Origin of the sequence: Streptomyces sp. NBC_01460 (assembly GCF_036227405.1) — a bacterium.
In the GTDB taxonomy this organism is placed as follows: Bacteria; Actinomycetota; Actinomycetes; order Streptomycetales; family Streptomycetaceae; genus Streptomyces.
Genome location: NZ_CP109473.1, coordinates 7,200,418 through 7,256,634, shown reverse-complemented (window position 1 = coordinate 7,256,634; position 56,217 = coordinate 7,200,418). Strand labels below are relative to the sequence as shown.

The window sequence follows — 56,217 nt, the reverse complement described above, 5'->3', positions numbered from 1 at the left end:
TCCTCCACCGGGGCGGCGTCGTCGTCGGGCTCGGCGGCCGCCTCGGGCGTGTCTTCCGCGGCGGGTTCCGGTCCGGCCGTGGTCGGGGCCGTAGGCTCGCGCTCGTCCGCCGGGGCGGTGTCCGTACGCGGGACGGCCGGGGCCGTGGCGACGGTGGCGAGACGGCGGCGGCGGTTGACGAGGTGTCGGGTCGTCGACATGTCGGGGGTCCTCTCGGGGCGGGGCGGTCGGGCGGTTTCAGCCGGCGGTGTTGCCGACGGGCGCCTGGCCGAGGGCGCTGAGCTTCCATCCCCCGGAAGTGCGGGTGAGCTGCCCGAGCATCCGGCTCTCCTTGACCGCGGGCTTGCCCTCGGGCGCGGTCACGGTGACCCGCAGCGCGACCATCACCCCCGCCTTGCCGGCCCTCTCGTCGAGCTCGGTCACGGCGCCCGACAGGATCCTGGCCGTGCTGACGGTCCTGGCCGCCTCGATCTGCTTCACGAACGCGTCCCGCCCGTCGACGAGTTGCCGGTGGAGGTCTCCGGTGGTCGAGTCCTCCCACCTGTCGAGCCCCTTCTCGACCTGGGCGTGGTCCAGCGTGTTCATGTTCTGCACGGCCTGCTCCCCCGCGGCCAGCGCCGCGTCGCGGGCCTCCGCGTAGGCCGCCGATCCGTCGTGCGCGGCGTCGTAGCGCGACCAGCCGCCCCATCCCGCCGCGCCGGCCGCCGCGACCGTCAGCACGATCGCCGCCACCACCAGCGGATTCCTCGTCGTCCGTACCCGTGCCATTGGTGCCTCTCCCCTACCTGGAGGTGATGTCGACGATGACCCAGCGGCTGCCGCGCAGTTCCGCCGTCACCGAGAGCTGCGCCGCCGCCGTGGTGGCCGCCTTCCCCTCGCGCTCGTACACCTGGTCGAGGAAGACGAGGAGGTGGGCGCTGCGGGGGCCGAGCCGGGTGACTCCGGCGCGTACGGCCTGCGAGGTGAGCGTGAGCTTCTGGTCGGCCGCCTGCTTCTCCACCTGGCCGAACAGCGCCGCGTACTGCCGCAGCGCCTCGCCCGCGAGGAGGCGCTTCGCCGCTTCCTTGGTGGCGGCGGTTCCCTGCGGGCTGTAGGAGAAGACCTTGCCCAGGGCGCTGCTCACGTCGCCCACGACCCGAGTGGTCTCCGCGGTGTCGGTGAGCGCCCGGTTCGAGGTGGCGGGGGTGTCCCGCAGCTGCCGCGCCTCGACCAGGAGGACGGCACCGGTGGCCAGCAGGGCGGCGGCCAGGACCGCCGCGAGACCGCGCCGCCAGGCCGCGCGACGGGAGGTGCCCGGCTCCCGGCCGGTGCCGGCCTCCTCGTCCCGTACCTCCTCGTCCGGCTCCGGGGTCGAGGAGGCGTCCTCGATCGTGGTCCCTCCGGTCCGTGTCATCCGCCGCTCCCGACCGGTATCGCGTCCAGTGCCTTGATCTTCCAGCCGTCCCCGGTGCGGGCCAGGCTCGCCTCGAAGCGTTTGCGCTGCGTGCCTGCCTTGCCGGTGCGCGGGGTGACCTCGACGTCCACGGTGGCGATCAGCGCCGCCGTACCGGCCCGCTCGTCGAGTGCCGTGAGCGCCGCGTCGGTGACCTTGCCGCGCGCGGTGGCCCCGTCGTCGGTGAGCTCGGCGGTGTCCTTCTTCCGTGTGCTCTCCAGCCGGTCGTGCAGCGGGCCGGTGGAGGAGGCCAGCCAGGCGGCGAGTCCGGTCCTCACGCTCGACGCGCTCCTGCCGTCCATGCTGTTCAGCCGCGCGAGGTTCGTCCTGCCGTCGGCGAGCGCGGCGTCACGCGCCTCGGCGTACGCCAGGGTGTCGTCGCCGCGCGCCTGCGCGTAGGACCAGCCGCCGAACGCGCAGACCAGCACGGCGGCGAGCATTCCGGCCCAGCCGCTCAGCCTCTTGGTACGGGTGTTCACGCTCCGCCTCCCAGTCCCAGCAGCCCGGCCATGCCGTCGGCCGTCCCCGCGCTGTCCGTGCCGGCGCCGAGGGCGCCGGGCAGCCGGGTCCCGTCTCCGCCCGTGAGCAGGGAGCCGGGTACCGCCGGCTCCGGTACGCCTCCGCCGCCGGGGGCGTTGGCGCTGCCGCGGACGTTGATGCCGCTGCCGGGCGAGGAGGCGCAGCGCGCCCCGGTGTTGACCGGTGGGGCGGCCGAGAGGTCCTTGCCGGGGCGGTAGGTGGTGGAGCCGTACCCGGCGGTGCAGGGCAGCGGCTCGAAGAAGGTGACGGACATCCCGAAGCGGGCCTCCCCGCTCTCGTCGATGATGCTCGCTCCGGCCGCGGCGACCGCGGGCACCTTCACCAGGAGCTCCTCCAGTCCGCGCTGCCGGGTCACGGCGATCTCGGAGGTGGTGAGGAGGTTGGCGACGACCACGCCGAAGCCGGGTTCGAGGTCGCGCAGGAGCCCGCTGATCTGGGCGGTCGCACCGGGAGCCGTCGCGATGAGCCGGCGCAGGTCGGTGTCGGATCCCTTGAGTTCGGCGGCCAGTTCCTCGGCTCCGGAAGCGAATCCCTTGAGCGCCTCGCCCTGTTCGGCCTGGGTACGGAGCACCGTCTCGCCGTCCGCCATCAGTCTGGTGGTGGTCGGCAGGGCCTCGTCGGCGGCGTCGACGAACTCGCTGCCGGTGTCGAGCAGGACCTGGAGGTCGTCGCCGCGCCCCTCGAACGCCGCGCCGAACTCCTCGACGACGGTGCGCAGGGCCTCGGTGTCGACGGAGGCCGTGAGGTCGTTGACGCTGGTGAGCACGTCGGTGACGGGCGCGGGGACGGTGGTGTCGGCCTCGTCGATGACCGAGCCGTTCTCCAGGAACGGGCCGTCGTCGCGGGTGGGACGGAGATCGACGTACTGCTCACCGACGGCGGAGAGACTGGCGACGACGGCGTGCAGGCCGTCGGGGATGGGCGGCGCGTCGTCCTCGATGCGCAGTTCGGCCTCGACGCCGTCGTCGGTCAGCTCGATCGGGCCGACCCGACCGACGGAGACACCCCGGTAGGTGACGTTGGAGTGCGTGAACAGGCCGCCCGTCTGAGGGAGTTGCACCTTGACGGTGTAGTAGCCGCGCAGGCCCACGTAGTGGCCGAGGTCGGCGTAGCGGACGCCCAGGTAGCCGAGGACGAGCACCGCGATGACCAGGAAGGCGATGTTCTTGAGCCGGGTGGCGACGGTGATCATCAGCGGGTGCCCTCCGTGCCGGACGTGGTGACCGAGGGAAGCGGCAAAGGCAGCGCCGAGCCGGACTTCCGGGTGCCGGTCGCCGCCGGGGCGTCCGGGGTGAGCGCGGGGATGATCTGGGTGCCGGGCATGGCGGTCACGTCCAGGTAGACGTTGAGGTAGTCGCCCTTCACCCCGCGCAGCACCTCGTCGGTGAACGGGTAGGTGAGCAGCACCTGCAGGGAGTCGGGGAGGTCGTTCCCGGAGTCGGCGAGCGCGGTGAGGGTGGGGGCGAGGGCCTTGAGGTCGGCGACCATGTCGGCCTTGCTCCTGTTGACCGTGTCGACGGCGACGGTGGAGAGGGTGTCGAGGGAGCGCAGCATGGTGAGCAGCGATCCGCGCTGCTTCTCCAGGACCTTCAGCCCCGGGCTGAGCCCGGTGAGCACGGTCCCGACGTCCTGCTTCCGGGTGGCGAGGGTGGCGGCCAGCCGGTTCACCCCGTCGAGCGCGTCGGTGATGTCCTCCTTGTGGGTGTCCAGATCGGTGACGAGCGTGTCGACGCGGCTCAGCATCGAGCGGATCTGGGGCTCCTGTCCGGCCAGTGCCTTGTTGAGCTCCGTGGTGATGGTCTTCAACTGGGCGACGCCACCGCCGTTGAGGAGCATGGACAGGGCGCCGAAGACCTCTTCGACCTCGGGGTTGCGGTTCGTGCGGACGAGCGGGATCCGGTCACCGTCGGACAGCGCGCCCTGGGCCGTGCCCTCGGCGGGCGGTGAGAGCTGGACGTACTTCTCGCCGAGGAGGCTGGACTGTTCGAGGTGGGCGTAGGCGTTGGCAGGCATCCTGATCTTCCCGTTGACCCGCATGGTGACCTTGGCGGTCCAGCTGCCCGGGGTGAGGGAGATCCTGGTGACCCGGCCCACGGCCACGTCGTTGACCTTGACGGACGACTGCGGCGCGAGGCTGAGGACGTCGCCGAACTCGGCGGTGATCTCGTACGGGTGGTCACCGAGGTCGGCTCCGCCGGGCAGCGGCATCTGGTCGATGCCCGGGAACGAGGGCAGGCCGGTGGTCGTGGCGACGAGCGTGAAGCAGACGCCGGCGGCGACCAGGGCGCCGAGGCCCGCGACCACACGGGTGCCGGTGGTGTGCGCGGCGGGGCTCATCGGTCCCCCTCCTTGTTCTCGCCGGTGCCGGTCTTCTTCTTCTGGTCCCCCGTGTCCGCCGGGGTTCCGTAGACGGTGCCGACGGCGGGCAGCGGCAGGACGGGCAGGGCCCTCTGCCGGGTGGCGTCCACCGGGGCGAGACCGTCGAGGCCGGCGGTCGCCGCCCCGGAGTCGACGAGCGGCCCGCCCATGGACAGCTCGTTGAGGTTCGTCCGCCCGTTGAGGGTGCGGTTGGCCGGGTCGTAGGCGTTGAGCACGTTGCCCGCCGCGAGCGGGAGCGTGTCGAGCGACTCGGCGAGCGAGGCGCGTTGGTCCACCAGGATCTGGGTGAGCGGCACCAGGAGGTCCACGTTCTTCTTGAGGGCACCGCGGTTCTTCTGGATGAAGGTCTTGACCTGGCCGAGCGCGGTGCCCAGCTCCTTCAGCGCCGCGCTGAGGTTCTCCTTGTCGTCGGCGAGGAAGCCGGTGACGGTGTTGAGCTGCTGCTCCGCGGCGCGTACGTCCCCGTCCTTCTCCTTCAGCATGGTGGTGAAGGTCTGCAGGTAGGAGAGCGTGTCGAAGAGGTTGCCGCTGCTCTTGTCGAGCGTCTTCGTCGCCTTGCCGAACTGTTCGATGGAGTCCCCGATGGCCTCTCCGTTGCCCTTGAGGTTCTTGGACCCGGTCTCCAGGAGTCCGGAGAGCGCCCCTTCGGCGTTGGCCCCGTCGGGGCCGAGTGCGGTGGAGAGTTCCGTGATCGACTCGTAGAGCTGGTCCACCTCGATGGGGGTGGCGTTGTTCGCCGCGGGGAGGACGGCGCCCCCCGCCAGCCGCGGTCCGCCGGTGTAGGCCGGGGCGAGCTGGACGTACCGGTCGGCGACGAGGCTGGGCGCGACGACGAGGGCGTGGGCGTCCGCGGGGACCTGCACGCCCTCGTCGAGGCGCAGGGTGATCCTGACCTCCTCGCCGTGGGGCTTCACCGATTCGACGGTGCCCACCTTCACCCCGAGGATCCGCAGGTCCGAACCGGGGTACACCCCGGTGGCCCGGTCGAAGTAGGCGGTGACGGTGGTCGTGCCCTCCTGGTCCATGGCCGCCACGCCCGAGCCGACGGCCACGGCCACGACGGCGAGGCCGGCTCCGATGCCGATGATGCGGGTGCGTCTCATGTCAGCGGCCCCCCTGCTTCGGCGGCATGCAGTCGTTCGTCGGGGGCGTGTCCTTCGGCAGGTAGTCCTTGGGGACGACGCCGCAGACGTAGTTGTCGAACCAGCGGCCGTTGCCGAGGGTGTTGCCGACGAGCCGGTTGTAGGTCCCGGCCATCGAGAGCACCTGGTCGAGGCTCTTGCGGTTCTTCACCAGGACGGCGGTGACCCGCCCCAGCGAGTCGAGGGTGGGCTTCAGCTGCTTGTCGTTGTCGGCGACGAGACCGGTGAGCTGGGTGCCGAGGTCCCGGGTGCCGGTGAGCAGCAGGTGGATGGAGTCGCGCCGGGCCTGGATCTCGCCCAGGAGCAGGTTGCCGTCCTCCAGCAGGGTCTCGAAGCTGCTCTTCTTCGTGGCGAGCGTCCTGGTGAGCTGCTTGCTGCCCTTGAGGAGGGTGGCGAGCTGCGCGTCACGCTCGGAGACCGTCCTCGACAGCGCGGAGAGCCCTTCCGCCGCGCTGCGCACGTCGGGCGGGGAGTCCTTGAAGGTGTCCGAGATGGTCTCGAAGCTCTGGGCGAGCTGGGCGGTGTCGATCTCCTCGATGGTCTCGCCGAGTCCGTTGAACGCCTGGGTGACGTCGTACGGGGAGGTGGTGCGGCTCGACGTGATGCGGGAGTCCGGGTCCTGCGGGGCGTCGCCGAGCGGGTCGATGGCGAGGTACTTGTCGCCCAGGAGGGTCTTGATGGCGATCCCGACGGTGGAGGAGTCGCCGATCCAGGCGTCCTGGACCTCGAAGTCGACCTTCACCTTGGCGCCGTCGAGCGAGACGCCGGTGACCTCTCCGACCTTCACCCCGGCGATCCGCACCTCGTCGCCGGCGTCGAGCCCGGCGGACTCGGTGAAGTCGGCGCTGTAGGCGGTGCCGCCGCCGATGAAGGGCAGGGCGTCGGCGCGGTAGGCGGCGAGGCCGAGGAGGGCCAGGACGACGAGTCCGATGACGCCGACGGCGACGGGATTCCGTTCCCGTACGGGCTTGATCCTCATCCCGTGCACCTCGGTCCGCCGATCGTGATGCCGGTGGGCGGGGCGCTGCCGTCCTCGGTCGTCACACCGGCCACCTTCGCCTCGCAGAGGTAGAGGTTGAGCCAGGAGCCGTACGAGGTGAGGCGGGTGATGGCCTCCATCTTGGCGGGCGCCTTCCGCAGGAAGCTCTCGATCGTCGGGGCGTTCCGGTCGAGCTGCCCGCTGAGCCTGCCGAGCTCGGCGATGTCCTTCTTCAGGGGAGCCCGGCCGTCCTCCAGGAGGTCGGCGGTGACGGTGGTGAGCGCCCCCATCGCCGTGACCGCGTCACCGAGCGGCTTGCGGTCGCCGGAGAAGCCCTTGACGAGCTTCTCGAGGGTGACGACGAGGTCGTCGAATCCCGCCTCGCGGTCGTTCACGGTCGTGAGAACCGTGTTGAGGTTCTTGATCACCTCGCCGATCACCTTGTCCTTGGCCGCGACGGTGCCGGTCAGCGATCCGACGTGGGAGAGAATGCTGTCGACCGTGCCGCCCTCGCCCTGGAGGACCTGCACGATGGAGCCGGCGAGTTGGTTGACGTCCGGCGGGGAGAGCCCTTCGAAGAGGGGCTGGAAGCCGTTGAAGAGCTGGGTGAGGTCGAGCGCGGGCGTGGTGCGCGAGAGCGGGATCGTCGCCCCGGACCTGAAGGTCGCCCCCACGGGCCCGGTGCCCTGGTCGAGGTCGATGTAGCGCTGCCCGACCATGTTGAGGTACTTGATCGACGCGGTCACCGAGGCGGGCAGGTCACGGCCCTGGTCCACGGCGAAGCCGACTTCGGCCTGCCGCCTGTCGGCGACCCTGATGGACTCGACCTGCCCGACCTTGACGCCCGCGATCCTGACGCTGTCGCCGACGACCAGTCCGGTGGCGTCGGTGAACCTCGCCTTGTACGAGACGGTGTCGCCGACCCCCGTGTTGGCGATGGACAGGGCCAGGACGGTGGTCGCCAGGGCGGTCACCACGATGAAGACGACGGACTTCACGATCGGGCCCGTGAGGGAGCGGCGCTTCACTTGAGCTTCACCTCCGCACCGCGGAAGGCCGGACCGATGAGCACGCTGCTCCAGTCGGGCAGGGCCTGCGGCTGGACTTCGAGTGAGGGGGCGACGAGCTCGTTGACGAGCCGGCTCTCCTCGGGGGAGTTCGGGACGCCGAGCGCGGTGTCGGCGGTGTCGGTGATGTCCGGGGTCCCGGCCGCTTCCACGTCACCGGCGTCCGGGGCCGGGGCCTTGCGCGCGTCGGCCGTCGGGACCGCCCTGCCGGTGTACGGCACCGAGTAGCAGTGCGGCCCGCCGGTCGCCCGGTAGACCGGGGTGTCCCTTCCGGGCACGTACTTTCCCTTGGACTCCACCACCTTGACGGTGACGTGGAGTCCCGGCTCGTCGGTGCCCTTGCCGAGCGCCTTGTCCATGGCCGGGACGAACCCGGCCATGGTGCGCAGGGTGCAGGGGAAGGCGTCGGAGTACTCCGCGAGGAGTTCCAGGGTGGGACGTCCGGAGGCGGAGAGGCGGATGAGGTTGTCCTTGTTCCTCCGCAGGAAGGCGGTGACGTCGTTCGCGGAGGCGGTGGTGGATCCGTACAGATCCGCGAGCTCCGCCTGCTGTTCGGCGATCGTGCCGCTGGTGGTGGTGAAGTCGGTCAGGGCGTCCAGGACGTCGGGCGCGGCGTCGGCGTAGAGGTGGCTCACCTTGACGAGTTCCTTGATGTCCGCGTTGAGCGTGGGGAGTTGGGGGTTGAACTCCTTGAGGTGCGCGTCGAGGGTGACCAGCGTGTCGCCGAGCTTGTCGCCGCGCCCTTCGAGCGCCTGGGAGACGGCGCCCAGCGTCGCGGCGAGCTTCTCCGGCTTGACGGCGGTCAGCATCGGCAGGACGTTGTCCAGGACCTCCTCCAGCTCGATCGCGTTGCTGGAGCGGTCCTGCGGGATCACCGCTCCTGCCCGCAGGGTCTCGGCGGAGGGGACGGCGGGCGGTACGAGGGCGACGAACCGTTCCCCGAAGAGCGTGGTGGGCAGCATCTGCGCGGTGACGTCGGCCGGGATCTGCTCGAGCCGGTCCGGCTCGATGGCGAGCGTGAGACGGGCCCCGTCGCCGTCGGAGGCGATGTGGCGCACCTCGCCGATGACGACGCCGCGCAGCTTCACCTCGGCGTTGTCGTGCATCTCGTTGCCGACGCTCCCGGTGCGTACGGTCACGGTGGCGTCGTCGGTGAAGTCCTTCTCGTACACCGAGACCGACACCCATACGAGCACGGCGGGCACGAGCACGAAGGCCACACCCGCGAGTCTGCGGCGCACCGTCTGCGCCGTGGAGGAGGACATCAGCCGGCCACCTTCACCGTTGTCGTCGCGCCCCAGATGGCGAGCGAGAGGAAGAAGTCGGTGACGCTGATGAGCACGATGGCGTTGCGCACCGACCGGCCGACGGCGACGCCCACTCCCGCGGGTCCGCCGGTGGCGTGGAAGCCGTAGTAGCAGTGGGCGAGGATCACCAGCACGCTGAAGATCAGCACCTTGAGCACCGACAGCAGGACGTCGTCCGGGGAGAGGAAGAGATTGAAGTAGTGGTCGTACGTGCCCGCCGACTGCCCGTTGAACAGGACGGTGATGTAGCGGGACGCGAGGTAGGAGGAGAGCAGCCCGATCGCGTACAGCGGGATGATGGCGACGATGCCGGCGATGATCCGTGTGGTGACGAGGTAGGGCATGGAGCGCACGCCCATCGCTTCGAGGGCGTCGACCTCCTCGTTGATCCGCATGGCGCCGAGCTGGGCGGTGAAGCCGGCGCCGACGGTCGCGGAGAGGGCGAGGCCGGCGACGAGCGGGGCGATCTCACGGGTGTTGAAGTAGGCGGAGATGAAACCGGTGAAGGCGGAGGTGCCGATCTGGTCGAGGGCGGCGTACCCCTGGAGGCCGACGACCGAGCCGGTGGCGAGGGTCATCGCGATCATCACGCCGATGGTTCCGCCGATGACGCCGAGGCCGCCGCTGCCGAAGGCGACCTCGGCGAGGAGCCGCTGGACCTCCTTGAGGTAGCGGCGCAGGGTCCTGGGGATCCAGATCAGGGCGCGTACGTAGAAGGTGAGCTGTTCGCCGGAGCGGTCCAGCCAGCCGAGCATCGACATCGCTCAGCCCCCCTTCGGGGGGACGATCTGGAGGTAGATCGCCGTGAGGACCATGTTCACGGCGAACAGGAGCATGAAGGTGATGACGACGGACTGGTTGACCGCGTCGCCGACGCCCTTCGGGCCGCCGCGCGGGTTCAGTCCCCGGTACGCCGCGACGATGCCGGCGATGAAGCCGAAGATCAGCGCCTTGAGTTCACCGACGTAGAGGTCGGGCAGCTGGGCGAGGGCGGAGAAGCTCGCGAGGTAGGCGCCGGGGGTCCCGCCCTGCATGATGACGTTGAAGAAGTAGCCGCCGAGCGTGCCGACGACGGACACCAGCCCGTTGAGCAGTACGGCGACGAACATGGTGGCCAGCACGCGCGGGACGACGAGGCGCTGGACGGGCGAGACGCCCATGACCTCCATGGCGTCCAGTTCCTCGCGGATCTTGCGGGACCCGAGGTCGGCGCAGATGGCGGACCCCGCGGCCCCGGCGATGAGCAGCGCCACGATGAGCGGGCTGGCCTGCTGGATGACGGCGAGGACGCTGGCTCCGCCGGTGAAGGACTGGGCGCCGAGCTGCTCGGTGAGGGAGCCGACCTGGAGCGCGATGACCGCGCCGAAGGGGATCGACACGAGGGCGGCGGGCAGGATGGTGACGCTGGCGACGAACCAGAACTGCTCGATGAACTCCCGCATCTGGAACGGCCTGCGGAAGACGGCCCGGGAGACCGCCAGGGCGAGCGCGAACAGCTGGCCGGTCTGGCGCAGGGGGGCGAGGAGCCGCGAGGGCTGCTTCCGCCCCGACGCCTGAGGAGCCTTCTCGGTGGCCGGCTCCGCCGGTGGCCGTACGGGCAGCGGTGCCGTCATCGGCGCCCACCGTCCAAGGTCGGCGTGTAGCTGTTCAGGATGGCCGTACGGGCGGCCTCCGGCAGCTGGCCCATCATGGAGACGACCCGCTCCCGGCGGCGCAGGGCCGCCTGCCGTACGGGCATCCCGGGCGAGGGTTCCAGCTGGGGTACGACGGTGCGGGGCCCCGCCGCGTACCCGTTGCCGTTCGTCTGCTCGGCTGCGAGGGTGGCCGCGTCCTTCTCCTCCGACATGCCGATGGGACCTTCACGGCGTCCGGCGAGGAACTGCGAGACCACGGGCATGTCGCTGGTGAGCAGCACTTCGCGCGGGCCGAAGGTGACGAGGTTGCGGCAGAAGAGCATCCCCATGTTGTCCGGGACGGTGGCCGCGATGTCGAGGTTGTGGGTGACGATGAGCATCGTCGCGTCGATCTGCGCGTTGAGGTCGATGAGGAGCTGCGAGAGGTAGGCGGTGCGCACCGGGTCGAGTCCGGAGTCGGGCTCGTCGCAGAGGATGATCTGCGGGTCCAGGACGAGGGCACGGGCCAGGCCGGCCCTCTTGCGCATACCGCCGGATATCTCACCCGGCAGCTTTCCCTCGGCGCCGAGCAGGCCGACGATGTCGATCCGCTCCATGACGATGCGCCGGATCTCGGACTCCTTCTTGCGGGTGTGTTCACGCAAGGGGAAGGCGATGTTGTCGAAGAGCGACATCGAGCCGAAGAGGGCGCCGTCCTGGAACATGAGCCCGAACAGTTTCCGGGTCTCCATGATCTCCCGCTCGGGGCTGTTGACCATGTCGACGCCGTTGATCAGGACACGGCCTTTTTCCGGCTTCAGCAGTCCGATGATGGATTTCAGGAACACGGTCTTCCCGGTCCCGGAAGGGCCGAGCATGACGCTCACCTCACCCGCCGGCAGCGTGAGACTGACGTCCTGCCAGATGTTCTGCTTGCCGAAGGATTTCGTCAGGCCTTCGACGACTACTTCGATTCCCATCGGCCCTCCCTCGAAGTGGTGGTGAACGACGTCATCTGTCTGCGCTCCGGCTCCGGTCCGTGCAACGACGGCTTGTCACACATGCACCAGGGGGCGCACGTTATGTCCGTCGAAACCGCCAGGACAAGCCGTTGAACAGCGGAAATCGCCGGATGTCGATCTCGGTGTGGATCACTTGTCACCGATTGACAAACCCGCTCGGCGGCTTTGTCGGAAACTGCGCAAGCCCTCCGGGTGCTCCGGGGCCCTGCGGCCCTGGACTCCCGGAGCCACGAGGCCCCAGGAGTGGAAGATCCCCCTCCGACGGAAGGTCCGGAGTCGTGGGAACTCCCGGCGGAATCCCGGCCCAAGAGGGCTCGACCAGGACTCCACATATGTCGAACAAGCAGGTACGGACGTGTTTCCGAGCCGCTCAAGCGGGACGCTACGGGCCAGTAACCTAAGTCCGCAATAGCAGTTCACGAACTTTCTCCGAGGTAATCGCGCAGCCTCGTTTTCTTATGCCCCGATGAGTAATCGGCGCGCGAAACCTATAGAAAAGTGAGGGCCTTCGAGTGACAGCCGCCGGCTCGGGAATGCCGCCCGGGACACGCCGAAGCCCGCCCCGACCAGGGTTCATGCGGTCGGGGCGGGCTCGGACGGGCGGTACGACGGCACGCACCAAGTGACAAAGGCGCACGACGCGTCGGACCCCCGGGGCTACTTCACGGCGGAGTGCCAGTTCTGGGAGAGCTCCTTGCCCGCGTTCGGTACGGACAGCCCCGGCGCGGTCAGGCCGATCGTCGAGGTCTTGGCGTCGTTCAGGACGAGGTTGTTCGACCCGGCCGCGGCGGGCAGGCCCACCTTGAGGTCGATCGCCCAGCTGAGGATGCCGGCGAGACCGCAGCCGCTCGCCTTCGGCACGGAGAACTGGCTGTCGCCCTGCGCAGCCCCCGTCAGGGCGAGGTTGATGAGCGAGCCCTCGTCCGGGTTGGCCGTCCCGTCACCGTTGAACCTGGAGGCGGCCAGGGCCGGGGCACTGAGGTTCCCGGGGCGCAGGAGCACCGGGTTGCTGCTGCTCCCTATGTAGCAGTTGGACCCGAGCAGGGGGTTCTCCAGGCGGATCTTGACGGGCAGTTTGACGATCGGCCCGGAGGAGATCCCGGCGACCAGGCTGAAGTCGGTCGGCGTACCGGCCGACTCGACCGTGGCGGTCACCTTGTTCAGGGTGGCGTTGGTGATCTGCCCGCAGACGGCGGAGACCACGGGGACGTTGCTGGGGCACATGATGCCGAGGAGACCGCCGGGGATGGTGGTCTTCCCGCTGACGATGGATCCGGCCGGCGGCGGGACAACCGTGTACGTCCCATCGGCCGGGTGCTGGACGACACCGAACTGCAGGTTCGTCGAGCCCGTCGTCGCCTGGGTGTTGCCGAGCTTGATCGACCCGTTGGGCGAGGAGGACGTCACACACAGGGGAACATCGGTGTCCCCGTCCGCCGCGAGCATCGCGGGGGCATCCACCGGACAGCGGTCGAAAGGAGCCCAGGCGCCGTTGAGCTGGGTCGCTGCGGCGGTGGCGGCACCGGCCGGCGACGCGGTCAGGGGCATGACCAGCGCGGCAGACGCGGCGACTGCTCCGCCGGCCTTGATCCAGGTCTTCGAGGCAGATCTCATCGTTCCCTCAATTCGTGAGGCGGGTCGGGGGATTGCTCTGTTCGGTGCGGTCTGTCGTGCGGATTCAGGTCTGCGGCTGGGCTCAGGGCCCGCCCGTCGGCAGCGGTCGGTCATGCGGATCCAGGTCAACGGCTGGCTTCGGGCACATCCGTCGGCTCGTAGGCGTCCGTGCACACGCCTTCGGCACCGGGCGTGTGCTGCGAGGGCGCACAAGGAGCACCCTGCACCTGCTTGACATAGCCCGGCACTCCGGAAAGGGACGCGGTGAAGAGGTTGTCCAGGTCCTCGTCGGCACCACACCCACTGAAGGGAGGCAGTGTCACCGCCCCGGTCAGCTCACCCCCGGTCGCCAGGGTGTACCCCACCTGGACCCCGTCCTTCAGCGTCATGTGCCCCTCCAGCCTCAGGGTGAAGGGTTTGCTGGTGCGGCAGTTGTCACCCACGTCCAAGGGCACGCCGTTGACCTCGACGTCACGGAGCCTGAGCATCAGCTCGAGAGTCACCACCGTCACGGCCTTGGTCGAACCCTCGGCGATGTTGATCGCCAGGTCTGACTTGATGTTCGGAACGCGGGTCCCGTCAGGGTTGGTCGCCGGGGGGATCTGCGTCATTTCCAGGGTCGCGGTCGTCGGCATGAATCCGAAGGTCAAGAAGGTGCCGGAGGCAGGAGGAAGCTGCGTTTTCCCCTCGTGGTCGAGATCCACCGCCGAGTCCTGGTACACGTGCAGGAATTCACCATCGGGCACGATCCTGCTCTCGCCCTGAGTGATCCGCGCACAAGCCGGCGGGAATTTTGTCGCCCCCTTGAGTTTCGTCACGTTCGCATAGCCGGTGACATAGGCGACCATGCCCATGTAGTCACTCGGATCGCCCGCGCACGGAGGCGCGTCGGCCGCAGCGGGCTCGGCCGGAGCTCCGACCTTCGGGAGGTCCTCGTCTCCGCCTGTCACCTGCTCCTCGGGCCAGGATCCGGTCGGGGTGGGCTCCGCCCCCGGCTCCCCACTCCCGCCGCTCACGGGCACCTCTGCCAGCGTCGCCTCCTGCCCGGCGTCCGGGGTGCAGTTCAGGGACAGGGCCGGCGGCTCGGCCGGTGCCCCGTCGGCCTTCTTGAGAGCGAGTTCCACGGAGAGGGCGCCCGCCTCGAATGCCAGGTCACCGGGCACTTCGGGCTTCACGTAGGGGACGCTCCCCGACGTGCTCAGCGCCAGGTCGCCCGCCTCGGGGATCGGCGCCGGCTCGGCGGTCTTCCCGATCCACTCGGTCCGGGCGTGCTGATCCCCCTGGGCGACGTCGACCGAGAGCTGCGCCTCGGCGCTCACGGTCGCCGCTCCGGAGTCGGCGAGTACGGCCGACGCGCCCTCGGGCAGCGTCAGGTCCAGCCCCAGGGCCTCGGGCTGGATCACCTGTCCTGCCTCAGCGGACTCGGGAACCTTCGCGGTGACGTGGACCTTCACCGCGTGCTCGCCCTCCGGAAGGCCGCAGGTGTAGGCCAGCTCCGTATCGACGTCCTGCACACCGGCCACGGCCTGCGCACCGGGGACCATGCTTCCCAGCAGCACCGCGGTGGCCACTGCGGCCCCCCGTGCCGTGCGCCTGCGTGCTCCCGTCGTACGAGTGCCTCTCACTGACGATGTCCCCTTTCGGACCGGTCGGACGTGTACCCCCGGCGGGTGGACTCGCGACGGGGCCCCTGTTCGCTCAGGACTGGTGTGCGGCCCGGTTCAGGAGGTGTGCACGATGCTCGGCTTGGCAGTGCCGCCACTCGGCGTGACCACCGAATGACGGGCCGCGTACACCCAGTTGTCGCCCACGGCGGTGAGCCCGGAACACCCCGCGGTGGTGGTGGCCACCGTGAGCTTGTAGGTGGCGTCGTTCTTGACTTCGAGCTCGCCCGTCGAGTTGGTGTAGGTGGTGGCGAGTCGGCCCGAGACGGCCATGGTGCAGGTGAGCATCTGCAGCCGGAGCTTCACACCGGAGATGTACCCCCTGGTGACACCGGCGTTGTAGCTGTTCGCCATCACCTTCCACGGGGTGGACGTGTCGGCGACAGGATTCATGGGGCCGAACGGGCTGGAGCAGTTGCTCCAGGTCATCGGGGCGATGGCGCCGATCTGCACGTCCACGGCGCCGGTGGCTGACGCCAGGTTGCCCCGCGCCACCGATGACGTGCACACGAGAGGAATACCGGCGCTGACGCCCCACTGGATCCGCACGGCCCCTGAGCCGGCGGAGAAGGTCTGCACCGGACTCGGGCCGACCGTCCAGGCCGGCGCCGCGACGCCCGCCGTGGCGACAGGTGCCGCGAAGGTGACCGCGGCGAGGGCGGCACCCGCCGCCGTGGCGAGCTTCCCGGGAGATCTGCGCACAGCTGGCTCCTCCGTTCCGGTCGCGTGCCGGTGGACACGGGGATCGCACGGCGGGCGGACCCCGCCGTGCGATCCCTGCTCACTCCTGAGTGGCTCGTGGCCTGATCAGGGGGTGTACACGATGCCCGGCTTGATGGTGGTACCGGTCTTGACCGCGTTGTACTTGGCGGTGTAGGTCGGGTGCTGGCCCACGGCCGCGATCCCGGCGCAGCCCGGGGTGACGGTGGCGACGGTCAGCTGGTAGGTGGCGTTGTTGCCGATCGTGAGCTGACCGCTGGTGTTGTTGTAGCCGGCGGTGACATCGCCCGTCACCGTGAAGGTGCACGTGAGGACGGTCAGCGTGGCCTTGACACCGGAGATGTAACCGGTGGTGGTGCCGGCGCTGTAGGTGTTCGCCTTCAGCTGCCACGCCGGGGAGGTGTTGGCGGTCGGTGTCACCGGGCCGAACGGACTGGTGCACCCGCTCCAGGTCAGCGGAGCGATGGTGCCGACCGTCACGTTGGTGGTGCCGGAGGCGGTCGCCAGCACGGCGCTGGCCGCCGATGTCGTACACGTCAGCGGGATGCCGTTGAGGCTGAGGGAGACGGTGCCGGAGTTGGTGGCCGAGACCGCCACCGGCGAGGGAGCGGGGGTGACGGTCCAGGTCGGTGCGGCCACACCGGCGGTGGCGGTGGTCGCGCCGAGAGTGACGGCGGCCGCGGCGGCACCGGCCGTGAGTGCGATCTTTCTGAGGGTGTTGCGCACAGTGAGTTCCTCCGATTCGGCAGTGCGGGCGCACTGTTGCGGGGACAGCACTCGAATTCCTGCAAAGGCGCAGGGAGTGCCGCGATGAATCGTGTTGCGTGGGGGGCCGTGCTGCGCTTTCAGCCACACACGTTCTGTGACAGGGCGTGACGTTACTTGCGGGAAACTTGGAGCACAATCCTGCGGGTCAAGATTGGTCCGGCAAGTTTTTTTCCTCGTCAGCAGATCACTAATTCGGCCCGCACACTTGTCACTTGGTGCGCAATATCTCAAGGGAATGGAGCGCGGTGCCGGAATCCCGGAGCGGACGCCGCTGCCCCACCGGGCAACGGGCGAAGATCACGTGGGATCCGGCCGAGGGCCCGACAGTCATCCCGACGTGGCCGTCGGCGGGGCTGTCGCACCCCCTCGCCGGCACCCTCGGTGCCACCCACGGCCGAAAACATTGTCCGGAAGTGAGCATTTACCGCCCCACCTGCACGGGAGCACCACAACTGGGCCACGGTGTGTGCCCCTTGCAGTTCGATCTTGTCCAAGCAGTGTGCACCCCGCCCGACTTGGTCTATCTTCGGCGCCGATGTTGGTATACACCTGTCGGTCCATGGGAGCGCTCTCCCCCACCTGCTCCTCCACACCGGACCCGGGACAGACGAGGGGACGGTCATGCCGAGACTTATCCAGCCGCTGGACACCGGAGACCCGCTGGGGCCCCTCCCCCAGGAGTTCGCCGCGATCATGCGACCCGAACTGCCGAGCCTGATCAAAGAGATAGGCATGGAAGTGACCCGCGCCTATCCGGAATACGCGCGTCTTCTGAACGGACCCAACGGCGCGTCCATTCGCATGGGCGTCGAACAGAGCCTTTCCTCCTTCGTCGATCTGGTCGCCGAGCCCACCTCCCCCACGGTCCTGCGCGACGACATGTGCCGGAGATTCGGCCGGTTCGAGGCCTACGAGGGCCGCACCATGGACGCGCTGCAGGGCGCGTACCGGCTGGGCGCGCGGGTCGCGCTGCGACGGGCGAAGAAAGTGGGCCGGAGTTACAACTTCTCGCCGGCACTGATGCTCAGCTTCGCCGACGCGCTCTTCGCGTACGTGGACGAGCTCGAGTCACTGTCCCGCGAGGGCTATCTGGAGGTGCAGGCCCAGTCCGACCAGCAGGGCGAGGCGGTGCGCCGACGGCTGCTGCATCTGATCCTCACCGGCAGACCGGTACCCCGCAGCGCCATCGCCGAGCTGTGCGAGCAGACCGGCTGGACACTGCCCGAGCAGGTCACGCTCGTCGCCGTACGCGCTCCGTCCGGCGTGGACCGGATCAGCGCGGACCACGACGTCCTGATCGACCCCGCCGATCCGCAGCCGCATCTGCTGATCCCCGGCCCGATGAACGACACGCGCAGGGAGATGCTCGACCGGACGATTCCCGGCGGTGGCGCGGCGATCGGGCTGACCGTGCCGACCGCGCTCGCCTCGGACTCGATCCGTTGGGCACGCCGCGTACTCGAACTGGTCGACGCGGGGGTCATCGACGACGCACCGGTCATCCTCTGCGAGGACCACCTCACCACGCTGTGGCTCCTCTCCGACCCCGTCCTCCTCGACCAGCTCGCCGAGCGCGAACTGTCCCCCGTCTCCGGCATCAGCGCCACACGGCGCGAGCGACTGATCGAGACCTTGCGGATCTGGCTCGACACGCGCGGCACCGCGGCGCAGATGGGCGAGTTGCTGGACGTCCACCCCCAGACGGTCCGTTACCGGATGCGCAGTCTGGAGGCCATCTTCGGAGATCAGCTCACCGACCCGGAGAGCCGTTTCTCGACCGAAGCCGTGCTGCGCGCCCTGCGGTTACGCGCCCGCGGCGGCCAGTCCCTCAACTGAGGGAGCATCACACACCGCGCACAGAATCAACTTACTGCCAGGTAACGCGAAATAGACGGTCAGTCCCAAACGGTTGCGACACGGAGACGTTCTCAACGAGAAACCAGGAACTGCGTCCCGTTACATAAGGAGGAGCGGTGGCCCACCGGCCGTCGCGGAGCACCACCTCCTGGCCGACCATCCGAGAGGGAACCCCCACATGACCGCCTCGCACCTGCTCGTCCCCGTACCGATCCCCGACCGGGTCGCCGCGCTGATCGGGTCCTGCACCCCGCCGCACATCCTGCAGGCGGAGCTGGACGCCGACTGCGCCGCCCGCGAGGTCCGCAGGTTCCGGGGGCCGAGGCTCGGCATCGAGGACCAGGCCGACCGCGAGCAGGCGCTGTCCGAGCTCGCCCGGGCCAACAAGGTGCTGTCGGCCCATCACCCGCACCTGGCGGTGCACCCGGACGGATCCTGGTGACGGCTGCTTGCTAAGCGGCGGCGGCCGCCTTACCTTACCCAGAAGTAAGTTTACTCTGGAGTAAGGATTTGGCGTGGCCGAGAACAGCAGCGGCAACCTCACCGACGAACTGTCCGGGCTCGACTTCGCGGCCGTCTCCCCCGAGGAGTTCGCACGGATCGTCAAGGGCCTGTCCGCCAGGCAGCTCGGCGAGGTCATGCACGGTGACCTGCGCACCCGGGTGCTGAGCGAGGTCTTCGGCCGGATGCGCCAGCAGTTCCGTCCGGAGGCGGCCGGTCAGCTGAAGGCCCTGATCCGCTGGAAGATCACCGGCGAGAGCGAAGAGGTCTACGAGACCTCCATAGCCGACGGTGCCTGCACGGTGAGCGCGGGCCGCTCGGACGCGGAGCCCCGCACGACGCTGGTCATGGGCGACGCGGAGTTCCTCAAGCTGGTCTCCGGCAACGGCAATCCCGTGACGATGTTCATGATGCGCAAGCTGAAGATCGCCGGCGACGTCGGCCTGGCCTCGGGGCTCACCCGCTACTTCGACATCCCGAAGGCCTGAGCCCATGAGCTACTTCTCCCTCGCCCTGACCGAGGAACAGCGGGACCTGCGCGACTGGGTGCACGGCTTCGCCGCCCAGGTGGTCCGCCCGGCGGCCGCCGAATGGGACGCGCGGGAAGAGACCCCGTGGCCGGTCATCCAGGAAGCCGCCAGGATCGGTCTGTACGGCTTCGAGTCCCTCGCCGACATGTACGGGGACCCGAGCGGACTCTCCCTCCAGATCGCCAACGAGGAGCTGTTCTGGGGCGACGCGGGCATCGGCATGGCGCTGTTCGGCACCTCGCTCGCGGTCGCCGGGATCTTCGCCTCCGGCACCCCGGACCAGCTCGCCGAGTGGGTCCCCCAGTGCTACGGCGACGAGGACGACCCCAAGGTGGCGGCGTTCTGCGTCTCCGAGCCCCAGGCGGGCTCCGACGTCTCCGCGATGGCCACCCGGGCCCGCTACGACGAGGCCAAGGACGAGTGGGTGCTCTCCGGCCAGAAGGCGTGGATCACCAACGGCGGGATCGCCGAGGTCCATGTCGTGGTCGCCTCGGTCGACTCCTCGCTCGGCGCCCGCGGGCAGGCGGCGTTCATCGTCCCGCCCGGTACGAAGGGTCTGGCGGCGAGCCGCACCATCAAGAAGCTGGGCCTCCGCGCGTCGCACACCGCCGACGTCTTCCTCGACGACGTACGCGTCCCCGGGCACTGTCTGCTCGGCGGGAAGGAGAAGCTCGACGCCCGGCTGGCCCGCGCCCGCGAGGGCGGGACCGCCAAGGGCCAGGCGGCCATGGCGACCTTCGAGGTCAGCCGTCCCACGGTGGGGGCGCAGGCGCTGGGCATCGCGCGGGCGGCGTACGAGTACGCGCTGGAGTACGCGGGAGAGCGCGAGGCGTTCGGCCGCCCCATCATCGAGAACCAGTCGATCGCGTTCGCGCTGGCCGACATCCGCACCGAGATCGAGGCCGTACGCCTGCTGATCTGGCAGGCCGCGTGGATGGCCCGCAACGACCGGACCTTCGACGCCGGACAGGGGTCCATGTCCAAGCTCCGCGCGGGTGAACTCGCGGTCTCCGCGACGGAGAAGGCCGTCCAGATCCTCGGCGGTGCCGGCTACAGCAGGGAACACCCGGTGGAGCGGATGTACCGCGACGCGAAGATCTACACCATCTTCGAGGGGACGAGCGAGATCCAGCGCCTGGTCATCGCCCGGGCCATATCGGGGCGTCACATCCGCTGACTGCCCGGAGGTGCCGGTGCGGCGGTCCGCCGCACCGGCGGCGCTCACACCGCGGCCGGGGTGAACCGTACGGGCAGCGAAGCCGGGCCACGGGTGAAGACGCCCGTCTCGACCGGCTGGAAGCCGTCGGCGAGACGCAGTTCCGGCATCGCGTCGAGCAGCTGGTTGACGCCCGTCTCGACCTCGGCCCTGGCCAGCAGCGCGCCCACGCAGAAGTGCCGGCCCAGCGCGAACGCCAGGTGGTCGGCGGCGGCGGAGAACGCCGTGGTGCTGGTCAGGTCGTCACGGAAGAGGTCGAAGCGGTCGGGTTCGGCGTAGCGGGCCTCGTCCCGGTTGGCCGAGCCGATCAGACAGGTCACGGTGGCTCCGGCCGGGACGGTGCCACCGGACAGCTCAACCTCGCCCGCCGTCTGCCGCATGATCATGTGGACCGGAGGGGTGTACCGCAGCGTCTCGGCGAAGGCCCGGTCGACGAGCGACCGGTCCCGCTGCACGGCGGCCAGCTGCTCGGGGTGGGCCAGCAGGTTCGCGAAGACCGAGGCGATGGCCTTGTCGGTGGTCTCCCCGCCGGCGGCGAGGAGGAGGCTGCAGAACGCCTTGATGTCCTCGTCGCTCATCCGCACCCCGTCGACCTCGGCGGCGCAGAGCGCGGAGAGCAGGTCGTCCCCGGGCTCCTCCCTGCGCCGCTGGATGACGGGGATCATGTACTCGGCGAACTCCTGGCGGGTCCGCTCCCCCGCCGCGGTGACCTCGGGGTCGCCCGCCAGGTTGCCGAGGAAGGCGATGACGTTGGTGTACCAGCCGTGGAACCGCTGGTGGTCGTCCCGGTCCAGGCCGAGCATGTCGGCGATGACCAGGACGGGGAAACGGGTTGCGAACGCCTCGACGAGGTCCGCCTCTCCGGTGTGCCGGAAGGTGTCGATGAGCTCGCGGGCGTTGCGCTCGATGACGGGCAGGAACTTCTCCTGGAGGTCCGCGCCCCGGAAGGCCGGAGCGACCAGGGCCCTGCGTACGGCGTGCTCCCTGCCGCTGAGCTGGAGGATCGTCCGGCCGTGGACGGGCTCTAGCTGCCAGTCGTAGTTCTCGGTGGTGAATTCCTGGGACCGGTCCTTGAAGACGCGCTCGACGTCCTCGTACCGGGACACGAGGTAACTCCCCGTCGCCTCGTGGTGGATCAGGGGGGCGCTCTCGCGCATCGTCCGGTAGGCCCCGTAGGGATCGGCGGCGAACGCGGGCGAGAGAATGTCGGGTGGTGACGAAGCCTGGGACACGTGTGACTCCTGTGGGGCAGAGATCAGGGCGCTGCACGGCAGTGAACGGGCAGCACCGGCAAGGCTATTGACCGACGGCCCGCAACCGAACCCCCTGGGAGTACTTCTTGATCGCCGCGCCCGCCGCACCCCGCCCGTCCGTCCTCTTCGTCACCGACCTCGCCTACGAGGCGCGCGGCCGGCGGTACTGCGACGAGGACATCTTCCTGACGTCACGGCTGCGCGAGTCCTTCGACGTCGCGCTCTGTCACCCCCGGGACGCGGCGGCGCTGCTGGACGGGTTCGACGCGGTCGTGGTGCGCAACAGCGGTCCGGTCCTGCACTACCAGGAGGCGTACGACGCGTTCCGGACCCGGGCCCGGGAGTCGGGGACCCGGGTCTACAACTCGCTCGACGGCCGCGGGGACATGGCGGGCAAGCAGTACCTGGTCGATCTGAGCCGGGCCGGGTTCCCGGTGATCCCGACCGTGGACCGCGCGGCCGACCTCGGGCTGCTCTCCCGGTCGGACGGGTACGTGGTCAAGCCGAAGCTCGGCGCGGACTCGGTGGGACTCCGGTTCACCGAGGAACCGGAGCTGCCCGAGGACGCCGACGGCACCCTGCTCGTCCAGCCCCGGATCGACTTCCGCTACGAGGTGTCCTTCTACTTCGTCGACCACGACTTCCAGTACGCCCTGCACGCACCGCATCCGGACAGGCGGTGGGTGCTCGAACCGTATGCGGCGAGCTCCGAGGACCTGGACTTCGCGCGCCGCTTCGTGGAGTGGAACTCCCTCGCCCACGGCATCCAGCGCGTGGACGCCTGCCGGACACCGGAGGGTGACCTGCTGCTCGTCGAGCTGGAGGACCTCAATCCGTATCTGTCGCTCGACCGCGTGACGGACGAGGTCCGCGAGGCCTTCGTCACCCGGATGAGCGCCTCGCTGAGGGAGCTGCTGGCCTGACCCGTCCGGCCTGCCCCCGCATGCGGGGGCAGGGGGCCGGTGTGAGGGTGCGAGGGTGACCACTGCCAGCGAGAAGGCCCCCGCCCCGCAGAGTGCCACCGCGCCCCCCGTCCTCGATCCCCGGCGCCGCAACATCGTCTTCGCCACGATCGTCCTCGGGATCCTGCTGGCCGCTCTCGACCAGACGATCGTGGGGACGGCCCTCCCCACGATCGTCTCGGACCTCGGCGGCGCGGAGCACATGTCGTGGGTGGTGACGGCCTACCTGCTGGCGGAGACCGTGGCGACGGTGCTCGTCGGCAAGTTCGGCGACCTCTTCGGCCGGAAGCTGATCTTCCAGATCTCGGCCGTCATCTTCATCACCGGGTCGTTCCTCTGCGGCCTCGCGTCGAACATGCTGCTGCTGATCATCTGGCGGGGTCTGCAGGGCGTCGGCGCGGGCGGGCTCATGGTCACCTCGATGGCGCTGATCGCCGATGTCATCCCCCTGCGCGACCGGGGCAAGTACCAAGGAGCGATCGGTGCGGTCTTCGGTGTCGCCACGGTCGTCGGCCCGCTGCTGGGCGGACTCTTCACCGACCATCTGACCTGGCGGTGGGCGTTCTACGTCAATGTGCCGATCGCGGTCGTGGTGGTCATCGCCGCCGCCCGCAACATCCCCTCCGTGCGCGCGGCGGGCCGCCCGGTCATCGACTACCTGGGCATCGCCCTGGTCGCCCTCGGCGCCAGCGCGCTCATCCTCGGCACCAGCTGGGGCGGCAACGAGTACGCCTGGGGCTCGCCGGTCATCATCGGGCTGTTCATCGGCGGGCTCGTCGCCCTGGCGCTCTTCTGCCTCGTGGAGACACGCGCCAAGGAGCCGATGCTGCCGATGAGGCTCTTCCGCAACCCGGTGTTCGCGGTCTGCTCCGTCCTCAGCTTCATCGTGGGCTTCGCCATGCTCGGGGCGATGATCTATCTGCCGACGTATCTCCAGTACGTCGACGGTGACTCGGCCACGCTCTCCGGCGTGCGGACCCTGCCCCTCGTCCTGGGCCTGCTGGCCGCCTCGATCTTCAGCGGCAACGTGGTGAGCAAGACCGGCCACTACCGCTTCTTCCCCGTCATCGGCTCCCTTGTGATGGCGGCGGGCCTCTACCTCCTGTCCCGCATGGGCCCGGGCAGCGGCGTCTGGCTGGAGTCGCTGTACATGCTGGTGCTCGGCGTCGGGATCGGCCTGTCGATGCAGGTGCTGACGATCGCCGTGCAGAACACGGTCGACTACGCGGACCTGGGCACCGCCACGTCCGGGGTGACGTTCTTCCGTACCCTCGGCAGCTCCTTCGGCACCGCGGTGTTCGGGACGATCTACGCCAACGCGCTGCGGCCGAATCTGACGCAGGGCGTCGAGGAGGCGGCCCGCGCGGGCGGCGATCCGGCGTCACTGGCACGCGCCGCCGAGAGTCCGCAGGCCGTGCACGCCCTGCCCCCCGAGCAGACGGCCCCCCTCGCGCAGGCCTACGCGGACACCCTGCACACGGTCTTCCTGTGGACGGTGCCGGTGGCTCTGCTGGGCTTCGTCGTCTCCCTCTTCCTGAAGCAGGTGAAGCTGCGCGACAGCGCGCGGGCGAGCTCGACCGACATGGGCGAGGGCTTCGCCCAGCCGAAGACCGGTGACGCGGCGAACGTGCTCGAATCCGCCGTGGCCAGGATCATCCACCAGGCCGGTCCCGACACGGCACGCCGGATCGTGGCGGAGTCCGACACCCGGCTCGACACTGCGGGGGCCTGGGCCGTGATGCAGGTCGACCTCTTCACCCGGATGGTCGGCCACGCGGGGCTCCGGCTGATCGCCGCCCGGCACCGCGTCCCGCCGGAGGTGCTGGTGCCCGTCTTCGACCGGATGATCGAGGAGGGCTACCTCGCCGGGGACGGCCGGCTCTTCACCCATACGGCGGCGGGCAGCCGCGAGGCCGCGACGATCTCGGCGGCCTGGGGCCGCTGGCTCAACGAGCGGCTGGCCGAGGACGGCGCCCGGCCCGACGACCGGCAGCTGCGGGCCGCGGTCGACGTGATCGCCAAGCGGCTGCTCGCGGAGGACCTGGAGCAGCAGCTGGCGCCCTCGACGGAACGGACGGCCGCACGGGTCTGAGCGGGGGCTCCCACGCACGGCGGCCCCACCGGTCCGAGGCGCGTACAAGCGTTTTCAGTCGACGAAGACCGCGGCCTCGTACACCCACGCGCCGTGCTCACGGACGAACCGGCTCTTCTCGTGGAGTGCGTCGGGCCGGCCGTCGTCGGTGTAGTGGGCGCGGAAGGTGACCGTGCCGGTGGTGTGGAAGGCGCTGCCCTCGGTCGTCTCGAGGATCTCCAGGCCCGTCCAGCGCATGGCCGGGTCGAAGTCGACGGCCGGCGGGCGGGCATCGGGGTGCCAGGTGCGCAGCAGATAGGCGGCGTCCTGGACGACGAAGGCTGCGTACCGCGAGCGCATCAGCGCCTCGCACGTCGGGGCGGCAGCGGTGCCCGCGTGCATCCGGCCGCAGCAGTCCCCGTAGGCGGCCGGCAGACCGCACGGGCACGGTGACTCGGCGGTGATCCGCGGGGGCACCGCCTGCGGAGCGGCCGGCCGGCGGGGGTGTGAGGTGCGTCGTGACATGCGTCCATTGTGACCTGTGGGCGGATCCGCCCGGACGGGCGTCCCGCCGTACCCGCGGCCCGCAGCCGGTCAGCGCTTGCGCGCCACGCCCGCGTACCCGGGGATCGGCTCGTGGCCCGGTACGTCGATGACCTCGCCGAGCTCGGGGCGCCAGTCGGCGGAGAGCGAGACGCCGGGCTCGACGATCTCGAGGCCGTGGAAGAACGCGGTGAGCTCGGCGCGGGAGCGGGGCCGCAGGGTCATCCCCCGCGCCTTGTACATGGCCCGGGCCGCTGCCGCGCCCTCGGGGTCGAAGTCACCCGTGGTGTGCGAGAGGACGAGATAGCTGCCGGAGGGCAGCCGCTCCACCAGCCGGTCGACGAGCTCGCCGGCGCCGTCCTCGTCGTCCACGAAGTGCAGGAGGGCGAGGAGGGAGAGCGCGATCGGCCGGTCGAAGTCGAGGATCTTGCCGGCCGCCTCCAGGATCGCGTCCGGCTTCCGGGCGTCGGCCTGGATGTACTCGGTCGCGCCCTCGGGGGTGGAGCGCAGCAGCGCCGCCGCGTGGGCGAGCACGATCGGGTCGTTGTCGCAGTAGACGACGCGCGCGTCCGGGGCGGTCCGCTGAGCGATCTGGTGGAGGTTCGGCTCGGTGGGTATGCCCGAGCCGATGTCGAGGAACTGGCGCACGCCGTTCTCGGCGAGCCAGCGGGTCGCGCGGTGCATGAACGCGCGGTTGACCCGCGCCATGTCGCGGCCCCGGGCGTCCAGGGCGAGGAGTTGCTCGGCCATCTGTTCGTCGACCGGGTAGTTGTCCTTGCCACCGAGGAACCAGTCGTACATCCGTGCCGGATGCGGCTTGCTCGTGTCGATCTCGACGGCCTGGGGTTCCTGCCCGGTCATGACGCACTCCGTTGGTCGGTGAGATCGGCGAACAGCGTGTGGTGCGAGCGTATGTGGCGGTGTGTCAGGTGAGGAGGAAGTCGGCCTGTCCGGCCTTGGCACCCTGGATGAATGCGGCGATCTCGCCGTTGGAGTAGATGAGCGCCGGGCCGTCGGGGTCGGCGGACTGCCGGACCGCCACCCGGCCGTCGGCCAGCTTCATGGCCTCGATGCAGTTGCCCCCGTTACCACCGCTCCACGGCTTGTACCAGCCTTCGGTGCCGAGGTCGGCGGCCGGCATGCCGTTGTATATGTGGTTCATCACAGCTCCTTGCGGAAGTCCCTGAGGATTTCCTTCGTGCGTTGTGCAGTTGCGGCCTGAGCCGCCATTCGGTCCATGACCTCGAGGTAGGAGGCCACCTCGGGGCGCGCGTCGAAGTAGACGGCGCCGGTCAGGTACTCGGTGTAGACCATGTCGGGGAGCTCGGGGACCGCGAAGCGGAAGAGGACGAACGGACCGTAGGTGCCCGGGTGGTGGCCGGTCGCGAACTCCGCGATCTGCAACGTCACATTGGGCAGGTCGGTCGCTTCGAGGAGGCGGTCGACCTGGGCCCGCATGGCGTCGGGGCTGCCGACGGGGCGGCGCAGGACGGTCTCGTCCATCACCACCCACAGCTTCGGCGCCTCCGCCTTGGTGAGCAGGGACTGCCGTTCCATCCGGAGCGCGACATGCCGCTCGATGTCCGCGGGCCGGGTCTGCCCGACCGCGCCGGTGCGCAGGACGGAGCGCGCGTAGTCCTCGGTCTGCAGCAGGCCGGGGACGAAGTGCGGCTCGTAGGTGCGCAGGAGGCTCGCGGCGCCCTCCAGGCTGACGTACATGCTGAACCAGTCGGGCAGCACGTCGTGGAAACGCTGCCACCAGCCGGGCTTGTTGGCCTCCTCGGCGAGCTCGACGAAGGCGTCGGTCTCGTCGTCGGCGATGCCGTAGGCCTTGAGGAGGAGCTGGACGTACGGGATCTTCAGCCCGACCTCGGCGGTCTCCATCCTGCGTATGGTCCCCGGGGCGACACGGAGCACCTTCGCCGCCTGGTCCCGGCTCAGGCCGACGCGCTCCCGCAGATCCTGCAGACGCTTGCCGAGAACGACCTGACCCACGGTCGGGGCGGACCGCGGTTCGCTCACTTCAGACCTCCCGATGCGCTGTTGCGAGCAGTGTGCCATGCGCATGGCTCGAGGGACACAGTCACTCTGAATTTTTCAGAGTGCCTCTTGCCAAGTGTTCATGTCAGGGGGAGAGTTGGACACCGAACCAGTTCGCGTGATCGTGGCCACCCCGCCCAGGGGCGGCGCGAAGCGTGACACAGCCCCCACTGTGAGGAATCGGTCGTGGCACCTGGCAGTGCGCTCATCCCCCGGCTCATGGACCTCAGCCCCGGGACGGAAGCGCTCCGTTACTGCTTCGCGCTGCCGGCGCACCCCGAGTCGGTCGCCGGTGCCCGGCGCCTCACGCGCGCCCGGCTGGCGGACTGGGGGCTGACCGGGGACACCCACGACGCGGCGGTGCTGATCGTCTCCGAGCTGGTCACCAACGCGGTGGTGCACACGGCGAGCACACGGGTCGTCTCCGAACTGCGCTGCGACGGGGGCCGCCTGCGCATCTCCGTACAGGACCAGGGACATCAGCCCGGCGGCCCCCGGCTGTCGCTCACCGCCGAGGGGGAGCACGGGCGCGGACTGCTGCTCGTCGACTCCATGAGCACCGCCTGGGGGTCCCACGACGCGGGGAACCACTCGGGGCGCATCGTCTGGGCGGAGCTGCCGTACGGCCCGGAGCGGACATGCTGAGAAACGCCCTGTCCCACCTGCTCGGCGCGCGCCGGGCCCGCCCCGAGGAGGAGGACGGACCGCAGGGCCGGGTCCGGCTCCCGCTGCCGCCCGCGCTGTCGGCGAGCCTCGGCTGCGACGCGGTGGGGGTTCCCGCGCAGTACGGCTTCCGCCTGATGTCGCATCTGCCGCGCGCCGGCTGTGTGTTCGCCGACGCGGACCAGTGGTGGTGGATCGTCCCGTCCGGCTCCGACCTCGACCTGGACTGGCCGGAGCAGGCGTCGTACGCCGCCGGGGCCTACGTCCCCGCGGGCCGGCCCCGTCTGATCCACGCGCCGGAGAGCCGCACCCCGTACACGCCGCCCATCCCTCTCTTCCTCATGGTCTGCCAGGTCACCGGTGTCACGCCCTCCTGGGCCCCGTCCGGCAGGCCGAGGGCGGTACCCGCTCCCTGACGGGGCACCGCCTTCCGTTCACGGCCGGTCGAGATAGGCGAGCCCGGGGTGGACCCGGGTGTATCCCTCGACCAGCCGGCGGGCCACCGAGACCGAGTCGACCAGCGGATGCAGGGCGAAGGCCCGCACGGCCGCCGCCCGTGAGCCGCTCTCCGCCGCTTCGAGCACCTCCCGCTCCACGGCCTTGACCGCGGTGACCAGCCCGACCGCGTGGTACGGGAGCGGGTCGACGGCGACGGGGTGCGCGCCGTTGGCGTCGACCAGGCACGGCACCTCGATCACGGCGTCCTCGTCGAGCACCGCGAGGGTGCCCCGGTTGCGCACGTCGAGGATCAGCGAGGTGCGTTCGTCGCGGGCGACGGCCCGCATCAGGGCGAGGGCCACCTGCTCGTAGCCCCCGGACTCCAGGTCGCTCTCCTCGCGCTCCCCCGCTCCGGCCACGTCCCGGTTCTCCGCCATGTACGTCGCCTCGCGTTCGGCACGCGTACGGTCCCACGTGGCCAGGGGCGGGGCCGCCGGGTCCTTCATCCGGGCGTAGAAGCCCTCCTGCTGGTCACGGAGGAAGGCGCCCCGGGTCTGCTCGGCGTCCTGGTAGGCACGGACCGCTTCCCGGTTGAAGTAGTAGTAGTGCAGGTACTCGTTGGGGACCGAGCCGAGCGAGCGGAGCCAGTCGGGGCCGAAGAGCCTGCCCTCCTCGAACGAGCCGAGCAGCTCCGGGTCCGCGAGCAGCCGCGGGAGCTCGTCGCGGCCGCCGACCCAGAGGCCGCGGACCCAGCCGAGGTGGTTGAGCCCGACGTAGTCGATCCGGGCCCGGTCCGGGTCGGCGCCGAGGACCCGGGCGATGCGGCGGCCGAGGCCCACCGGGGAGTCGCAGATGCCGATGACCCGGTCGCCGAGGTGGCGCGCCATGGCCTCGGTGACCAGGCCCGCCGGGTTGGTGAAGTTGATGACCCACGCGTCGGGGGCGAGCCGGGCGATGCGCCGGGCGAGGGCCGTCGCGACGGGGACGGTGCGCAGCCCGAAGGCGATGCCGCCGGCCCCCACCGTCTCCTGGCCCAGGACGCCTTCGTCGAGAGCGACGCGCTCGTCCGCCGCCCGGCCCTCGAGACCGCCGACCCGGATCGCGGAGAAGACGAAATCCGCCCCCCGCAGGGCCTCGTCGAGATCACCGGTGGCGACGACGGCGGGCGCGTCGGGGACGCCGTCCGCCTGTTCCGCCAGGACCCGGGCGACAGCGGTGAGCCGGTCCGTGTCCGTGTCGTACAGGGTCACCCGGGAGACGCGGCCTTCGGCGTGGTCGCCGAGCAGCGCCCCGTACACGAGGGGGACCCGGAATCCGCCGCCCCCAAGAATTGTCAGCTTCACGCTGCTCGATGGTACGGGGCGGGAAGCCGGGTGCCCCGGACCCCGAGGGCCCGGGGCACCCGGAACGGCGTACGGAGCCGGTGTCAGTGGCCGCTCCACCACCGGACGACGGCCTTCCAGACCCTGGACGGCCCGCTCCGCTGCGCCGGGATGACGGCTCCCTCCCCCGGCGCCGGCACAGTGGTGCCGGCTCCGGCCGGGGCGTGGTTCGCCGGGGCCTGGGCGGGCCTCCGGTGAACGGCGGGCGACGACACCTCCCAGTCGGCACGGGAGCGGGCGTGGGACACCGCCGGCAGCGGCTCGGCGTCGATCTCCTGCTCCGCGGTGGGAGCGAAGCCCGCCGGCAGGTCCACCAGGTGCCGCGACATGAAGTTCCCCTCCCAGCTCAGGGCGCTCTCCTCGACCCCGAGCTCCAGGTCGGGCAGGCGCATCAGCAGGGCGTCGACGCCCACGTCGGCGATGGCACGGCCGATGTCCTGGCCGGGGCACTCGTGGGGGCCGCTGCTGAACGCCATGTGCGCGCGGTTGCCCTCCATGTTGACGGTGAGGTCGGGCCGTACCGCGGGGTCCGTGTTGGCCGGCGCGATGCCGACGATCAGGGCGTCCCCGGCCTTGATCTGCTGCCCGCCGAGCTCGGTGTCGCCCACGGCCCAGCGGCCCAGGACCGACGTGAACGGCGGCTCGTCCCACAGCGTCTGCTCGACCGCCTCGGGGACGGTCATGTGCCCGCCGCTGAGCCTGGCCCGGAACCGGGGGTCCGTGAGGACCATGCGCAGCACGTTGGCGATCAGGTTGGTGGTCGTCTCGTAGGCGACGACGAGGACCACCCGCAGGTGCTCGCTGACCTCCTTGTCGGTGAGGCCGGCGGGGTGTTCGACGAGCCAGGTGGCGAAGTCCTCGGCGGGCGCCACCCTGCGGCGCTGGACCAGCCGGTCGAGCGCGCCGATCACGTAGGCGTTGCTCGCCACGGCGGTCTCCGAGCCGCGCGTCATGTCGCGGGCGGCCTGGACCAGGCGGTCGTCGTACTCCTCCGGCATGCCGATGATCGCGCACATCACCATCATCGGGAGCCGCTCGGCGAACTGGCTGACCAGCTCGACGCGGCCGGTACGGCAGAAGTCGTTGACGAGCCGGTTGCTGTACCGGTTGATGTGGCGACGCACGCCGCGGGTGTCGATGCGCCCCATGCTGTCGGTGACCGCGCCGCGCAGCCTTTCGTGCTCGGCGCCCTCGGCGAACGAGCACACCGGCTGCCAGGTGAAGAGCGGGGCGAGCGGGTGGTCCGGCGCCACGCTGCCGTCCTGCAGGGCGCGCCAGCGTCGCGAGTCGCGGGAGAACTGCGAGGGGGTACGGGTCATGTGGAGGTTCTCGGCGTGCCCGAGCACCAGCCAGGCGGGCACGTCCTCGTGCAGCAGGACGGGGGCCACCGTGCCGTGTTCGGCACGCAGCTTCTCGTAGAGACCCGTGGGGTCCGCCTCGGCCTCGGCACCGTACAGCCGGCGCAGTCCGCCGGGGCCGATACCCATGCCGTGCGCGGGGCACTGCGGGGGCGGCACCGGTCCGGTGGCCGATCCGGGTTCGTGCTGGAAGGGGGTTGTCACAGTGGCTCCATGAAATCAAGACGTTCCGGGACCGGGCGCGTGGGGGACAAGGCCCGTTCACCGGCAGGGGGTGTGCCGTCGTCAGGTGAGCGGCACGGCAAGGCGGTGCAGGTAACGCATCAGGGTCATCAGCACATCGCGGCTGGACGCGCGCAGCCGGGCGTCGCAGTCGATCATCGGCACCTCGTCCGGCAGGTCCAGTGCGCTGCGCAGGGCCTCGACGGGGTGGTGCGGTGCGTCGGGGAAGGTGTTGACCGCGACGACGAACGGCACGCCGCGCTCCTCCAGCCTTCCGATGACGTCGAAGCTGACCTGGAGCCGACGGGTGTCGATGAGGACGACGGCCCCGAGCGCTCCTTCGAACAGTCCGTTCCACAGGAACCAGAAGCGTTCCTGGCCCGGGGTGCCGAACAGATAGAGGATCAGTTCCTCGCTGAGGCTGATCCGGCCGAAGTCCATGGCGACGGTGGTGGCGGTCTTGGTCTCCACACCCACCGTGTCGTCCACGCCGACACCGGCCTGGGTCATGGTCTCTTCGGTCGTCAGGGGCCGGATCTCGCTCACCGAGCCGACCATGGTCGTCTTGCCGACCCCGAACCCGCCGACGACGACGACCTTCACCGCGGCCGTGGCCGTGCTGGGAAGGACGTCCTCGGTGCGGGGGCCCGTGATCGTGTCAGAGCTTCTGAAGTCCATGCATCACCGCTTCGAGGAGGGACCGGTCCGGGAGCGCGGCGCGGACGATGGGCGCGCGCGATTCGATCAGTTCGGTCGCCAGGAGTTCTGTCAGGAGCGAGGTGACCACGCTGAAGGGCAGGCTCAGATAGGCCGAGATCTCGGCGACGGACAACGGTGCCTTGCAGAGCCGCAGGATCGCGGCCTGCTCGGGCTGGACCGTGGGCGACGGCTCGGCCTGCGCCACCACCATCGTGACGAGGTCGAGTGCCGCTCGTTCCCCGTCGGGCGCGCCGGTGATCACGTAGAGCCGTTCCGGGTCGCTCAACGCCGGTTCGGCCTTTCGGCGTTCTCGTCGGGGAGGACTCATCCGGCCTGCCCGTCATGGCGCGGAGGGCTCGTCAGGTGCGCGCCGATCCGCACGACCATGTCGCGCATGCGGGCGCCCACCAGCCCGGCGTCGACCGTCTCGCCGGCCAGGACCGCGAGGTAGGCGCCGGTGCCCGCCGCCATCAGGTAGAAGAACCCGCCGGTGACCTCGATGACGACGAGCTTCATCAGGCCGTCGCTGTACGGGATCTCGGTGGCGACGGCCGCGGCGAGGCTCTGCAGCCCCGCACAGGCGGCGGCCAGACGGTCGGCGACGTCGGGGTCACCGCCGTGCCGGGCGATGCGGAGGCCGTCGGCGGAGAGCACCACGATCTGGTGGATGCTCGGTACGTCGTCGGCCAGTTCCTTGAGCATCCAGTCCATGTTTCCCCGCTGCTGGATCACTTCTCGTCTCCCTTGTCCCACGCGTCGTCAGACTCCGAGTCGTTCCTGGGCTCCTTGGGCACACCGTTGACGGCCTGGGTGAAGGCCTCCAGCCAGAGACCGGGCGGTGGCGTGTCGCCTCCGCCGTGCCCGCCGTGCCCGCCGTGCCCGCCGTGCCCGTTGTGCCCGTTGCGTGCGGCGGGCTCCGCGGCCGGCGCCGACTGCTGCGGGAGGTTGTGCGAACCGAGGGGTGCGCGCCCCCTGCTGCGGCGCTGCGGGAGTCCGCCCTCGGTCCACTCGGTGACGACGATCTCGTCGTCGCCGCCACCCATCGCCGACGCCGCGGGCCCGGGCCGCGCGGCGGACGCCGCCGGAGCCGGGGCCTTGGCGGGGGCGGGGGCAGGGGCGGAGGACGCGAGCGACGGGACGGGCCCGGTCGCGTCGTGCCGCGCCTTGTGCTTGCCGCGGGGCGGCACGACGTGCTGCATCTGCGACATGTCGAGCGAGCTCTGCGGACGCGAGGTGGCGCCGATGCCGTGCGCGATGCCCGGTGCGGGGCCGGTGGTGATCATGTCGCGCGGCACGATGAGCACCGCGCGGACACCTCCGTAGGCGGACTGCCTCAGGGAGACCTGGAGTTGGTACATGCGGGCGAGCCGGCCGACCACGGCCATACCGAGGCGCGGGGACTCCCCGAGGTCGTTCATGTTGATGCCGGCCTGGGCCTGGGCGAGCATGTTCTCGGCCCGCACCCGGGCCTCCTCGCTGAGGCTGACGCCGCCGTCCTCGATCTCGATGGCGATGCCCGTCTGCACCTCGACCGCGGTGACGTGCACCCGGGTCTGGGGCGGCGAGTAGCGCGTCGCGTTGTCGAGGAGCTCGGCGCAGGCGTGGATGAGCGGTTCGACCGCGGTGCCGACGATGGCGACCTTCGCGATCGAGTGCAGGTCCACGCGCTGGTACTCGAGGATCCGGGACATCGCTCCGCGCAGCACGCTGAACAGCGGTACGGCCTTGGGCCACTGGCGGCTCGGGCGGGCACCGCCGAGTACGGCGATGGAGTCGGCGAGACGCCCGATCAGCGCCGTGCCGTGGTCGATGCGGAGCAGGTCGTCGAAGACGTCGGGGTTGCGGCCGTGGTGGTCCTCCATCTCCCGGAGCTCACTGGCCTGTCGGTGGACGATGGCCTGGACCCGGCGCGCGACGCTGACGAAGGCGCGCTGCGCGGAGTCACGCATGGCCTCCTCGTTGTCGATGATGTCGAGGACCTGGAGGACCAGTGCGCGTTGCGCCTTGGGGAGGTCGCGGTACGACTCGTCGGCGTCGACGACGTCGCGCATCACCTCCTGCGGCGAGTTGCTGGCGCGCAGCCGGCGGATGGCGGCGGGCAGGAGTTCCTTGCTGAGCCGCTCGGTCTCCTGGTCGTACGAGGCGATGCGCCGCTCCAGGAAGGCGATGCGCTGTTCGTACTCGGCTCGCTGGACGCGCATCGCCCGGCGCCGGCGGTTCAGCACGACGGTGAGCGCGGCGACCACGACTGTGGCGATCGCACCGCACCAGACGACTGCCGCCCGTGTGGCCCCGGTGAACGGCACGGCGCCGGCGGCCGTGGCACCGGCCATCAGCACGACGGGCAGGAGCGCGGCGCGGACTACGGGGACGTCTCTGTTGGTCGGCGGTGATTCAACACGGACCATCTAAACCCTCTGGCGGTTGATTCGGGAGGTATACGCACTTGCGCGGACAGGTATGAACAAGTGCCCTGATTCATCTCAACTCGACTTCACTGCGCGTGAGCCTAACCAGATCAGAACAGTGCCTCGGCATATTCGCCCAACCCCCTGCGCGAGCCCGTCGGCAGTAATACACTCGCCAGTTTTCGCACTCACCGCCGTCGAGCATGCGCAGGGAGTGACGACATGGGGAAATCAGGAGAAAGTAGACCTCCCTGTCCTGCTGTGCGGGACAGGGAGGAGCCGCACATGGCCACCAGGAGAGGCGGATTTCCAGCGAATACGCTGGATAACAGGAACATGTAAGCGAAAATCATCAACGCATACGAATACCCACGCACCTCAGAGCGGGACAAGGGCACATGCGATCGAATCGGATCGAAAGGAGCACATTCCAGAGCGACGGACGGATGTGCGAAGGCTCCGGCCCGGTCTTCACGGAGACTCCGCCCTCGCAACGCCGGGCTCCCGCATCCGGATGTCGCGGGCACCCTCGGCCCGCGACACCCTCACAGTCGGTGAGCTCCGCGGCCGCCGGGCCTATGGAAGCCCCACCACGCGGGCGGCTCGTCAGCGGCGGCCGCCGCCGAGCCTGCCCTCCAGCTGCACCAGCAGTTCGCCGAGCTGTCCGCTGAGCCCGCTGCGCGTCTCCTCGTCGAGCCCGGAGAGCACCGACCTCTCGTAGGCGAGCTGTTCGGGCAGCAGACGGTCGACCAGGGCCCGTCCGGCCTCCGTCAGCCCCACGTGGGCGACCCTGCGGTCCCTGTCGTCGCTGCGACGCCCGATCAGACCGGCCTCCTGCAGCACGCGCAGCCGCTTCGTGACGGCGGCTCCGGACGAGAAGGTCTCGCGGGCCAGCTCGCCCGGGGTGAGCTCACGGTCCGTGCGCCGCATCGCGCCGAGCAGATCGAACTCGGCACGGGTCAGACCGGCGGCCCGCAGGGGCGCGTCCTCCGCCTGCTGGAGGAGGGCCGCACAGCGGTTGATGCGGCCGATGAGCTCCATCGGTCCGGTGTCAAGACCCGGGTTGACGGCCTGCCACTGCCGTACCACCGAGGCCACGATGTCGTCGGTCACACCGCTCCGTTCGCCGGGGGCAGGGTGATCAGCCCCTGCCGTTGTGCTGTCGCCGCGAGCGTACGGTGTCCTGCCTGCTCAGTTGCGAGCAACTCTTCCTCGGGCAGGGCGCGCTGCCACCATTCGCCCGACGCGACGTCGCCGGCGTCGCGCAGCTCGACGAGGGCAGCCGTGAGCCGCCTGCGTGCCGCTTCGAGGGCCTGGGGGTCGGCGGCCGGGTCGGCGACCGACCGCTCCGCACTCTCGCGGGCGTCCCACGCCGCGGCGAGGGCCCGTTCCACGAGGCCGGACGCCCGGCGGTTGGTGACCGCGACCACGGCGAGGAGGCCCACCGCGACGCCCACGAGGGTGTCCAGGGCGCGGTCCGCAACGAGTTGCCCGGCGGGCTGGAACCCGCCGAACTCCAGGATCAGCAGGGCCATCGGGGTGACGGCGACGGAGCCGAGCCAGTAGTTGCGGGTGATCAAAGCCTCGGCGGCGAAGTTGAAGAGGAGGACGCACAGCACGAGGACGAGCGGGCTGACCCGGGCGAGCGGGATGACGGCCGCGAAGACCAGCACACCGAGAAGGTTGCCCACCGTCCGCTGCAGCCCCCGGCTCCACGAGAGGCTGAGATTGGGCTGGTAGACGGAGGCCGCGGTGACGACGGCCCAGTACGGGTGGCCGACACCGAGCGCCGAGGACACGTAGCCGGCGAGGGCGCAGCCGACGAGCGTACGGACGGCGACCGGCAGCACCGGGGAGCCGGGGGCGAGCGCGCACAGCAGCCTGCGCCGGGCTTCTCGACGCCCTCGCCGCATCCGCTGTCCGGCCCGTTCGGCGTCGATCCCGAAGAGCTGCTCGACCGTGCCGGGAACGGGCGGAGGGCCGGGGACGGGACCGCGGCCCCGGGTCCTCGCCGCCCATCCGCGCAGCTCCTCGGGGCCGGCGCCGCCGAGGTGCCCGCCGGCCGTGGTGGTGGCGAGGGCGCGCTCGGCGTGGACGACCAGCCGTTCGAGCGCTTGCCGTGCGGGGGTGGGGCGCCCGGCGGCCAGCAGGGACTGCCAGGCGCCCTGGACCGCCGCCGCCGCCGCGTGGCGGGTCCGGGGGCCGGGATCCGCCGCGTACGCCGCGGCGGCGTCGAGCGCGCGGGCGGTGGCGAGGCGCTCGGGCCCCTCCCTGCGCCGGAGGGCCGGGCCGGCGGTGACCAGCCAGGAGAAGGCACCCGCGGCCAGCATCAGGGCCATGTGGCCCGGTACCTGCCCGAGCTCCTGCGGGGCGAAGAGGGCGGCCGAGGTGACGAAGGCGAAGATCACGTTCCCGGGCGGGCCGATGCGGGTCGCGTCGCAGAAGGTCTTCTGCACGGCGGCGAGCAGGGCTCCGACGGCGATCAGCACGGCCGTCGAGCCGGTGAGCGAGGCGACGACCAGGGAGACGGCCAGCCCGGCCGCCATCCCGAGGATGACGCGGAGGACGGTGTGGGCCCGGCGGGCGTACGGCAGGTTGTGCCCGTACAGCGCGCAGAGCGATCCCGCCATCGTGTACATGACGAGGTCGAGGCGGTCGAGCGAGTACAGCAGGAGATTCGGGACGGCGGAGGCGACCACCACGCTCAGCGCGGGCTTGTACCAGATCTCCGCGGGGCTCTTCAGCCGCAGGACACCGGTGACCGGCAGTTTGTGGACGGATGACTTCCGGGGTCGTACGGCTGTATCACTCACTCATTTAGGTTAACAGGTGTTACACACGTAAAACATTTTCGCGCCGAGCGGCCGTCTCCGGTAGCAGCCGTCCACACGCGGCCCTAGCGTGCTGGACAGCGGCGCGGGAACGTCTCCGGCTGCCAGCCTCGGGAGGAAACGCATGAAGCTCACCGAACCGGTCCCCGGCGGCCCCTGCTGGGTCGAGCTCAGCACCTCGGACGTGCCGGCCGCCCGGGCGTACTACGCGGGGCTCTTCGGCTGGCGGTGCGAGACCGATCCGAGGCCCGAGGCGGGCGGATACACGACGGCGCGCGTCGACGAGGACGCCGTCGCGGCCCTCAGCCCCCTCTACCAGCCCGGCCGGCCGGCCGCCTGGACGGTCTCCTTCGCCGCCGAGGACGCGGATGCCTCGGCCGACGCGGTGCGTGACGCGGGCGGCACGGTGCTGATGGAGCCGATGGACATCTTCGACCAGGGAAGATTCGCCGTGGCGGCCGACCCGTCCGGCGCGGTGTTCTCCCTCTGGCAGGCGCGCGCCTTCCCCGGAGCGGGGCGCTTCAACAGTCCGGGCGCCCTGGGGTGGGTGGAGCTCCGCACCCCGGACCCGCAGGGCGCCCTCGCCTTCTACCCGGCCGCCCTCGGCTGGACCGCCGACATCCAGGAGCGCTTCACCCACTGGGGCGTGGACGGGGCCGACTTCGGCGGCCTGAAGGAGCAGGACGACGACGAACGGGCCGGGACGCCACCGCACTGGGTGCCCTACTTCGTGGTGTCCGACGCCGAGGCCACCGCGGCCCGGGCCCTGACCGCGGGCGGCGAGCCGATCACACCGCCGGCCCGCGTGCCGGGCGGGCCCTGGGTCGCCACGCTCCGCGACCCCCTGGGCGCGCGGTTCGGCATCCGCACGCCCTGACGGCGCCCGGTCACCGCCCCGAAGCCGGCCTGGCCTCCTCCGGCGCCCGGAAGGCCTCGGCGGCATCGGCCACCCGGTGCATCAGACCGAAGAGCGTCTGCTGCTCGTCCGGTGTGAGCGGGCCGAGGAAGACCTGGTTCATCCCGACCGTGCGCAGGGCGAGCCGCCGGTGGGTGCGCGCGCCCTCGTCCGTGAGGCGGAGCAGGAAGCGGCGCCCGTCGCCCGGGTCACGCACCTTGTCCAGCAGCTCCCTGCGCAGCAGCCGGGTGATCACCTCGGCGACGGTGGACCGGTCGAGGCCGACCCGCTCCCCCACCGTCCGCTGGTCGAGGCCCGGTTCGGCGGTCAGGGCGTTGAGGACGGCGAACTGGGGCGAGGTGATCTCCTGGGAGACCATCGTGTTCCAGAGCAGGTGGTGCGCCTGCTGGAGGCGCCGGGCCAGGTGCCCGGGGTGGGTGCTCAGGTCGACCGCCTGCACGGCACCGTCCTCTCTCCGTCGGCCGTAGGCCGCCTGCCACCTCGGCCGGACGGCCGAAGATACACAGTGTACTGAGGGTATTGACCACAACAGCAAGCCCTGGGTAGCTTCATGACCATCGCATTTTACTCAGTGCACTGAGCATTGTCCGCACTTCACGGAGCCGTGACATGACCGCACGTGACCTTCCCGCACATCCGCTGCCCGACGGGTTGACCCAGCAGGAGATCGACGCCGAGGTGGCCAGGGCCCAGGCGGCGGCCGAACCGGGCGCCCACCACCCGCCGCGCGACTACCCCCCGTACCGCAGCAGCCACTTCCGCCACCCCCGCCGCTCCCTCGTCCCCGTGCGCGACCCGGAGGCCGTCGAGCTGTCCGGACCCGCCTTCGGCGTCACGGACGTGACGGCACTGGACCGCGACCTCACCGCGCAGCACGACGGCGAGCCCCTCGGGGAGCGGATCACCGTCACCGGCCGGGTGCTGGACCGGGCAGGCCGGCCGGTGCGGGGCCAGCTCGTCGAGCTGTGGCAGGCCAACGCCTCCGGGCGGTACGCCCACCAGCTCGACCGGCACCCCGCGCCCCTCGACCCGAACTTCACGGGGTTCGGACGCTGCCTGACCGACGACGACGGCGGTTACTCCTTCACGACCGTCAAGCCGGGCGCCTACCCGTGGCGCAACCACACCAACGCCTGGCGTCCCGCGCACATCCACTTCTCGCTGTTCGGCACGTCGTTCAGCCAGCGGCTCGTCACCCAGATGTACTTCCCGGGTGACCCGCTCCTCCCGTACGACCCGGTCATCCGCTCCGTCACCGACCAGGCCGCACGCGAGCGGCTGATATCGGCGTACGACCACGACCTGTCCGTCCCCGAGTGGTCCCTCGGCTACCGCTGGGACATCGTCCTGGACGGACCGTGCGCCACCTGGACCGAGGAAGAAGGCGACGCCTGATGTCCCACGCCCCGACCCCCTCCCAGACCGTGGGCCCCTTCTACGGCTACGCGCTGCCCTTCCCCGGCGGCAGCGAGGTCGCCCCGGCCGGGCACCCCGGCACGGTCACGGTGCACGGCCGGGTGCTCGACGGCCGGGGCGACCCCGTGCCCGACGCGATCGTCGAGACCTGGCAGCCCGCGCCCGACGGATCACGCGCCGGCCTCCCGGGAACGCTCCGCCACGACCCCGCGACGGGCAAGGTCGTCGGACGCGACGGCGTGGACTTCACCGGGTTCGGCCGGGCGCCCACGGACGCGGCCGGACGCTGGTTCGTGCGTACACTCCGGCCCGGCGGGGCCCCCTACATCTGTGCGGCCGTCTTCGCCCGCGGTCTGGTCCACCACCTCTACACCCGGGTCTACCTCCCCGATCTGCTCGACGAGGGCACGGAGGCGGGCGATCCGCTGCTGGGGTCGCTGGACGCGGAACGGCGCGCCACACTGGTCGCGACACGCACGGACGCCCGCACCTACCGCTTCGACATCCGTCTCCAGGGCGACGGCGAGACGGTCTTCCTGGAGTTCAGCTGATGCACGAGAGCGACGCCGGGCTCCTCGCCCCCGGGCGGGCCGGCTCGGCGGCCGAGGCCGCCACCGGCGACCACGCCTTCCTGCAGGCACTCCTGGACGCCGAGGCGGCGCTCACCCGGGTCTGCTCCGCCTCCGGGCTCGCCCCCGCCGAGGCGGGGCGGGCGGTCACCGAGGCCGCGGACGCGGACCGTTTCGACGTACGGGAGCTGGCGCTGCGCGCGCGGGAGGGCGGCAATCCGGTGATCCCGCTGGTCGCCGCCCTGACGGCGGCCGTCGGCGAGGAGGTGCGGCCCTTCGTCCACCGGGGTGCGACCAGCCAGGACATCCTCGACACGGCGGCGATGCTGGTGGCTTCCCGGACCCTGGCACTCGTCCTCGACGACCTGGGGCGGACCGCCGGCGCGCTGGAGCGGCTGGCGGCGGAGCACCGCGACACACCGATGCCCGGCCGCACCCTGACGCAGCACGCCGTACCGACGGCCTTCGGTCTCAAGGCCGCCGGCTGGCGGTCGCTGGTGCTCGACGCGCGGGACCGGGTGGCGACCGTGCGCGGCACGCTCCCCGTCCAGTTGGGCGGCGCGGCGGGCACACTGGCCGCCTTCCCCACGGGCGAGGGAGGCACAGCAGGACTCGCGCTCGTCACGGCGTACGCGGAGGAACTGGGCCTGGCCGAGCCGCTGCTGCCCTGGCACACCCTGCGCACCCCGGTCGCCGACCTGGCCGGAGCGCTCGCCTTCACCGCGGGTGCGCTCGGCAAGGTGGCGGCCGATGTGCTCACGCTCTCCCGCACCGAGATCGCCGAGGTCGCCGAGGGGTCCGGCGGCGGATCCTCCGCGATGCCGCACAAGGCCAATCCGGTCCGCGCCACCCTGATCGCCGCGGCGGCCCGCCGCGCGCCCGGGGCGGCGGCCACGCTGTTCGGTTCGCTCGCCGCCGAGGACGAGCGGCCCGCCGGGGCCTGGCACGCCGAGTGGGAGCCGCTGCGCGACCTGCTGCGCCTGGCCGGCGGCGCCGCGAGGGACGCGGCGGAACTCATCGAGGGACTCAGGGTGTTCCCGGCGGCCATGCGAAGCCATCTGGGGCTGACCGGCGGACTGATCGTCTCGGAGCGGCTGGCCGCCGTCGCCGCCGGGCGGGTGGGCCGTGCCCGCGCCAAGGAGATCCTGACCGAGGCCGCCGCCCTGGCCCGCGACGAGGGCAGGTCCCTCGCCGGGATCCTCGCGGGGGAACCCGCCTTCGACGGCCTGGACCTCGCCGAACTGACCGACCCCGCCCGGTACACCGGCTGTGCCGGGCCCCTCACCGACCGCGCCCTGGAGCGCCGATGACCATGACACCCGACCGCCTCCTCCACCACCGCGCCGAAGGACCGGCGGACGCTCCCCCGCTCCTGCTCGGCCCGTCGCTCGGCACCTCCACCGCGCTCTGGGACGGGGTCGCCCCCGAGCTCTCCGCCGCCCACCGGGTCGTGCGGTGGGACCTCCCCGGGCACGGCGGGTCGCCCGCCGGACTCATCGGCCCGGGCGCCGGGATCGCCGACCTGGGTGAGCTGGTCCTGGCGCTCGCCGACTCGCTGTCGCTGGAGCGGTTCTCGTACGCCGGGGTGTCGCTGGGCGGGGCCGTGGGCCTCTGGCTCGCGGTCCACCGCCCCGAACGCGTCGACCGCCTGGCCGTCGTCTGCTCGTCCGCCCACTTCGGCGACCCGGGGCCGTGGCGGGAGCGGGCCGCGCTGGTGCGCGCCGAGGGGCTCGGCAAGGTCGCGGAGAGCGCGGCCGGCCGCTGGTTCACGCCCGGCTTCACCGAACCCCGGCTGCTCGACGACCTCCTGGCCACCGATCCGTCGGCGTACGCCGCGTGCTGCGACGTGCTCGCCGACTACGACCTGCGGTCCGGGCTGTCCGGGGTACGGGCGCGGACCCTGGTCGTCGCCGGGCGTGAGGATCCGGCCACGCCGCCCTCGCACGCCCGGGAGATCGCCGACGCCGTCCCCGGCGCCGCGCTGACCGAGCTGCCGCACGCCTCCCACCTGGCTCCGGCCGAGCGCCCGGAGGCCGTACGGGAGGCGCTGCGCGCCCACTTCGCGCCCCGGGAACGCGGGAGCGGGACGGCCGTGCGCCGCGAGGTCCTGGGCGACGCGCACGTGGACCGGGCGCAGGCGGCGACCACCGAATTCACCGCCCCGTTCCAGGAGTTCATCTCCCGCTACGCCTGGGGCGAGATCTGGACGGACCCGACGCTGTCCCGGCGCGAGCGCAGCCTGATCACGCTGACCGCCCTGGTCGCCCACGGCCATCACGACGAGCTGGCGATGCACGTCAGGGCGGCGGTGCGCAACGGGCTCAGCCCGCGGGAGATCGGTGCCGCGCTCCTGCAGACGGGGGTCTACTGCGGGGTGCCGGCGGCGAACGCGGCGTTCGCGGTGGCCGAACGGGTGCTCTCCGGGATGGCGGAGGCGGAGCGGGGCGACACTCAGCCGGGCTGACCGTCGCCCCGGACGCGGGCGTGGACATGCATGTCGTGCCATCCGTCGGCGTGCAGGTTTCCCCGTCTGCGGATGCCTTCGAGGGGGAACCCGGCCTTGGCCGCGACGCGGCAGGAAGCCTCGTTGACCAACGAGTGGACGAGTTCGAGGCGTTCGAAGCCCGTCCCCTCGTCGAAGGCCCATCGCCGCACCGTGCCGACGGCCAGGGGCGCGACACCCCGGCCCCGGGCGGCGGGCAAAACCCAGTAGGCGCACTCGGCGTATCCGACCTGCGGGATCAGGCCCCGCAGCGCGATCCGCCCGAGCACCTCGTCACGCCCTTCGGTGCCGGGCCGGACGATCGCCCAGTGGATGTCGGTCTCGGTGTACCAGGCCGATGTCCACTGCTCGATCCAGGACGCGGCCTCCTCCTCGGAGTCGGCCCTGCGCATGTGCCACCGCTGGATCGTGGGATCGGAGAAGGCGGACAGGACGGCCGGCGCGTCCGCCGGACACCAGGGCCGCAGGAGCAGACCGTCCTCGACGGGGAGGGACGGCTGCGGGGACGAGGAGAGCCGTCCGGGCGGGATGTGAGGGGGCACCAGTATCGGCATGCCCGCCATACTGCCGGACGCCGGTCCGCTCGTCCGGGAGCTCAGCCGAGGCCGCGTGCGTCCTGCTTGAGTGCGGTGTCCACGGTCAGGGCCGTCGCCACGACGAGGCTCAGCAGCGGCTCGGGGAGCTGGTAGTGGATCTGCAGCACGTAGTTGTCCGCCGTGGTGAACATGGTCTTCGCCAGGCCTTCCCACGTCTTGGTGATCCGGGCTATCTCGGCACCGTTGTGGTCGACGATGGCGAAGTTCCAGGCGCGCCAGTTCTCGGCCTTGATCGCTCCGACCTGCTGTCCGTCGACCGTCATGGCGAAATTGATCTTGCCGATGGCGTTCTGCTGGACGATCTCGCCGACGGGCTGTCCGTCCGGGCGCTGCACGACGACCCGGGACTTGATGAACTTGGCCGGCCGGGTCAGGAGCAGCTGCGGCTGCCCGTGGGCGTCGCGGATCTCCAGGCGGTGCGTGAGGTACTGGTCGATGCTGGAGACGAACCTGAGCACCTTGCGCAGCGCGCTCTGGCCGACCTGGACGACCGAACCGACGGTGTTGCCCTGCTGGTCGAAGACGCGGTACTCGTTCGTGACCTCGATCAGCTTGGCCTTCTGGTTCACGACCAGGACCTGCTGGTTGAAGAGTGATCCGGCGCCCGGGGCACCCTGCTGGGGAACACCCTGCGCCGGAACGCCCTGCTGGGGGGCGAACTGCTGGGGGGCGAACTGCTGGGGCGCCGCCTGCTGCTGGGGCGCCACGTGCTGCTGCGGGGCGTTCTGCTGAGGCGCCGCCTGCGGCTGAGCGGCGGGTGCCTGGGCCTGAGCGGGCGCCTGCCCCTCCGCCGGGTGCGTGTGTTCCGTCCAGCGGGAGCCGTCCCAGTAGCGCAGCAGTTGGGGCGCGCCGTGGGGGTCCGGGTGCCAGCCCGCAGGTACGTTCGATTGCGTCGTCACCGGGGCACACTATCCCGCCAAGCTGTGGGCCCGAACTCATTGAAGGTTCACACACCATCTACGATGGCGGCGATGACCGGAGCAAGCGCACGGACGGACCGGCGACGGAGCGGCATGGGCCTGCCCGTCGCGCTGGGCTGGGCGCTGATGCTCATGGCGGTCTTCCTCTGCTGCTCCCCCGCCGCCACGGCCGCGACCCCGGCCGCGGCACCCTCCGGGAGCGCGGCCCGGGCCTTCACCCCGGTGCCCGAAGCGGTCGTGTCGGTCGTCGTGGCCGACGCCCCCGACGAACGCGGTATCGGCAGCTCCTGCCACGGGACGCCGGACCATTCGGCGGCCGTCGTCCTGCCCGGCCACCCCGCTCCCGTCGCCCTGCCCGGCCCCTCGGCTGCGTACCGGACCGCGCCGCTCACCGGGGCCGCCGCCATCCGCGGCCCCTCCGACGACAGCGTGGACGCCGTCGACCGACTGCGTCTCCAGGTCCAGCGGATCTAGGCCCACCCGGTCCGTCCCCCGCGCAGCCGATGCGCCGGAGGCGGCTTTCCGTGTGCCCCTTCCCCGCGTCGCGCCCCGTGCGCACGCGATCCGCCGATCCCGAGGACCTGACATGGCTTCCGCCAAGAACCGGAACACCCCCGCCGCCGCGCGCCGCGCCAAGCTCGAGGAGGCCCGCCGCAAGGAGCGGGCCCGCGAGCGCCGGAGCCGCGTCGTCACCATCACCGCGGCCGTCGTCGTGCTCGCCGGCCTCGTCGCCGGGGGCGGCTACCTGATGTCCGCCGCCGACGAGCAGGACAAGGCCGAGGAGCAGGCCAGGACCTCGCCGGTCACCGGCGAGAAGTCCTGGGACGACCTGACCCAGGACCACGTCCAGACGCCCGTCGACTACCCGATGAACCCGCCGGTCGGCGGGAACCACGACCCGGTCTGGATGAACTGCGACGCCGACGTCTACACCGAGGCGATACCGGACGAGAACGCGGTCCACTCCCTGGAGCACGGCGCCGTCTGGGTCACGTACAACGACAAGGCGGAGGACGCCGACGTCGAGGCACTCTCCGAGCGCGTCGCGAAGACGCCCTACTCGCTGATGAGCCCCAAGGCCGACCAGAAGGACCCGCTGATGCTCAGCGCCTGGGGCAAGCAGCTCACCGTGAAGAGCGCCACCGACGCGCGTGTCGCGCAGTTCTTCACCAAGTACGTCCAGGGTGCGCAGACCCCCGAGCCGGGCGCCGCCTGCTCCGGCGGGGTCGCCGGGTGACCGCGTCGGCGCGGGCTCCCCGCTCACTGGTGTGGGCCGGGGCCCTGGTTTTCGTGGTGGCCGTGGGGCTCGTGCTCCTGATGGTCGTACGTCCCTCGGCCGCCTCCCCGTCCGGTTCCGGGGCGGCTCCCGAGGAGAGCTCGGCGGACGTGGGGTTCGCGCGGGACATGTCGGTCCACCACCAGCAGGCGGTGGAGATGGCGTTCCTCGTGCGGGACCGCACCGATGACGAGGCCGTGCGGCGGCTCGCCTACGACATCATCAACACGCAGGCCAACCAGCGGGGCATGATGCTGGGCTGGCTGGAGTCCTGGGGCAGGCCCAAGAGCGCGGACCGGCCGCCGATGGAGTGGATGGGGCACCCCGTCACCCCGTCCGACGGCTCCCTCATGCCGGGCATGGCGACGGACACCGAGCTGGACAGGCTCCGCGCGGCACGGGGCAGGGACGCCGAGGTGCTGTTCCTGCGGCTGATGACCGTCCATCACCGCGCGGGCGCCGACATGGCACGGGCGGCGGCCGGTTCGGCCGGCACGGACGAGATCAGGAATCTGGCCGGCGGCATGGCCCGGGCGCAGGAGTCGGAGATCTCGCTGATGGCGGACATGCTCGAGGCCCGCGGCGCGAAGCCCTGACTCCTCGCCGCAGGGGTGTCAGGGGTCCGGCGGCCGGCGCCGCCTGACCCCTGACACCGCGAATTCACCTGCCGCCCTTGTCGTTCTCATGGGCACGTCACCGGTGCACCGCTCCCGCGCCCGACACTTCCTGACGAGTCATGGACATGTCCCTCTCACGACAGGAAGCACTGTGCGCCTGCACCGCTCCCCTCGCCTGGCGGCCACCGCCCTCCTCGGTACGGCGCTCGTCACCGTCGTCCCTCTGTCCTCCGCCCACGCCCGGTCGCTCCCGGCCGTCGGCGCGACGGCGGAGACGGCCGCGCTGTACGACGACGAGGCCGGCGGCAACGCCAACGCCGACGACCCGGCCATCTGGCGCAACGCCGCCGACCCCGGGCGCAGTCTGGTCGTGGCCACCGCCAAGGAGGGCGGGCTGCGGGTCTACGGCCTCGACGCGCGCCTGGTCCAGTCGGTCCCGGCACCGGCCGCCGCCACGGAGGACGACGCGCCGGGCAGGTTCAACAACGTCGACCTCGTGACCGGGCTCCGCACCCCGGCCGGCCGGACCGACGTGGCGGTGGTGAGCGACCGGGGCAACGACCGCCTCCGGATCTACCGCGTCGATCCCTCCCAGCCGGGTGGCCCGCTGAAGGACGTCACCGATCCCGGTGCCGCCCCGGTCTTCTCGGCGGACCAGGCGGAGATCAACGAGCAGCGGACCGCGTACGGGCTCGCCACCTGGCAGGACCGCTCCTCCGGACGCTCGTACGCGCTCGTCAGTCGGCGCAACACCACGGACCTCGCGCTCCTGGAACTGCGGCCGACCGCGGCGGGCACGGTGGGCTACCGCCTGGTGCGCACCCTCTCCCTCCCCTCGTCCTTCCGGCTCCCGGGCGGCACGTCGTGGACCCCGTGCGGTGAGCCGGGTGAGCTGCCTCAGGTCGAGGGCATGGTCGTCGACCCGGCGAACGGCACGCTCTACGCGGGCCAGGAGGACGTCGGCATCTGGCGGCTCCCGGCCGGGCTGAACGGGCGCCCGGTCCTGGTCGACAAGGTCCGCGAGTACGGCGTACCAGGGACGTACGACCCGGAGACCGAGGAGTGCGCGCCCGGCGCGGACCCCGGGTTCGGCGGCAAGCGGCTGTCGGCCGACGTGGAGGGCCTGACCCTCGTCAAGGAGTCCGGCGGCGACGGCCACCTCATGGCGTCCGGCCAGGGTGACGACACCTTCGCGGTGTACGACCGCGAGATCTCCGAGGGCAACGCGTACGAGGGCGGCTTCCGTGTCACCGCCGTATCGGCGGACCTCGACGGCAGCGAGGAGTGCGACGGTGCCGCCGTGCTGAACGAGCCGCTGGGGGCGCGCTACCCGCACGGGCTGCTCGTGGTCCAGGACGGCCACGAGACGTCGGCGTCGGGGAGCGAGGAGGGCCGGGAGGCGACCGGCTTCAAGTTCGTGGACCTGGGCGCCGTGAGGGACGCGGCGGACCTGTAGCAGGCCGTCCGGTCTCCTGCCGCGAGCCGGGTCGCCGGGGGCATCGCATAGGCTCGTCGACGATATGAAGAGCTACCTCGCGCCCCTGGGGTCCAAGGCCGACAAGGACACCGTGCGCCGCCACAACCTGAGCCTGGTGCTGCGTGCCGTGCGGGACGAGGGCGAGGCCGGCGAGGCCACCCGCGCCGGGGTGTCCGCGCGGGTCGGGCTGACCCGGGCCGCGGTGTCCTCCCTGGTCGAGCAGCTGCTGGACAGCGGCTTCGTCACCGAGTCGGGCAAGACCTTCAGCGGGCAGGCCGGGCGCCCCGGCACGGCCCTGAAAGTGGCGCGCACCGGGCCCGCGGGGCTGGGTGTGGAGATCAACATCGACTACGTGTCGGTGTGCGTGGTGGACCTGGCGGGCACCGGCCGGGTGCGGCAGACCGAGCACCTGGACAACCGCGGCGCCCCGCCGGAGGAGGTCCTGGCCCGGGCGGCCGGGATCGCCGCCCGCACCCTCGACTCGGCGCGGGAACAGGAGCTCCACCCGGTCGGTACCGCACTCGCGCTGCCGGGACTCGTCTCGGGCGGCTCGGTGCGCCAGGCGCCGAACCTGGGCTGGAACCAGGTCCCCGCCGAGGAGCTGTTCGCCGGCGCGCTCGCCGGTCTGCGCCCCGGCACGGCGCCCCTGCCCGTGCGGTCCGAGAACGAGGCCAATCTGGCGGCCCTGGCCGAGCTGTGGTTCGGCGGGCTCGACACGGTCCGCAGCTTCCTCTACCTGACGGGTGAGATCGGCGTCGGCGGGGCCCTGGTGCTCGACGGCGAACTGCTGCGCGGAGCGCACGGATTCGCCGGGGAGATCGGGCACGTGGTGGTGGACCCCACCGGGCCCGAGTGCCGGTGCGGCTCGCGCGGCTGCCTCGAGCAGTACGCCGGCCAGTCGGCCCTGCTGCGGGCGGCCGGCATCGGCGAGGGCGCGGGCGGGGCCGCGGGCGTGATGGAGCTGGAGCGGCGGGCGCAGGCGGGTGACCCCGTGACGCTGGCCGCCGTGGCCGACGCCGGCCGGATGCTGGGGCAGGTGCTGTCCGGCGCGGTCAATCTGTTCGACCCGGACGCGGTGGTGCTGGGCGGGATATACCGCGGCCTGATGCCGTGGCTCTCGCCGCCCGCGGACGCGGAGCTGACGGACCGCGTGGTGTCCGGCCTCTGGTCCCGGGGCGGCGGCAGGCTTCGCGCGTCGTCCGTGGCGGGTGACGCGGCGCGGGGCGCGGCGGCGCTGGTCGTCCAGGACGTGCTGGCCGACCCTGTCGCGTACGCCCCGCCCGCGTCCGTGGACGCCTGACGGCGGGACCTGCTGGGTCCGGGGCGCCCGGTGGTGGTGTGCCGGGTGCCCCGGGGGGGTGGGTCAGCGGACGTTGAGGAGGTGTTCCATGGCGAGCTGGTCGAGGGCTTCGAAGGCCATGGAGCGTTCGGCTGCGGCGGTGGCGTCGAAGGTCTCGTAGGCGGTGGTGTCGGCGAGGAGTGCCTTGAGGCCGTCGGCGGCGGTGGGCTGGGCGAGTTCGTGCAGGCGGGAGGCGGTGAGGGCTTCCTGGACGGCGGGGTCGGCGCGGAAGGCGAGGGCGCGTTCCTTGAGGATGAGGTAGTTGCGCATGCAGTTCTTCGCGGACTCCCACACGCCGTCGATGCCGTCGGTGCGTACGGGCTTGAAGTCGAAGTGGAGGGATCCGGTGTAGTCGGAGGTCTCCAGGAGGTCGACGAGCCAGAAGGCCTGGCGCAGGTCGCCGGCGCCGAAGCGGAAGTCCTGGTCGTACTTGATGCCGGACTGGCCGTTGAGGTCGATGTGGAAGAGCTTGCCGGCCCACAGGGCCTGGGCGATGCCGTGGGGGAAGTTGAGTCCGGCCATCTGCTCGTGGCCGGTCTCCGGGTTCACGCCGACCATCTCGGGGCGCTCGAGGCGCTCGATGAAGGCCAGGGCGTGGCCGATGGTGGGCAGGAGGATGTCGCCGCGGGGCTCGTTGGGCTTGGGCTCGATCGCGAAGCGCAGGTCGTAGCCCTGCTCTGTGACGTAGTCGCCCAGCAGGTCGAAGGCTTCCTTCATGCGGTCCAGGGCGATACGGACGTCCTTCGCGCCGCCGGACTCCGCTCCCTCGCGTCCGCCCCAGGCGACGTAGGTGGTGGCGCCGAGCTCGGCGGCCAGGTCGATGTTGCGCATGACCTTGCGCAGCGCGAAGCGGCGCACGTCACGGTCGTTCGCGGTGAACCCGCCGTCCTTGAACACCGGGTGCGTGAACAGGTTGGTCGTGGCCATCGGGACCTTCATCCCGGTGCGGTCCAGTGCGTCCTTGAACCGGCCGATCAGCCGGGCCCGCTCCGCCTCGTCGGACCCGAACGGGATCAGGTCGTCGTCGTGGAACGTCACCCCGTGCGCGCCGAGCTCCGCGAGCCGCTCCACGGACTCGACCGGGTCCAGCGCGGGACGCGTCGGCTCACCGAACGGGTCGTTGCCACGCCAGCCCACGGTCCACAGACCGAAGGTGAACCTGTCCGCAGGGGTGGGAGTGAAGCGTTCCGTCATCGTCTGTCCGCCTTCGACTGCCGGGGGTCCGGGACCGTCGCGTCACCCCGGGCCTATTTGTTCACTGACATGATTAATTATGCACACGGCACCGCGTGGACGTAACCCCCCGGACGGCGAAACGAGGACACCCCTGGTCGCCACGCCGTCGATCACGTAATTTGTTTGTCGCACTCCCAAAATCGGCACCACCGGAAACCGCACGAGAAGAGGTAGCCCATGCCGCCGCGTACCGTCGTCATCGGCGTGGACAGCTCCACCCAGTCCACCAAGGCTGCAGTCACCGACGCCGAGACCGGTGAGCTGCTCGCCGTCGGCCGCGCACCGCACGTCGTCACGGGTGACGGCGGAGCACGCGAGACCGACCCCGAGGTCTGGTGGCGGGCGCTGTGCGACGCCGTCGCGGCCGGGCTCAAGGAGTCCGGCCTCTCCGCGTCCGCCGTCACCGGCATCGCCGTGGCCGGGCAGCAGCACGGGCTCGTGGTCCTCGACCGGTCCGGCAGGCCGCTGCGCCCCGCGCTCCTGTGGAACGACACGCGCTCCGCGCCGCAGGCCGCGGCGCTCGTCGCCGAGCTGGGCGGCCCCGAGGCGTGGACCGCGCGTACCGGCACGGTGCCCGTGGCGTCCATGACCGCGACGAAGTGGCGGTGGCTGCGCGAGAACGATCCGGCGAGCGCCGAGGCGACGGCTGCCGTGCGGCTGCCCCACGACTTCCTCACCGAGCGGCTCTCGGGCGTCGCGGCGACGGACCCGGGGGACGCGTCGGGCACCTGCTGGTACTCCACCGACACGGGCGCGTACGACCCGGAGCTCCTGGACAGGCTCGGCCTGGACCTCTCGATGCTGCCGGAGGTCGCCGCCACGGGCGGGACCAGGATCGGGTCCCTGACCGAGGCCGCGGCGGAGGCGCTCGGCCTGCCGGCCGGGATCGCCGTGGCCGCCGGCACCGGGGACAACATGAGCGCCGCCGTGGGCCTCGGCCTGGGCGGCGCGGGGCTGCTGGACCACCCCGTCCTGAGCCTCGGCACCTCCGGCACGGTCTTCGCCGCCTCCCGGACGCGCCCGGCGTCCACCGCCCTCTCGGGTTTCGCCGCGGCCGACGGTACGTACCTCCCGCTGGCCTGCACGCTCAACTGCACCCTGGCCGTCGACAGGGTGGCCACGCTGCTCGGCCTGCACCGCGACGACGCGACGCCCGGCGGCGAGGCCGTCCTCCTCCCGTACCTGGACGGCGAGCGCACCCCGGACCTGCCTACCTCGTCCGGTCTCCTGACCGGGCTCCGGCACGACACCACGCCGCAGCAGCTCCTGGGCGCGGCGTACGAGGGGGCGGCCTACACCGTGCTGCGGGCGCTCGACGAGCTGTTGCGGGCGTGCGGCCTGGACCCGGCCGACCCCGAGGTGGCCGGCCGGCCGCTGCGGCTGGTCGGCGGCGGCGCCCAGGGCCGGACCTGGGTGGAGACGGTACGCCGCCTCTCCGGCCGGCCCCTGATCGTGCCGGGCAGTGGCGAGCTGGTCGCGCTCGGCGCGGCGGCACTGGCCGCCTCCGCGGCGGGCGGCGGGGACCCGGTCGCCGTCGCGGCGCGGTGGAACGCGACGTCGGACGACGCCGAACTCCCAGCGGTGGAGCGGGACACCGAGACCTGGGAGCGTGTGGGATCGGTGCTGGACAGGGCGTCGGAGCCGCTGCTCGGCGGATGAGGGGGCGCCCCGAAATCGCGTCCGGCGCACGCGTTTTGGGGATGGCTGCGGATCTTCAATAGGATCCGGCGATGATCACAAGAAAACGGCTGAGGGCCGGGGTGTGCGTTCTTCTCGCCACCCTGGCCGCCGGGTTCGGCACGGCCCTTCCGGCCGCAGCCGACGAACCCCCCACCGCCGCATCGCCCAAGGTCGAGCTGGTCCTTGACGTCAGCGGTTCCATGCGCACCCGCGACATCGACGGCGGGTCCCGGATATCCGCCGCCAAGCAGGCGTTCAACGATGTCCTGGACGCGGTGCCCGAGGAGGTCGAGCTCGGCATCCGTACGCTCGGCGCCGACTACCCGGGCGACGACCGCAAGGTCGGCTGCAAGGACACCAAGCAGCTCTACCCGGTCGGCCCGCTCGACCGCACCGAGGCCAAGACCGCCGTCGCCACACTGGCGCCGACCGGCTGGACCCCGATCGGCCCGGCCCTGCTCGGCGCCGCGGACGACCTCGAGGGTGGGGACGCCACCCGGCGGATCGTCCTGATCACCGACGGCGAGGACACCTGCGGCCCGCTGGACCCCTGCGAGGTCGCGCGCGAGATCGCCGCCCGGGGGACCCACCTGGTCATCGACACCCTGGGCCTGGTACCGAACGCCAAGATCCGGCAGCAGCTGACCTGCATCGCCGAGGCCACCGGCGGCACCTACACCGCGGTGCAGCACACCGAGGAACTCTCCGGCCGGGTCACACAGCTGGTGGACCGGGCCGCCGAGCCCGTCGTCACCCCGGTGGCGACCGAGGGCGCGGGCAGCTGCTCCGCCGCCCCGGCGCTGAAGGCCGGGCTCTACACGGACCGTCAGGAGATCGGCAGGCACCGCTGGTACCGGGTGGACGTCCTGCCCGGCCAGGAACTGCGCGCCTCGGTGAGCGTGGGCGCGGACCGCGCCGTGAACAACGACTACGGGGTCCTGCTGCGCGCCGTGACCACGCACGGCCGCGAGATCGTCCGCGGATCGGAGTCCGGCTCGGGGCGCACGGACGCCATATCCTCCGGCCTGCGCTACCCGACGGCCGAGCGGGACGACGACGACGTCTCCGACGAGGACCTGAAGCCCGCGGCCGAGAGCGTCTGCCTCGAACTCGGCAACTCCTTCTCGGCGCCCGCGTCGGTGAAGACCACTCCCGGCATGCCCGTCGAGCTGACCATCGACCTCGTGACGTCACCCGACGAGGCCGCCGACACCGCCGCGTTCGGCCTGGGCCGCGGCTGGTGGCTGCTGGGCGTCATGGTGCTGGCCGGGCTGATCGCCGGTCTGCTGTTCGGCTGGATCTCGCGTTGGCGCGTCGCCGTATGGAGGACCAACTGATGCGTACCACCCGCAGGAACACCGTGCGACGCGTATGCGTGGGGGCGCTGCTGGCCGCCGTCACCCTGCTCACCCCGGCCGGCACCGCCGTCGCCGACGACCCGTCCGCGAGCGCGAGCCCGTCGGAGGGCGAGGCGGCGGGGCCGACGGAGGCGGGCACCACCTTCCGCACCGCCACTCCGGTCCGGCAGGGACAGACGGCCACCGCGGACGCGTCCACCGGCGACTACCTGTACTGGGCCTTCCCCGGCGACACCGGACAGCGCCCCACCGTCCGCGCGAAGGTGACCCTGCCGGAGAGCGCCACCCGGCACGGGGCCTCGACCTGGCAGGTCGACGTGTACGACGGCCTCCGCCGCCGGCAGGCCTGCGTGTACGGGCACCAGACGCGGAAGGCGGCGCCCGACACGGGCACCGTCGAGCTGTCCTGCGTGCTGCGCACGGTGCGCGCCTGGTCCGAGCCGTGGGCGTCCGATCCGCTGCCCGGCACCTACTACGTACGCCTGACGGTGGTCGGCCTGGCCGAGGAGGACCTGGGCCTGCCGTTCCACGTCGAGACCGAGGTCACCTCGGCCGACCAGGGCGGCGCCCACGACGTGGACGGCACGCTCGCCGAGCCGCTGGTGCCGGGCGTCTCCGCGGCCTCGGCCCAGGGCGTCACCCTGTCCGGCAGCGAACCGGAGGACGGCTGGTCCTCCGGGTGGTGGACCAGCCGCTGGCTGTGGACCGCCGGCGGAGCCGCACTCGCCGCGCTCGCGGGCGTGTTCGGCTACTCCCTGACGCGGGGAGGCGGCCGCCCGTCCCGGGTCCCGCCGGGCGTCTGACCCGTAGCACGGCATGACCGAGGGCCGCAGGCGACCGTCTGCGGCCCTCGGTCATGCCGTGGCCTGAACCGGAGATCTCCGCTTCGAACCCATGGCCGACTGGCACTAGGCTCGGCAACTCACGTACTGCGCACGGCAGATGACGGGAGTTCCCCATGTCCACGGAAACCGGTGCGGCCCTCGACGCCGAACCGCGCGGCCACCGGATCGTCCAGGGGCCCAGGGGTGTGCCGCTCCTGGGAAGCCTGCCCCAGTTCGGCAAGGACCCTCTCGCGTTCTTCGAGCGCCTGCGTGGTTACGGGGACATGGTGCGCTGGCGCTTCGGCCGCAACGACTGCGTCTTCATCGCCGATCCGCAGTGCATCGGCGAACTCCTCACCGAGACGGAACGCACCTTCGACCAGCCGCTGCTGGGCATCGCCTTCCGTACCGTCATGGGCAACGGTGTCGTCGTCGCCCGCGGCGCCGACTGGCGGCGCAAGCGCTCGCTGGTGCAGCCCTCGGTGCGGCCCAAGCAGGTGAAGTCGTACGCCTCCACGATGACGGCGTGCGCGGTGGACCTGGCCGACACCTGGTCGGGCGGTGAACGCGTCGACATCAAGCGGGAGATGGCGGCCCTGACGCAGAAGATCGCGGTCCGCACGATCTTCGGGGTGGACACACCGGCCGACGCGGCGTCGATGGGCCGGGCCATGGACATCGCCCAGCAGGAGATCGGCAAGGAGTTCAGCGGCCTGGGAGCCGTCCTGCCCGACTGGGTGCCGACGCCCGGGCGGGCCAGGATCAAGAAGGCCGCCGCGGTGATCGACGCCGAGGTCGGGCGCGTGGTGGCCCGCCATCGCGACGGGGACGGCGAACGCCCCGATCTGCTGAGCCGGCTGCTCACGGCGGTGGACGAGACCGGGGCGCACCTCACCGACCAGGAGATCCGGGACGAGACCGTCACCCTGTACATCGGCGGTCACGAGACGACCGCCTCCACGCTGGTGTGGGCCTGGTACCTCCTGTCCCGTACGCCTCGGGCGCTCGCCGCGCTCACCGAGGAGCTGGACCGGGTGCTGGGCGACCGGGAGCCGGGGATCGACGACTACGCGCGACTGCCGTACGCCCAGGCGGTGGTGAAGGAGACCCTCCGGCTGTATCCGACGATCTGGCTGGTCACGGGGATCGCCAAGGAGGGGGCCCGGATCGGCGGGGTGCCGTTGGCGGAGGGCACGCGGGTGTGGAGCAGCCAGTGGGCCACGCACCGGGACGAACGGTGGTTCCCCGAGCCCGAGGCGTTCCGTCCCGAGCGCTGGGACGCGGAGGACGGGGACGAGATCCCCGAGTACGCCTGGTACCCGTTCGGCGGCGGCCCCCGGGTCTGCCTGGGCACCCGTTTCGCGATGGTCGAGGCGGTGCTGATCCTGGCCGTCCTGGCGCGCCGCTTCGAGCTGGAGGTCGACCCGGGCACCGTCAACCCCGTGCCGACCCTGACCCTGCAGCCGGACCGGGAGGTCATGGCGACCGTACGGGCGCGCTGACCGCGCCGACGGGTGAAGCCGGACGGGAACGTTTGACCTCAACTTCACTTGAGGTCCTAACGTTCCCCGCATACCGACCGACCCCGGAGGACCGCATGGACATGGAAGTCACGGCGTGGCACTCGCTGCACAGCACGGTGAACGCGCAGACGGACCGCAGACCCTTCTCCAAGGCCACACTGCACCGCATCGGGGCCTTCGCCAGGCCGCACCGGGGCAGGATCGTCCGCTTCCTGCTCCTCAGTGTGGTCACCGCCCTTCTGGCGGTGGCCACACCCGTGCTGGCCGGGCGGGTCGTCGACGCGATCGTGCAGGGCCGGGACCCCGGCACGGTCGTCCGGTACGCCCTGCTCATCGCTCTGATCGCCGTGGCGGAGGCGGGGCTCGGCCTCCTCGTCCGATGGCTCTCGGCCACCCTCGGCGAGGGGCTGATCCTCGACCTGCGGACGGCCGTCTTCGACCACGTCCAGCGGATGCCCGTCGCCTTCTTCACCCGCACCAGGACCGGTGCGCTGGTCAGCCGGCTCAACAACGACGTGATCGGCGCGCAGCGGGCGTTCAGCAACACGCTCTCCGGCGTCGTCTCCAACGTGGTCACCCTGCTGCTGACCCTGGCCGTGATGCTGACGATCTCGTGGCAGATCACGCTGCTCGCCCTGGTGCTGCTGCCGGTGTTCGTGGTCCCCGCCCGCCGGATGGGCGCGCGGATGGCGGATCTCCAGCGGGAGGCCGCCGGCCACAACGCCACCATGGGCACGCAGATGACC

The 56,217-nt window shown here is 71.4% G+C and carries 57 protein-coding genes (2 of these 57 cut by a window edge); 23 read left to right on the top strand and 34 right to left on the bottom strand.

Translation table 11 applies throughout. The features are described 5' to 3' along the window. From OG488_RS32680 to OG488_RS32600, 17 genes are all read right to left on the bottom strand, one after another. Positions 1–200, bottom strand: partial view of a hypothetical protein gene (locus OG488_RS32680; RefSeq protein ID WP_329235720.1) — the 5' end (the start) only. The gene continues 553 nt to the left of window position 1, outside the view; only the first 200 of its 753 coding nucleotides appear in the window; it begins with the start codon at positions 198–200; its stop codon lies off the left edge, out of view. A 37-nt stretch (positions 201–237) separates the two neighbouring features. Further along, positions 238–768, bottom strand: coding sequence for a nuclear transport factor 2 family protein (locus tag OG488_RS32675; RefSeq protein WP_329235719.1), 531 nt, complete (start codon positions 766–768; stop codon positions 238–240). A 13-nt stretch (positions 769–781) separates the two neighbouring features. Next, on the bottom strand, positions 782–1,393 hold the full coding sequence (locus OG488_RS32670; protein ID WP_329235717.1) for a hypothetical protein: 612 nt from the start codon (positions 1,391–1,393) through the stop codon (positions 782–784). Beyond that, positions 1,390–1,911, bottom strand: a complete 522-nt coding sequence (locus tag OG488_RS32665) for a hypothetical protein (RefSeq protein ID WP_329235715.1) — start codon at positions 1,909–1,911, stop codon at positions 1,390–1,392. The genes OG488_RS32670 and OG488_RS32665 overlap by 4 nt, the downstream gene beginning before the upstream one ends. Next, positions 1,908–3,164: an MlaD family protein gene (locus OG488_RS32660; RefSeq protein ID WP_329235713.1), complete on the bottom strand. Its 1,257-nt coding sequence runs from the start codon at positions 3,162–3,164 to the stop codon at positions 1,908–1,910. The genes OG488_RS32665 and OG488_RS32660 overlap by 4 nt, the downstream gene beginning before the upstream one ends. Beyond that, on the bottom strand, positions 3,164–4,309 hold the full coding sequence (locus OG488_RS32655) for an MCE family protein (protein ID WP_329235711.1): 1,146 nt from the start codon (positions 4,307–4,309) through the stop codon (positions 3,164–3,166). The genes OG488_RS32660 and OG488_RS32655 overlap by 1 nt, the downstream gene beginning before the upstream one ends. Further along, positions 4,306–5,454: an MCE family protein gene (locus tag OG488_RS32650; protein WP_329235709.1), complete on the bottom strand. Its 1,149-nt coding sequence runs from the start codon at positions 5,452–5,454 to the stop codon at positions 4,306–4,308. The genes OG488_RS32655 and OG488_RS32650 overlap by 4 nt, the downstream gene beginning before the upstream one ends. A 1-nt stretch (position 5,455) precedes the next feature. After that, positions 5,456–6,472 carry an MCE family protein gene (locus OG488_RS32645; RefSeq protein WP_329235708.1) on the bottom strand — a complete coding sequence of 339 codons (1,017 nt, stop codon included), beginning with the start codon at positions 6,470–6,472 and terminating at the stop codon, positions 5,456–5,458. Beyond that, complete coding sequence (locus OG488_RS32640) at positions 6,469–7,500, bottom strand: MCE family protein (protein ID WP_329235706.1); 1,032 nt, start codon at positions 7,498–7,500, stop codon at positions 6,469–6,471. The genes OG488_RS32645 and OG488_RS32640 overlap by 4 nt, the downstream gene beginning before the upstream one ends. Next, on the bottom strand, positions 7,497–8,804 hold the full coding sequence (locus OG488_RS32635; RefSeq protein WP_329235704.1) for an MCE family protein: 1,308 nt from the start codon (positions 8,802–8,804) through the stop codon (positions 7,497–7,499). Before OG488_RS32635 ends, OG488_RS32640 begins: the two co-directional genes overlap by 4 nt. Continuing rightward, on the bottom strand, positions 8,804–9,607 hold the full coding sequence (locus OG488_RS32630) for an MlaE family ABC transporter permease (protein ID WP_329235702.1): 804 nt from the start codon (positions 9,605–9,607) through the stop codon (positions 8,804–8,806). Before OG488_RS32630 ends, OG488_RS32635 begins: the two co-directional genes overlap by 1 nt. A 3-nt stretch (positions 9,608–9,610) precedes the next feature. Beyond that, positions 9,611–10,459 (bottom strand): MlaE family ABC transporter permease, encoded by an 849-nt coding sequence (locus tag OG488_RS32625; protein ID WP_329235700.1) that lies wholly within the window; start codon positions 10,457–10,459, stop codon positions 9,611–9,613. Continuing rightward, positions 10,456–11,439 carry an ABC transporter ATP-binding protein gene (locus OG488_RS32620; protein WP_329235698.1) on the bottom strand — a complete coding sequence of 328 codons (984 nt, stop codon included), beginning with the start codon at positions 11,437–11,439 and terminating at the stop codon, positions 10,456–10,458. Before OG488_RS32620 ends, OG488_RS32625 begins: the two co-directional genes overlap by 4 nt. A gap of 699 nt (positions 11,440–12,138) precedes the next feature. Further along, on the bottom strand, positions 12,139–13,095 hold the full coding sequence (locus OG488_RS32615) for a hypothetical protein (RefSeq protein ID WP_329235696.1): 957 nt from the start codon (positions 13,093–13,095) through the stop codon (positions 12,139–12,141). A 125-nt stretch (positions 13,096–13,220) separates the two neighbouring features. Beyond that, the gene (locus OG488_RS32610; RefSeq protein ID WP_329235694.1) at positions 13,221–14,666 is read right to left on the bottom strand and encodes a DUF6801 domain-containing protein; all 1,446 of its coding nucleotides are present in this window, start codon (positions 14,664–14,666) and stop codon (positions 13,221–13,223) included. 150 nt (positions 14,667–14,816) lie between these two features. Next, complete coding sequence (locus tag OG488_RS32605; protein WP_329235692.1) at positions 14,817–15,461, bottom strand: hypothetical protein; 645 nt, start codon at positions 15,459–15,461, stop codon at positions 14,817–14,819. 105 nt (positions 15,462–15,566) lie between these two features. Then, positions 15,567–16,205, bottom strand: coding sequence for a hypothetical protein (locus OG488_RS32600; protein WP_329235690.1), 639 nt, complete (start codon positions 16,203–16,205; stop codon positions 15,567–15,569). A gap of 663 nt (positions 16,206–16,868) precedes the next feature. On the opposite strand from OG488_RS32600, the gene OG488_RS32595 reads away from it, so the two are divergent. The 4 genes from OG488_RS32595 to OG488_RS32580 all read left to right on the top strand — a co-directional run bounded on the left by OG488_RS32595 (position 16,869) and on the right by OG488_RS32580 (position 20,312). Next, a complete protein-coding gene (locus OG488_RS32595) occupies positions 16,869–18,083 on the top strand; it encodes a helix-turn-helix domain-containing protein (protein ID WP_329235688.1) in 1,215 nt (404 codons plus the stop codon). Positions 18,084–18,282: 199 nt separating this feature from the next. After that, on the top strand, positions 18,283–18,546 hold the full coding sequence (locus OG488_RS32590) for a hypothetical protein (RefSeq protein ID WP_329235686.1): 264 nt from the start codon (positions 18,283–18,285) through the stop codon (positions 18,544–18,546). Positions 18,547–18,619: 73 nt separating this feature from the next. Beyond that, positions 18,620–19,093, top strand: coding sequence for an SCP2 sterol-binding domain-containing protein (locus OG488_RS32585; RefSeq protein ID WP_329235684.1), 474 nt, complete (start codon positions 18,620–18,622; stop codon positions 19,091–19,093). 4 nt (positions 19,094–19,097) lie between these two features. Further along, a complete protein-coding gene (locus OG488_RS32580; protein WP_329235682.1) occupies positions 19,098–20,312 on the top strand; it encodes an acyl-CoA dehydrogenase family protein in 1,215 nt (404 codons plus the stop codon). Positions 20,313–20,356: 44 nt separating this feature from the next. On the opposite strand, the gene OG488_RS32575 is transcribed toward OG488_RS32580, so the two are convergent. Further along, positions 20,357–21,583 carry a cytochrome P450 gene (locus OG488_RS32575; RefSeq protein WP_329235680.1) on the bottom strand — a complete coding sequence of 409 codons (1,227 nt, stop codon included), beginning with the start codon at positions 21,581–21,583 and terminating at the stop codon, positions 20,357–20,359. A 110-nt stretch (positions 21,584–21,693) separates the two neighbouring features. On the opposite strand from OG488_RS32575, the gene OG488_RS32570 reads away from it, so the two are divergent. Next, positions 21,694–22,527, top strand: coding sequence for a hypothetical protein (locus tag OG488_RS32570; RefSeq protein ID WP_329239169.1), 834 nt, complete (start codon positions 21,694–21,696; stop codon positions 22,525–22,527). 55 nt (positions 22,528–22,582) lie between these two features. Further along, positions 22,583–24,658 (top strand): MDR family MFS transporter, encoded by a 2,076-nt coding sequence (locus tag OG488_RS32565; protein WP_329235678.1) that lies wholly within the window; start codon positions 22,583–22,585, stop codon positions 24,656–24,658. A gap of 54 nt (positions 24,659–24,712) precedes the next feature. On the opposite strand, the gene OG488_RS32560 is transcribed toward OG488_RS32565, so the two are convergent. From OG488_RS32560 to OG488_RS32545, 4 genes are all read right to left on the bottom strand, one after another. Then, the gene (locus OG488_RS32560) at positions 24,713–25,162 is read right to left on the bottom strand and encodes a YchJ family protein (RefSeq protein WP_329235676.1); all 450 of its coding nucleotides are present in this window, start codon (positions 25,160–25,162) and stop codon (positions 24,713–24,715) included. A gap of 69 nt (positions 25,163–25,231) precedes the next feature. After that, positions 25,232–26,041, bottom strand: a complete 810-nt coding sequence (locus OG488_RS32555) for an SAM-dependent methyltransferase (protein ID WP_329235674.1) — start codon at positions 26,039–26,041, stop codon at positions 25,232–25,234. 64 nt (positions 26,042–26,105) lie between these two features. After that, positions 26,106–26,342, bottom strand: coding sequence for a DUF397 domain-containing protein (locus tag OG488_RS32550; protein WP_014049581.1), 237 nt, complete (start codon positions 26,340–26,342; stop codon positions 26,106–26,108). Further along, entirely contained in the window at positions 26,342–27,202 is an 861-nt protein-coding gene (locus OG488_RS32545; RefSeq protein WP_329235671.1) for a helix-turn-helix domain-containing protein, read from the bottom strand. Before OG488_RS32545 ends, OG488_RS32550 begins: the two co-directional genes overlap by 1 nt. Positions 27,203–27,406: 204 nt before the next feature. On the opposite strand from OG488_RS32545, the gene OG488_RS32540 reads away from it, so the two are divergent. Both OG488_RS32540 and OG488_RS32535 read left to right on the top strand, forming a co-directional pair. Next, positions 27,407–27,865 carry an ATP-binding protein gene (locus OG488_RS32540; RefSeq protein WP_329235669.1) on the top strand — a complete coding sequence of 153 codons (459 nt, stop codon included), beginning with the start codon at positions 27,407–27,409 and terminating at the stop codon, positions 27,863–27,865. Further along, positions 27,859–28,299: a hypothetical protein gene (locus tag OG488_RS32535; RefSeq protein WP_329235666.1), complete on the top strand. Its 441-nt coding sequence runs from the start codon at positions 27,859–27,861 to the stop codon at positions 28,297–28,299. Before OG488_RS32540 ends, OG488_RS32535 begins: the two co-directional genes overlap by 7 nt. An 18-nt stretch (positions 28,300–28,317) precedes the next feature. On the opposite strand, the gene OG488_RS32530 is transcribed toward OG488_RS32535, so the two are convergent. The 8 genes from OG488_RS32530 to OG488_RS32495 all read right to left on the bottom strand — a co-directional run bounded on the left by OG488_RS32530 (position 28,318) and on the right by OG488_RS32495 (position 37,203). Then, a complete protein-coding gene (locus tag OG488_RS32530) occupies positions 28,318–29,664 on the bottom strand; it encodes a 6-phospho-beta-glucosidase (protein WP_329235665.1) in 1,347 nt (448 codons plus the stop codon). Between the two features lie 83 nt (positions 29,665–29,747). After that, the gene (locus OG488_RS32525) at positions 29,748–31,265 is read right to left on the bottom strand and encodes a cytochrome P450 (RefSeq protein ID WP_329235662.1); all 1,518 of its coding nucleotides are present in this window, start codon (positions 31,263–31,265) and stop codon (positions 29,748–29,750) included. Positions 31,266–31,346: 81 nt separating this feature from the next. Continuing rightward, positions 31,347–31,961 (bottom strand): GTP-binding protein, encoded by a 615-nt coding sequence (locus OG488_RS32520; protein WP_329235659.1) that lies wholly within the window; start codon positions 31,959–31,961, stop codon positions 31,347–31,349. After that, positions 31,942–32,310, bottom strand: a complete 369-nt coding sequence (locus OG488_RS32515) for a DUF742 domain-containing protein (protein ID WP_329235656.1) — start codon at positions 32,308–32,310, stop codon at positions 31,942–31,944. Before OG488_RS32515 ends, OG488_RS32520 begins: the two co-directional genes overlap by 20 nt. Beyond that, positions 32,307–32,714: a roadblock/LC7 domain-containing protein gene (locus OG488_RS32510; protein ID WP_014049573.1), complete on the bottom strand. Its 408-nt coding sequence runs from the start codon at positions 32,712–32,714 to the stop codon at positions 32,307–32,309. The genes OG488_RS32515 and OG488_RS32510 overlap by 4 nt, the downstream gene beginning before the upstream one ends. Then, entirely contained in the window at positions 32,711–34,390 is a 1,680-nt protein-coding gene (locus OG488_RS32505) for a sensor histidine kinase (RefSeq protein WP_329235649.1), read from the bottom strand. The genes OG488_RS32510 and OG488_RS32505 overlap by 4 nt, the downstream gene beginning before the upstream one ends. Positions 34,391–34,996: 606 nt before the next feature. Next, a complete protein-coding gene (locus OG488_RS32500; RefSeq protein WP_329235646.1) occupies positions 34,997–35,503 on the bottom strand; it encodes a MarR family winged helix-turn-helix transcriptional regulator in 507 nt (168 codons plus the stop codon). Then, entirely contained in the window at positions 35,500–37,203 is a 1,704-nt protein-coding gene (locus tag OG488_RS32495; RefSeq protein ID WP_329235642.1) for an FUSC family protein, read from the bottom strand. Before OG488_RS32495 ends, OG488_RS32500 begins: the two co-directional genes overlap by 4 nt. 142 nt (positions 37,204–37,345) lie before the next feature. Between OG488_RS32495 and OG488_RS32490 the strand changes: the two genes are divergently transcribed. Continuing rightward, positions 37,346–38,098, top strand: a complete 753-nt coding sequence (locus OG488_RS32490) for a VOC family protein (RefSeq protein ID WP_329235639.1) — start codon at positions 37,346–37,348, stop codon at positions 38,096–38,098. A gap of 10 nt (positions 38,099–38,108) precedes the next feature. On the opposite strand, the gene OG488_RS32485 is transcribed toward OG488_RS32490, so the two are convergent. Next, positions 38,109–38,576, bottom strand: a complete 468-nt coding sequence (locus OG488_RS32485) for a MarR family winged helix-turn-helix transcriptional regulator (protein ID WP_329235635.1) — start codon at positions 38,574–38,576, stop codon at positions 38,109–38,111. A gap of 170 nt (positions 38,577–38,746) precedes the next feature. Here OG488_RS32485 and pcaH point away from each other — a divergent pair, with 170 nt between their 5' ends. From pcaH to pcaDC, 4 genes are read left to right on the top strand one after another with little or no spacing between them, the layout of a single operon-like run. Then, complete coding sequence (pcaH, locus tag OG488_RS32480) at positions 38,747–39,532, top strand: protocatechuate 3,4-dioxygenase subunit beta (RefSeq protein ID WP_329235633.1); 786 nt, start codon at positions 38,747–38,749, stop codon at positions 39,530–39,532. Continuing rightward, positions 39,532–40,104 carry a protocatechuate 3,4-dioxygenase subunit alpha gene (gene pcaG / locus OG488_RS32475; RefSeq protein ID WP_329235630.1) on the top strand — a complete coding sequence of 191 codons (573 nt, stop codon included), beginning with the start codon at positions 39,532–39,534 and terminating at the stop codon, positions 40,102–40,104. The genes pcaH and pcaG overlap by 1 nt, the downstream gene beginning before the upstream one ends. Then, on the top strand, positions 40,104–41,432 hold the full coding sequence (pcaB, locus tag OG488_RS32470; protein WP_329235627.1) for a 3-carboxy-cis,cis-muconate cycloisomerase: 1,329 nt from the start codon (positions 40,104–40,106) through the stop codon (positions 41,430–41,432). The genes pcaG and pcaB overlap by 1 nt, the downstream gene beginning before the upstream one ends. Continuing rightward, positions 41,429–42,586, top strand: a complete 1,158-nt coding sequence (gene pcaDC / locus OG488_RS32465) for a bifunctional 3-oxoadipate enol-lactonase/4-carboxymuconolactone decarboxylase PcaDC (protein WP_406465573.1) — start codon at positions 41,429–41,431, stop codon at positions 42,584–42,586. The genes pcaB and pcaDC overlap by 4 nt, the downstream gene beginning before the upstream one ends. Here the strand turns inward: pcaDC and OG488_RS32460 are convergent. Next, on the bottom strand, positions 42,574–43,179 hold the full coding sequence (locus tag OG488_RS32460; RefSeq protein WP_329235623.1) for a GNAT family N-acetyltransferase: 606 nt from the start codon (positions 43,177–43,179) through the stop codon (positions 42,574–42,576). The two genes, pcaDC and OG488_RS32460, sit on opposite strands and share 13 nt — an antisense overlap. Before the next feature lie 41 nt (positions 43,180–43,220). Further along, on the bottom strand, positions 43,221–44,120 hold the full coding sequence (locus OG488_RS32455; RefSeq protein WP_329235620.1) for a phospholipid scramblase-related protein: 900 nt from the start codon (positions 44,118–44,120) through the stop codon (positions 43,221–43,223). 63 nt (positions 44,121–44,183) lie between these two features. Between OG488_RS32455 and OG488_RS32450 the strand changes: the two genes are divergently transcribed. The 5 genes from OG488_RS32450 (at position 44,184) to OG488_RS32430 (ending at position 48,811) form a co-directional block, all read left to right on the top strand. Further along, a complete protein-coding gene (locus OG488_RS32450; RefSeq protein WP_329235617.1) occupies positions 44,184–44,615 on the top strand; it encodes a hypothetical protein in 432 nt (143 codons plus the stop codon). A gap of 112 nt (positions 44,616–44,727) precedes the next feature. Then, on the top strand, positions 44,728–45,378 hold the full coding sequence (locus OG488_RS32445; RefSeq protein ID WP_329235615.1) for a DUF3105 domain-containing protein: 651 nt from the start codon (positions 44,728–44,730) through the stop codon (positions 45,376–45,378). Continuing rightward, positions 45,375–46,013 carry a DUF305 domain-containing protein gene (locus OG488_RS32440; RefSeq protein ID WP_329235612.1) on the top strand — a complete coding sequence of 213 codons (639 nt, stop codon included), beginning with the start codon at positions 45,375–45,377 and terminating at the stop codon, positions 46,011–46,013. Before OG488_RS32445 ends, OG488_RS32440 begins: the two co-directional genes overlap by 4 nt. Positions 46,014–46,185: 172 nt before the next feature. Continuing rightward, complete coding sequence (locus tag OG488_RS32435) at positions 46,186–47,490, top strand: phytase (RefSeq protein WP_329235609.1); 1,305 nt, start codon at positions 46,186–46,188, stop codon at positions 47,488–47,490. A gap of 64 nt (positions 47,491–47,554) precedes the next feature. Further along, positions 47,555–48,811, top strand: a complete 1,257-nt coding sequence (locus OG488_RS32430; RefSeq protein WP_329235606.1) for an ROK family protein — start codon at positions 47,555–47,557, stop codon at positions 48,809–48,811. Positions 48,812–48,874: 63 nt separating this feature from the next. Here OG488_RS32430 and xylA read toward each other — a convergent pair whose 3' ends face one another. Continuing rightward, positions 48,875–50,044: a xylose isomerase gene (xylA, locus tag OG488_RS32425; protein WP_329235603.1), complete on the bottom strand. Its 1,170-nt coding sequence runs from the start codon at positions 50,042–50,044 to the stop codon at positions 48,875–48,877. Between the two features lie 219 nt (positions 50,045–50,263). On the opposite strand from xylA, the gene xylB reads away from it, so the two are divergent. The 5 genes from xylB to OG488_RS32400 form a co-directional block, all read left to right on the top strand. After that, positions 50,264–51,745, top strand: coding sequence for a xylulokinase (gene xylB, locus OG488_RS32420; protein WP_329235600.1), 1,482 nt, complete (start codon positions 50,264–50,266; stop codon positions 51,743–51,745). A gap of 71 nt (positions 51,746–51,816) precedes the next feature. After that, entirely contained in the window at positions 51,817–53,103 is a 1,287-nt protein-coding gene (locus tag OG488_RS32415) for a VWA domain-containing protein (protein ID WP_329235596.1), read from the top strand. Beyond that, complete coding sequence (locus OG488_RS32410; protein ID WP_329235593.1) at positions 53,103–53,927, top strand: hypothetical protein; 825 nt, start codon at positions 53,103–53,105, stop codon at positions 53,925–53,927. Before OG488_RS32415 ends, OG488_RS32410 begins: the two co-directional genes overlap by 1 nt. A 155-nt stretch (positions 53,928–54,082) precedes the next feature. Continuing rightward, entirely contained in the window at positions 54,083–55,450 is a 1,368-nt protein-coding gene (locus tag OG488_RS32405) for a cytochrome P450 (protein WP_329235590.1), read from the top strand. 95 nt (positions 55,451–55,545) lie between these two features. Further along, a protein-coding gene (locus OG488_RS32400) for an ABC transporter ATP-binding protein (RefSeq protein ID WP_329235587.1) crosses the window boundary here: on the top strand, positions 55,546–56,217 show its 5' end (the start). The gene runs 1,221 nt beyond the window's last position; 672 of the gene's 1,893 nt are visible here — the first part of the coding sequence; the start codon lies at positions 55,546–55,548; its stop codon lies beyond the right edge, outside the window.

Excerpts from the sequence above, each read along its gene's own strand:
- OG488_RS32515 (WP_329235656.1), bottom strand. The coding sequence starts at position 32,310 with ATGAGTCCTCCCCGACGAGAACGCCGAAAGGCCGAACCGGCGTTGAGC.
- OG488_RS32410 (WP_329235593.1), top strand. The coding sequence starts at position 53,103 with ATGCGTACCACCCGCAGGAACACCGTGCGACGCGTATGCGTGGGGGCG.
- pcaB (WP_329235627.1), top strand. The coding sequence starts at position 40,104 with ATGCACGAGAGCGACGCCGGGCTCCTCGCCCCCGGGCGGGCCGGCTCG.
- OG488_RS32615 (WP_329235696.1), bottom strand. The coding sequence starts at position 13,095 with ATGAGATCTGCCTCGAAGACCTGGATCAAGGCCGGCGGAGCAGTCGCC.
- OG488_RS32660 (WP_329235713.1), bottom strand. The coding sequence starts at position 3,164 with ATGATCACCGTCGCCACCCGGCTCAAGAACATCGCCTTCCTGGTCATC.
- OG488_RS32625 (WP_329235700.1), bottom strand. The coding sequence starts at position 10,459 with ATGACGGCACCGCTGCCCGTACGGCCACCGGCGGAGCCGGCCACCGAG.
- OG488_RS32535 (WP_329235666.1), top strand. The coding sequence starts at position 27,859 with ATGCTGAGAAACGCCCTGTCCCACCTGCTCGGCGCGCGCCGGGCCCGC.
- OG488_RS32670 (WP_329235717.1), bottom strand. The coding sequence starts at position 1,393 with ATGACACGGACCGGAGGGACCACGATCGAGGACGCCTCCTCGACCCCG.
- pcaH (WP_329235633.1), top strand. The coding sequence starts at position 38,747 with ATGACCGCACGTGACCTTCCCGCACATCCGCTGCCCGACGGGTTGACC.
- OG488_RS32505 (WP_329235649.1), bottom strand. The coding sequence starts at position 34,390 with ATGGTCCGTGTTGAATCACCGCCGACCAACAGAGACGTCCCCGTAGTC.
- OG488_RS32460 (WP_329235623.1), bottom strand. The coding sequence starts at position 43,179 with ATGCCGATACTGGTGCCCCCTCACATCCCGCCCGGACGGCTCTCCTCG.
- OG488_RS32590 (WP_329235686.1), top strand. The coding sequence starts at position 18,283 with ATGACCGCCTCGCACCTGCTCGTCCCCGTACCGATCCCCGACCGGGTC.
- OG488_RS32450 (WP_329235617.1), top strand. The coding sequence starts at position 44,184 with ATGGCGGCGATGACCGGAGCAAGCGCACGGACGGACCGGCGACGGAGC.
- OG488_RS32415 (WP_329235596.1), top strand. The coding sequence starts at position 51,817 with ATGATCACAAGAAAACGGCTGAGGGCCGGGGTGTGCGTTCTTCTCGCC.
- OG488_RS32405 (WP_329235590.1), top strand. The coding sequence starts at position 54,083 with ATGTCCACGGAAACCGGTGCGGCCCTCGACGCCGAACCGCGCGGCCAC.
- OG488_RS32560 (WP_329235676.1), bottom strand. The coding sequence starts at position 25,162 with ATGTCACGACGCACCTCACACCCCCGCCGGCCGGCCGCTCCGCAGGCG.
- OG488_RS32620 (WP_329235698.1), bottom strand. The coding sequence starts at position 11,439 with ATGGGAATCGAAGTAGTCGTCGAAGGCCTGACGAAATCCTTCGGCAAG.
- OG488_RS32650 (WP_329235709.1), bottom strand. The coding sequence starts at position 5,454 with ATGAGACGCACCCGCATCATCGGCATCGGAGCCGGCCTCGCCGTCGTG.
- OG488_RS32550 (WP_014049581.1), bottom strand. The coding sequence starts at position 26,342 with ATGAACCACATATACAACGGCATGCCGGCCGCCGACCTCGGCACCGAA.
- OG488_RS32645 (WP_329235708.1), bottom strand. The coding sequence starts at position 6,472 with ATGAGGATCAAGCCCGTACGGGAACGGAATCCCGTCGCCGTCGGCGTC.
- xylB (WP_329235600.1), top strand. The coding sequence starts at position 50,264 with ATGCCGCCGCGTACCGTCGTCATCGGCGTGGACAGCTCCACCCAGTCC.
- OG488_RS32490 (WP_329235639.1), top strand. The coding sequence starts at position 37,346 with ATGAAGCTCACCGAACCGGTCCCCGGCGGCCCCTGCTGGGTCGAGCTC.
- OG488_RS32630 (WP_329235702.1), bottom strand. The coding sequence starts at position 9,607 with ATGTCGATGCTCGGCTGGCTGGACCGCTCCGGCGAACAGCTCACCTTC.
- OG488_RS32580 (WP_329235682.1), top strand. The coding sequence starts at position 19,098 with ATGAGCTACTTCTCCCTCGCCCTGACCGAGGAACAGCGGGACCTGCGC.
- OG488_RS32655 (WP_329235711.1), bottom strand. The coding sequence starts at position 4,309 with ATGAGCCCCGCCGCGCACACCACCGGCACCCGTGTGGTCGCGGGCCTC.
- OG488_RS32520 (WP_329235659.1), bottom strand. The coding sequence starts at position 31,961 with ATGGACTTCAGAAGCTCTGACACGATCACGGGCCCCCGCACCGAGGAC.
- OG488_RS32675 (WP_329235719.1), bottom strand. The coding sequence starts at position 768 with ATGGCACGGGTACGGACGACGAGGAATCCGCTGGTGGTGGCGGCGATC.
- OG488_RS32595 (WP_329235688.1), top strand. The coding sequence starts at position 16,869 with ATGCCGAGACTTATCCAGCCGCTGGACACCGGAGACCCGCTGGGGCCC.
- pcaG (WP_329235630.1), top strand. The coding sequence starts at position 39,532 with ATGTCCCACGCCCCGACCCCCTCCCAGACCGTGGGCCCCTTCTACGGC.
- xylA (WP_329235603.1), bottom strand. The coding sequence starts at position 50,044 with ATGACGGAACGCTTCACTCCCACCCCTGCGGACAGGTTCACCTTCGGT.
- OG488_RS32635 (WP_329235704.1), bottom strand. The coding sequence starts at position 8,804 with ATGTCCTCCTCCACGGCGCAGACGGTGCGCCGCAGACTCGCGGGTGTG.
- pcaDC (WP_406465573.1), top strand. The coding sequence starts at position 41,429 with ATGACCATGACACCCGACCGCCTCCTCCACCACCGCGCCGAAGGACCG.
- OG488_RS32445 (WP_329235615.1), top strand. The coding sequence starts at position 44,728 with ATGGCTTCCGCCAAGAACCGGAACACCCCCGCCGCCGCGCGCCGCGCC.
- OG488_RS32555 (WP_329235674.1), bottom strand. The coding sequence starts at position 26,041 with ATGACCGGGCAGGAACCCCAGGCCGTCGAGATCGACACGAGCAAGCCG.
- OG488_RS32430 (WP_329235606.1), top strand. The coding sequence starts at position 47,555 with ATGAAGAGCTACCTCGCGCCCCTGGGGTCCAAGGCCGACAAGGACACC.